This window comes from Crateriforma spongiae, from assembly GCF_012290005.1.
Taxonomy (GTDB): Bacteria; Planctomycetota; Planctomycetia; order Pirellulales; family Pirellulaceae; genus Crateriforma; species Crateriforma spongiae.
On sequence record NZ_JAAXMS010000006.1, the window covers coordinates 115,344 to 173,014 of the forward strand.

General features: G+C 57.6%; 42 protein-coding genes (1 of these 42 only partly in view). 21 read left to right on the forward strand and 21 right to left on the reverse strand.

The genetic code is table 11. The annotated features are described in order from the left end of the window. Both HFP54_RS16935 and HFP54_RS16940 read right to left on the reverse strand, forming a co-directional pair. Positions 1-8 carry the 5' portion of a hypothetical protein gene (locus HFP54_RS16935; protein ID WP_168566065.1) on the reverse strand. 820 nt of this gene lie to the left of the window's left edge, so 8 of the gene's 828 nt are visible here — the first part of the coding sequence; its start codon is at positions 6-8; its stop codon lies beyond the left edge, outside the window. 371 nt (positions 9-379) lie between these two features. Continuing rightward, positions 380-1,387 (reverse strand): DUF1593 domain-containing protein, encoded by a 1,008-nt coding sequence (locus HFP54_RS16940; RefSeq protein WP_315853922.1) that lies wholly within the window; start codon positions 1,385-1,387, stop codon positions 380-382. A 255-nt stretch (positions 1,388-1,642) separates the two neighbouring features. Between HFP54_RS16940 and HFP54_RS16945 the strand changes: the two genes are divergently transcribed. Then, positions 1,643-2,548, forward strand: coding sequence for a DUF6528 family protein (locus HFP54_RS16945; protein WP_168566067.1), 906 nt, complete (start codon positions 1,643-1,645; stop codon positions 2,546-2,548). Positions 2,549-2,612: 64 nt separating this feature from the next. Here HFP54_RS16945 and HFP54_RS16950 read toward each other — a convergent pair whose 3' ends face one another. Then, the gene (locus HFP54_RS16950) at positions 2,613-3,989 is read right to left on the reverse strand and encodes a glycoside hydrolase family 140 protein (RefSeq protein ID WP_168566068.1); all 1,377 of its coding nucleotides are present in this window, start codon (positions 3,987-3,989) and stop codon (positions 2,613-2,615) included. Positions 3,990-4,271: 282 nt separating this feature from the next. On the opposite strand from HFP54_RS16950, the gene HFP54_RS16955 reads away from it, so the two are divergent. The 4 genes from HFP54_RS16955 (at position 4,272) to HFP54_RS16970 (ending at position 12,831) form a co-directional block, all read left to right on the forward strand. Continuing rightward, positions 4,272-6,611 (forward strand): S9 family peptidase, encoded by a 2,340-nt coding sequence (locus HFP54_RS16955; protein ID WP_206036270.1) that lies wholly within the window; start codon positions 4,272-4,274, stop codon positions 6,609-6,611. Between the two features lie 83 nt (positions 6,612-6,694). Next, a complete protein-coding gene (locus HFP54_RS16960) occupies positions 6,695-7,879 on the forward strand; it encodes an FG-GAP repeat domain-containing protein (RefSeq protein ID WP_206036271.1) in 1,185 nt (394 codons plus the stop codon). 17 nt (positions 7,880-7,896) lie between these two features. After that, positions 7,897-10,986, forward strand: coding sequence for a sulfatase-like hydrolase/transferase (locus HFP54_RS25745; RefSeq protein ID WP_235951978.1), 3,090 nt, complete (start codon positions 7,897-7,899; stop codon positions 10,984-10,986). Positions 10,987-11,097: 111 nt separating this feature from the next. Next, positions 11,098-12,831 carry a sulfatase-like hydrolase/transferase gene (locus HFP54_RS16970; RefSeq protein WP_168566069.1) on the forward strand — a complete coding sequence of 578 codons (1,734 nt, stop codon included), beginning with the start codon at positions 11,098-11,100 and terminating at the stop codon, positions 12,829-12,831. A 48-nt stretch (positions 12,832-12,879) separates the two neighbouring features. Here HFP54_RS16970 and ilvB read toward each other — a convergent pair whose 3' ends face one another. Next, entirely contained in the window at positions 12,880-14,679 is a 1,800-nt protein-coding gene (ilvB, locus tag HFP54_RS16975; RefSeq protein ID WP_145296096.1) for a biosynthetic-type acetolactate synthase large subunit, read from the reverse strand. Positions 14,680-15,070: 391 nt separating this feature from the next. Here ilvB and HFP54_RS16980 point away from each other — a divergent pair, with 391 nt between their 5' ends. The 3 genes from HFP54_RS16980 (at position 15,071) to HFP54_RS16990 (ending at position 19,429) form a co-directional block, all read left to right on the forward strand. Next, positions 15,071-15,460, forward strand: a complete 390-nt coding sequence (locus HFP54_RS16980; RefSeq protein WP_168566070.1) for a fluoride efflux transporter FluC — start codon at positions 15,071-15,073, stop codon at positions 15,458-15,460. Further along, entirely contained in the window at positions 15,457-18,456 is a 3,000-nt protein-coding gene (locus tag HFP54_RS16985) for a hypothetical protein (RefSeq protein WP_168566071.1), read from the forward strand. Before HFP54_RS16980 ends, HFP54_RS16985 begins: the two co-directional genes overlap by 4 nt. 100 nt (positions 18,457-18,556) lie before the next feature. Next, on the forward strand, positions 18,557-19,429 hold the full coding sequence (locus HFP54_RS16990; protein ID WP_168566072.1) for a universal stress protein: 873 nt from the start codon (positions 18,557-18,559) through the stop codon (positions 19,427-19,429). Between the two features lie 50 nt (positions 19,430-19,479). Here the strand turns inward: HFP54_RS16990 and HFP54_RS16995 are convergent, their stop codons facing one another. Continuing rightward, positions 19,480-20,238: an AraC family transcriptional regulator gene (locus tag HFP54_RS16995; protein WP_168566073.1), complete on the reverse strand. Its 759-nt coding sequence runs from the start codon at positions 20,236-20,238 to the stop codon at positions 19,480-19,482. A 230-nt stretch (positions 20,239-20,468) separates the two neighbouring features. Between HFP54_RS16995 and HFP54_RS17000 the strand changes: the two genes are divergently transcribed. Beyond that, positions 20,469-23,672 (forward strand): DUF1553 domain-containing protein, encoded by a 3,204-nt coding sequence (locus tag HFP54_RS17000; protein ID WP_235951979.1) that lies wholly within the window; start codon positions 20,469-20,471, stop codon positions 23,670-23,672. 2 nt (positions 23,673-23,674) lie between these two features. Beyond that, entirely contained in the window at positions 23,675-25,114 is a 1,440-nt protein-coding gene (locus HFP54_RS17005) for a DUF1501 domain-containing protein (RefSeq protein ID WP_168566074.1), read from the forward strand. A gap of 105 nt (positions 25,115-25,219) precedes the next feature. Here HFP54_RS17005 and HFP54_RS17010 read toward each other — a convergent pair whose 3' ends face one another. Continuing rightward, entirely contained in the window at positions 25,220-25,666 is a 447-nt protein-coding gene (locus HFP54_RS17010; protein ID WP_146414666.1) for a response regulator, read from the reverse strand. Positions 25,667-26,132: 466 nt separating this feature from the next. Between HFP54_RS17010 and HFP54_RS17015 the strand changes: the two genes are divergently transcribed. The 3 genes from HFP54_RS17015 to HFP54_RS17025 are packed head-to-tail and all read left to right on the forward strand — an operon-like array spanning position 26,133 to position 31,020. Continuing rightward, on the forward strand, positions 26,133-27,527 hold the full coding sequence (locus tag HFP54_RS17015) for an ABC transporter substrate-binding protein (RefSeq protein WP_168566075.1): 1,395 nt from the start codon (positions 26,133-26,135) through the stop codon (positions 27,525-27,527). A gap of 15 nt (positions 27,528-27,542) precedes the next feature. Beyond that, entirely contained in the window at positions 27,543-30,446 is a 2,904-nt protein-coding gene (locus HFP54_RS17020) for a PAS domain S-box protein (RefSeq protein ID WP_146414664.1), read from the forward strand. A gap of 58 nt (positions 30,447-30,504) precedes the next feature. Further along, positions 30,505-31,020 carry a nucleoside deaminase gene (locus tag HFP54_RS17025; protein WP_168566076.1) on the forward strand — a complete coding sequence of 172 codons (516 nt, stop codon included), beginning with the start codon at positions 30,505-30,507 and terminating at the stop codon, positions 31,018-31,020. On the opposite strand, the gene HFP54_RS17030 is transcribed toward HFP54_RS17025, so the two are convergent. Next, a complete protein-coding gene (locus HFP54_RS17030) occupies positions 31,017-32,513 on the reverse strand; it encodes a sulfatase family protein (RefSeq protein WP_168566077.1) in 1,497 nt (498 codons plus the stop codon). The genes HFP54_RS17025 and HFP54_RS17030 overlap by 4 nt on opposite strands. Before the next feature lie 128 nt (positions 32,514-32,641). Between HFP54_RS17030 and HFP54_RS17035 the strand changes: the two genes are divergently transcribed. The 3 genes from HFP54_RS17035 (at position 32,642) to HFP54_RS17045 (ending at position 35,754) form a co-directional block, all read left to right on the forward strand. Beyond that, on the forward strand, positions 32,642-33,415 hold the full coding sequence (locus HFP54_RS17035) for a hypothetical protein (RefSeq protein WP_168566078.1): 774 nt from the start codon (positions 32,642-32,644) through the stop codon (positions 33,413-33,415). A 359-nt stretch (positions 33,416-33,774) separates the two neighbouring features. Beyond that, a complete protein-coding gene (locus HFP54_RS17040; RefSeq protein WP_168566079.1) occupies positions 33,775-34,863 on the forward strand; it encodes a DUF1559 domain-containing protein in 1,089 nt (362 codons plus the stop codon). Between the two features lie 69 nt (positions 34,864-34,932). Next, the gene (locus HFP54_RS17045) at positions 34,933-35,754 is read left to right on the forward strand and encodes a DUF4198 domain-containing protein (protein WP_168566080.1); all 822 of its coding nucleotides are present in this window, start codon (positions 34,933-34,935) and stop codon (positions 35,752-35,754) included. Positions 35,755-35,800: 46 nt separating this feature from the next. Here HFP54_RS17045 and HFP54_RS17050 read toward each other — a convergent pair whose 3' ends face one another. The 3 genes from HFP54_RS17050 to HFP54_RS17060 are packed head-to-tail and all read right to left on the reverse strand — an operon-like array spanning position 35,801 to position 38,819. Next, entirely contained in the window at positions 35,801-36,658 is an 858-nt protein-coding gene (locus HFP54_RS17050; RefSeq protein ID WP_168566081.1) for a glycosyltransferase family 2 protein, read from the reverse strand. Continuing rightward, entirely contained in the window at positions 36,643-37,752 is a 1,110-nt protein-coding gene (locus HFP54_RS17055) for a glycosyltransferase (RefSeq protein WP_168566082.1), read from the reverse strand. Before HFP54_RS17055 ends, HFP54_RS17050 begins: the two co-directional genes overlap by 16 nt. Next, entirely contained in the window at positions 37,749-38,819 is a 1,071-nt protein-coding gene (locus tag HFP54_RS17060; RefSeq protein WP_168566083.1) for a glycosyltransferase family 4 protein, read from the reverse strand. The genes HFP54_RS17055 and HFP54_RS17060 overlap by 4 nt, the downstream gene beginning before the upstream one ends. A 250-nt stretch (positions 38,820-39,069) precedes the next feature. Between HFP54_RS17060 and HFP54_RS17065 the strand changes: the two genes are divergently transcribed. Together HFP54_RS17065 and HFP54_RS17070 are read left to right on the forward strand one after the other, a co-directional pair. Further along, positions 39,070-39,285 (forward strand): hypothetical protein, encoded by a 216-nt coding sequence (locus HFP54_RS17065; RefSeq protein ID WP_168566084.1) that lies wholly within the window; start codon positions 39,070-39,072, stop codon positions 39,283-39,285. Beyond that, a complete protein-coding gene (locus tag HFP54_RS17070) occupies positions 39,285-40,679 on the forward strand; it encodes an MATE family efflux transporter (protein WP_168566085.1) in 1,395 nt (464 codons plus the stop codon). Before HFP54_RS17065 ends, HFP54_RS17070 begins: the two co-directional genes overlap by 1 nt. 57 nt (positions 40,680-40,736) lie before the next feature. On the opposite strand, the gene mscL is transcribed toward HFP54_RS17070, so the two are convergent. The 7 genes from mscL to HFP54_RS17105 all read right to left on the reverse strand — a co-directional run bounded on the left by mscL (position 40,737) and on the right by HFP54_RS17105 (position 48,564). Further along, positions 40,737-41,273, reverse strand: a complete 537-nt coding sequence (mscL, locus tag HFP54_RS17075) for a large conductance mechanosensitive channel protein MscL (protein WP_168566086.1) — start codon at positions 41,271-41,273, stop codon at positions 40,737-40,739. Beyond that, complete coding sequence (locus HFP54_RS17080) at positions 41,270-42,754, reverse strand: catalase (RefSeq protein ID WP_168566087.1); 1,485 nt, start codon at positions 42,752-42,754, stop codon at positions 41,270-41,272. Before HFP54_RS17080 ends, mscL begins: the two co-directional genes overlap by 4 nt. 117 nt (positions 42,755-42,871) lie before the next feature. Further along, complete coding sequence (locus HFP54_RS17085; protein WP_145296155.1) at positions 42,872-43,039, reverse strand: DUF1328 domain-containing protein; 168 nt, start codon at positions 43,037-43,039, stop codon at positions 42,872-42,874. Between the two features lie 156 nt (positions 43,040-43,195). Beyond that, the gene (locus HFP54_RS17090) at positions 43,196-44,665 is read right to left on the reverse strand and encodes a Y4yA family PLP-dependent enzyme (protein ID WP_235951980.1); all 1,470 of its coding nucleotides are present in this window, start codon (positions 44,663-44,665) and stop codon (positions 43,196-43,198) included. Further along, entirely contained in the window at positions 44,649-46,310 is a 1,662-nt protein-coding gene (locus HFP54_RS17095; protein ID WP_168566088.1) for an FAD/NAD(P)-binding protein, read from the reverse strand. The genes HFP54_RS17090 and HFP54_RS17095 overlap by 17 nt, the downstream gene beginning before the upstream one ends. Next, positions 46,307-47,389, reverse strand: coding sequence for a 2,3-diaminopropionate biosynthesis protein SbnA (gene sbnA, locus HFP54_RS17100; RefSeq protein ID WP_168566089.1), 1,083 nt, complete (start codon positions 47,387-47,389; stop codon positions 46,307-46,309). Before sbnA ends, HFP54_RS17095 begins: the two co-directional genes overlap by 4 nt. A gap of 347 nt (positions 47,390-47,736) precedes the next feature. Beyond that, positions 47,737-48,564 (reverse strand): EcsC family protein, encoded by an 828-nt coding sequence (locus tag HFP54_RS17105; RefSeq protein WP_168566090.1) that lies wholly within the window; start codon positions 48,562-48,564, stop codon positions 47,737-47,739. A gap of 260 nt (positions 48,565-48,824) precedes the next feature. Here HFP54_RS17105 and HFP54_RS17110 point away from each other — a divergent pair, with 260 nt between their 5' ends. Further along, entirely contained in the window at positions 48,825-49,709 is an 885-nt protein-coding gene (locus HFP54_RS17110; RefSeq protein WP_168566091.1) for an alpha/beta hydrolase, read from the forward strand. A gap of 33 nt (positions 49,710-49,742) precedes the next feature. Here HFP54_RS17110 and HFP54_RS17115 read toward each other — a convergent pair whose 3' ends face one another. From HFP54_RS17115 to xylA, 3 genes are all read right to left on the reverse strand, one after another. After that, on the reverse strand, positions 49,743-50,375 hold the full coding sequence (locus HFP54_RS17115; protein ID WP_168566092.1) for a peroxiredoxin-like family protein: 633 nt from the start codon (positions 50,373-50,375) through the stop codon (positions 49,743-49,745). Positions 50,376-50,585: 210 nt separating this feature from the next. Then, the gene (locus tag HFP54_RS17120; protein WP_168566093.1) at positions 50,586-51,626 is read right to left on the reverse strand and encodes a nucleoside hydrolase-like domain-containing protein; all 1,041 of its coding nucleotides are present in this window, start codon (positions 51,624-51,626) and stop codon (positions 50,586-50,588) included. A 160-nt stretch (positions 51,627-51,786) separates the two neighbouring features. Beyond that, positions 51,787-53,103, reverse strand: a complete 1,317-nt coding sequence (gene xylA, locus HFP54_RS17125) for a xylose isomerase (protein ID WP_168566094.1) — start codon at positions 53,101-53,103, stop codon at positions 51,787-51,789. A 272-nt stretch (positions 53,104-53,375) separates the two neighbouring features. Between xylA and HFP54_RS17130 the strand changes: the two genes are divergently transcribed. Together HFP54_RS17130 and HFP54_RS17135 are read left to right on the forward strand one after the other, a co-directional pair. Beyond that, a complete protein-coding gene (locus tag HFP54_RS17130; RefSeq protein WP_168566095.1) occupies positions 53,376-54,542 on the forward strand; it encodes a XylR family transcriptional regulator in 1,167 nt (388 codons plus the stop codon). Positions 54,543-54,720: 178 nt separating this feature from the next. Then, positions 54,721-55,989: a glycoside hydrolase family 117 protein gene (locus HFP54_RS17135; protein ID WP_168566293.1), complete on the forward strand. Its 1,269-nt coding sequence runs from the start codon at positions 54,721-54,723 to the stop codon at positions 55,987-55,989. A gap of 13 nt (positions 55,990-56,002) precedes the next feature. Here the strand turns inward: HFP54_RS17135 and HFP54_RS17140 are convergent, their stop codons facing one another. Next, positions 56,003-57,598: an alpha/beta hydrolase gene (locus HFP54_RS17140; RefSeq protein WP_206036273.1), complete on the reverse strand. Its 1,596-nt coding sequence runs from the start codon at positions 57,596-57,598 to the stop codon at positions 56,003-56,005. Positions 57,599-57,671 lie beyond the last annotated feature (73 nt).

A 57,671-nucleotide genomic window follows, 5' to 3' on the forward strand; every position in this document is an offset into this window, starting at 1 on the left:
CGTTTCATTTGAAATCCTTCTCTTGGTTGAAACGAGGTCTCCCGGCGCAATGCCAGGGCTTGGGGAACGGCGGGCGACGGCATCGGATCCGCACATCCGCCTAGGCGAATATGTTGATATATTCGCCTGGGCGGATATGCGGAGTCCAGCCCAATTTCAGGTTTGTCGCGGCCTTGGACCTTGCCTTCGCCCCAAACGAAAACGCCAGGCATTGCGAAACTCCGGAAATCACTGAGTCAAACCGACCTCGCGGGGCGAACCCTGCGACCAGCAATCTTTTGGGGGACCGTATTTCCACGCGCAAGGACGAGGCGTCCTGTCGCCGATGACTCATCCCCGATTTCCACGTAGTGGTAAAAAGACCCCCGTCCCCTTTTGGCTACGGTTGGCACCAACGCATGCGTTTGGCGAAGTCGTTTTGGATCGCGACGCGGTGTCGGCTGACCGTGGTTCGGGGATCCACCGAATCGGTGGCGGTCAGGTCGCGGTACCATCCGTCGGGTTCACGCTGGAATTGACCGCCCCATCCGGGTTGCGTCGGATCGGACGGATCATTGCCACCGAGCGGCAAGAAGAACAGCCACGACGGTGTGTCGCCTTCTTTCAGGCAACCGTGTGGATTCGGGGCCGTCCAAGTCTTGGTCGGGTACTTTTCCCCCAGGGCCCCGCGTGACCGAACATGTTCGTCGATCCAACGACGACTGGTCAGCGATTCGTCCCCCGTCAGATACATCCCGCGAAACGTGGCGGTGCGTTTGTCTTGTCCCGGGGAAGCCTTTGACAAAACGTAGTGCATCCCCGGATACGTCTTCCGCATCCAATCGGCGATCCGGTCTTGATCGGCGATGTCATAGACGCGGAACTTCTTGACGAAATCGGCCAGACCATCCATCCCACGATCATGCTTGACCCGCCAAAGTGCCTGCGCGAAATCGGTTTGTCCGCCCCAGATTGCGATGTTCAGCGGTCGGTCCACCGAACCTGCATCGACACACTGGATCAGCCACTTTGATCCGTCCGTGTCATGCGTGTCACCGATGTGCTTAAGCCCTCGAAAACGATTGCCCGAACGAACGACACCACGCAACGTGTCTGCCGTCGGCCACCCGGAATCGTGCCGCTTCAAATTCGGAAGCACACGGTCGTACGCATCGATGATCTCATGAATGAGATCCGTGCGTGTGATCGACTTCTTTAGCTCGCCGGGTGTGCCCGATGCACTGGCAACAATCGCTTCGATCTGAAACTCGTTGGAATACACCATCAATCGAATCAGCGACTGGGTGTCATCGGGGTCGCCACCAATGTCCGTTAAAACGGCCAGCCGGGGGCGATCTTCGCCATCCGCGAATCCGCTCCAGGCGACCAGAACGACTACCAAAATCACTCGACATATCGAAGGGTTCGTCATGGGATTTGATACCGGTCGGGGGAGTTTTCGGGCGTCAGCGGTTCGCGACAATCGCCAAGTGTATCCCATCGATCAGGGCAACGTTGGGGCTGACGAAGGATGCTTCCATGCCACGCGATCTTGCTTCGAAGCCGGGTCGAACGGTTGTCGACGTGGCAGGCGATCGAGACACTGTCACCATCAGAATCGAAACCGTTGGGGCGAATCCGGTCGAGTTGGGAATGCCGTGTCATGAAGAGTTTTGTTGCGATCCTTCTTTGCCTTCTGGTCGGTCTGGCCGCGGCGCAAACACCGGTCGAGACCATCGATGGCCAGACAATTTCCGCCGATGTTCCGGCGATACTGTGTGCCGACCAAGCAGACAACCGTGTGCGATTGGTCGACCCGTTTGCGAAGGTTGATGACGCCAAGCTGTTGTGGACCTATCCGGCGGTTGACGATCCGCCAATACAGTACGTCCCGACGGATGCAAAGCGTGTGGTGATGAATGATCAAGTCATGATCCTGATCGCCTATCACGGTCGCGTGCGCCTGATTCGATATCCTGATGCCAAGGTGATCAAGGATTATCCTTCTTACAGCAGTTGTCATTCCGCGGAACTGTTGCCCGATGGATTGATCGTCAGTGTGAACAGCAATCACGGGATGTTGCGACTGCATCGTTCCGCCGACGATTTCGTTGACCACGAATTGCCGTACGCTCACGGGGTCACCTGGGACAAGCACCGTGATTGCCTTTGGGTTTTGGGCGATCGGCTTTATCGGTACCACTACCGCAGCGGAAACCTATCACTTGACCGGGCCTTTGATTTGCCGCTGTCGCCCACGGGACACGATTTGTTCCCCTACCGCAGCGAAGCCAAACTATTGGTCAGCAACAATGACGCATTGTTCGCTTTTGATCTGGATAGCGAACGGTTCGACCTGTTGTCCGACTTGGATTCGATCAAAAGCGCAAGTCAGCACTCCGATGGAACCATCTGGATCAGTGATCCGGAAAGAACGGAAATCGGGGCCAGTTTCCAAAGTGATTCCATTCGCATGGTGAATCCGAAAGGGACGCCGACCAGCTTCCAGGTGGATGGTGCACGCTTTTACAAAGCACGCTGGTGGCAGGACGTGGACTTTAGCTACTGACACCCTTGCGGTATTGCGCCGCCACACTGCCACCGTCCACAACCGTAGCTGGATGCGCCAGCATTCAGTCCTCCACATCCAGAACACTGTGAAGAATCAACACCCAATCCGTCGAACCTTCCGAATTCTCACCAGGCGGAGTGATCGGGACCTGGACCCGGTCAAACGGGGAACCGGAAACGTTGTGGTACCGGCCGCTGACCGGATCAAACCATTGAGCTTCGATCTGGTCGCCGGCGAGTTTGCTCAGATCCATCGTCGACGTTTTTTTGGTTGGGAAATAGGCAACCGCAAAACTTCCATCACGGGCGATTGCGCTGCTGGTGAACTCGGTCGTGCCTTCGTCGGCGCCCATGGTGACCAAATTGTTGACGTGATAGGGATCCAACCGATGCCAATCCAGACGCTTGAACATGCGCGCGAACTGCGTCATATGACATCGCCCGGGGGAAAGTTCACAGTCCAGCAGGTCCTGCCACGGCCGATGTACTTTGTACGGCGCTTTTGAATTGAAGTGCCATAGGCCTCGTCGGCCGTACGTGTAACCGCACGCACCACTGGTCAGCGCCCAATACGCCGATCGCCGAATCTGTAGCGGTGTGGTCTTCGGCCACCGCTGACCCTCGAAGCGGTACTCATAAGCGAATTCGCCCAGGTAAGTCGGCTTGGTGGGGTGAAATTCGTAGTCTCGTTTGATCAACCGATACTGTTGGGCATGGTTGGCGTCCTTGAACTGGACGAAATGAAAGTCGCACCACGATTCCTTGCCAAAGAACTGGGAACTGGGATAACCGCCTTGTGAAAAGTACATACAAAGGGCTTGTGGGTGTGCGCGTTTCAACGCGTGCCCCATCCAGTTTCCGATCTCATAGCCTTTCAGGTAATTCGCGTCACGCTGTTTCGTTCGCGGATCAAAGTCCGGGTTGTAGTCGCCGCCGACCGAATAGATGACGTTGTCAAATTCTCGGAACTGATTCGCGACAAAGGTGGCGTAGTTCTCAATCTCCGTCTGGCTGAGATCAGTGAACAGGGTTCCCCATGATTCGCCGCGCCACCCCATCCAGGCTGGAATCAAATTCACGGCGATTCCCTTCTGTCGCGCATAGGCGACCGTGTCTTTGATTTTCTGAAAGTGATCAATGTCGGGATCGGTGATCTTGGTGCGATCAAACGGACCGTCAAAATAGATTGCCGCGTGAACAACGGAGAATTCCTTCTCCGCGCAGTCGTCCAGGTAAACCTTGGACTGTTCCAACGTGGTCGCTTCGTTCAGGATCCATGCGGTATCACACAAGACAAAGAACGGCGCGTCCTGGTGATCGACCAAATGCCGGCCGTTGGAACTGACCCGCAACGGGAACTGAACTGCCTGTGCGTGTGTGTAAAAGAAGCTGAAGACGATCAGCCACAGGATCGTCGCACGCATCGGGATATTGCTCATGGATGGCTCTCGGTCGGACAATTCGCTGGATGCGAACGATGAAGTGAAAAGGCGGGGGACGCCGTGCCGCCCACTGAAAGCTTTTCTGTTCACAGCATAGTGCCCGTGAGGATGCCGTTGGGATGCGTTCTGAGAACGATTGTCAGTGGCGTGGTAAACTGTCCCTCGACACGCGGGATTGATGGGGGGGCGATGAAAGCGGGAACGCGAGACAGCCGACAGATTCGTCACATTGAATCGTATGATAACGGTAAAAAGTACAGAGATTGTTGGGATAGCTTGATGGACTGGAAACGACGTTCGCCGATGATTCATCATTCTCGGATGCTGTGCATCGCATTGATTGTGTTCGGTGGAATACCGGTCGGACGAGCCGATGAAGAAAAATCGACCACCGGCGACGTTCGTGAGGATTTGGATCCGTCCCGGTTGACTGTGCAGAGGATTTATTCGGGCAGCGATTTCAAGAACAAATCGTTTGGGCCGGCTCGTTGGCTTAGCCATGGAGGTGGTTACACAACGCTGGAGGAGTCACCCGACCACAAAGGCCGAAAAGATATCGTCGCCTACGATCCCGGGGGCGGTGAGCGGTCGGTTCTGGTTTCCGCCACCGATCTGATTCCCAAGGACCAAGAAAAGCCGCTAGAAATCAAGAACTACGCTTGGTCCGACGACCGGACCAAACTGTTGATCTATACCAACTCGGTGAAAGTCTGGCGGCAAGAGACTCGGGGCGACTATTGGTTGTTCGACATCGCGGCGAAACGGCTGCGAAAGTTGGGCGGCGACGCGGATGAATCGCGGATGATGTTCGCGAAAATTTCGCCTGACGGCAAGCACGTGGGCTACGTCTATCGAAAAAACTTGTATCTGCAAGATCTGGAATCGATGGAGATTTCAAGGCTGACGGACACGGGTTCCGAATCCATCATCAACGGGACGGCGGATTGGGTTTATGAAGAAGAATTTGGTGTTCGGGATGGTTGGCGTTTCAGCCCCGACGGGAGATTTATCGCTTTCTGGAATTTTGATACCGACGGCGTCAAAGAATTTCAGTTGATAAACTATACGAAGTCGCGTTATCCGGAAATCACCAGCTACAAGTATCCCAAGGTGGGTGAAACCAATTCGGCATGTCGGATTGGCGTGATCAGTGTCGATGGAGGCGAAACGCAATGGGTGAAGCTTCCCGGTGACTTGAGAGACAATTATGTCCCGCGAATGGACTGGATTCCTGGAACCAACCGTATCGTCTTACAGCGATTGAACCGTTTACAGAACACGAACCAGTTGATGGTCTCCGATGTGACGTGTGATGCGGGCGGCACGGTTGCCGTCAGTCCGCTGAAAACCATCTTGGTGGAAAAAGACGACGCATGGGTCGACGTCCACGACGACATGAAATGGATCGACGACGGGGAACGATTCACCTGGACCAGCCAACGCGACGGTTGGCGTCACCTTTATCTGGTGTCAGCCGACGGAAAGCAGATGACCTTGCTGACACCGGGGGAATTCGATGTGATTCGTGTGGTCAAGATTGATGACCATGGTGGTTGGGTCTATTTCATCGCGTCTCCCGATAACGCGGGGCAGCGATATCTTTTTCGTGCATCGCTGGATGGAACCGGGGAAATCCAATCGTTGACTCCCGATGCTCAAAGGGGCACCCACAGCTACCAGATCTCGGATGATGCGCGGTGGGCCATTCACACGTTTTCTAGCTTTGACCAACCACCGGTGATTGATTTAGTTCGTTTGCCGGGCCATCAGTCCGTTCGCGTCTTGGAAGACAACGCGGAATTGAAAGCCGCCTTTGCTGAAGTCGACCGAGGAACCACGGAGTTCTTTCAGATCGAAATCGGCGATGGGGTTACCTTGGACGGTTGGTGTCTCAAGCCGGCTGACTTTGATCCGCAGAAAAAGTACCCGCTGTTCATCTTTGTGTACGGCGAACCTGCCGGTCAAACGGTATTGGATCGATGGAACGGAAAACGAAACTTGTGGCATCGCATGATCGCCGAACAAGGGTATGTGGTTGTCAGCGTTGACAATCGTGGCACCCCGGCACCACGTGGACGAGCATGGCGAAAATCGGTCTACCGACAGATCGGCATCCTGGCGTCGTCCGATCAGGCCGCCGCGGTCCGTGCCATGACCCGACAATGGAGTTTTATTGACACCGATCGCGTCGGCATCTGGGGCTGGAGTGGGGGAGGATCGATGAGTCTGAATGCGATTTTCCGCTATCCCGATCTCTATCACACCGCCATGGCGATCGCATTTGTCAGCGACCAACAGAACTATGACACACTGTATCAAGAGCGGTTCATGGGGCTGCCGGAGGACAATCCGCAGGGATACAAGAACGGGTCACCCATCACGTTCGCAAACCAGTTGAAAGGCAATTTGTTGCTTGTCTATGGAACGGGGGACGACAATTGCCACTATCAGAATTGCCAGATGTTGATCAATGAATTGGTCAAACATCACAAGCCCTTCAGCATGATGGCGTATCCGAATCGCAGTCACAGCATCAGCGAAGGCAAAGGGACGACGCGGCATCTGTTCGAGTTGCTGACTCGGTATTTGAACCAAAACCTGCCGCCAGGGCCGAAGTGACGTGGATGTGCCGCCCCGAATCGAAGTTGATGGTTAAGCTGGTGGATCACCCCGCGTTACGTTAAGGATCGGTGGAGTATCGCATGCGAGTGTTGGTTGGGCGGATCACAGAACGTCCGTTTGGGCGAACGGCCGGTCTTGCGGCGTTGTTTTTGTGGACCGCTTGGGGGCACGCCGATCTTGCCGTTGCGCAAGATCGCGTGTTCGTGTCGAGTTCTCGACTTCTGATCGGCGTGCAGGCCAATCGATCGGCATCGGTGCGTTCCGGGGATGTGGACGGCGACGATGATGTCGACCTCGTTGTGGCCAACGGTCGGCACTGGCCGGGACAAAATCTGGTTTTTCTGAATCAGACGCGGGCAAGGTTCAACGTGGCGCGTCCATTGGGGCGTGACCTGTGTACCAGTTATGCATGTGAATTAGCTGATCTGGATGGCGATGGCGACTTGGACGTGGCGGTCGGAAATGACCAGGCGCCGTCGCGGGTGTTCTTGAATGATGGCACCGGTCAGTTTCGATTTCACACGAACCTGGGCCAGCCCCGAAGCGTTCGCAGTCTGAGCATCGCGGACATCGACGGCGATCAAGATATGGATTTAATTTTGACCTGTCGCGGAAGCGCCAATCCGATCTATCTGAACAACGGTTCGGCCGATTTTCAGCACGCTTTGGATTTTGGGACACGCGAGGATTCCACCATCGACGTGGCCGTCGTCGATCTAAACGAAGATGGACGCTTGGACCTGATCCTTGCCAATCGCGACGATCAACCCAACACGATTCTGCTTGCCGAAGACCCCGGCAATTCAGCGAAGGACACCGTACGGTTTGGTGCGCCCGTTGCATTTGGCACAGCGGAATCAAGCCGTGCGGTCGCGACGGCCGATTTCGACGGCGATGGTCATATGGATTGGGTCGTCGGAAACATCGGTGCCGCCAATGTGGTTTTCCTGGGCGACGGCACCGGGGGAGTGTCGCGTGAAATCAAGATTGGCCGACAAGACGGGCAAACGTTTTGTATCGCCGTTGCGGATCTTGATCGGGATGGCCGCCCCGACATCGTGGCGGGCAATCAGGGGCAACCCAATGTGGTTTGCTACAATCGCGACCACGCAGGACGTTTTATCACACAGTTATTCGGGCCGAATCAATCGGCAACGTACGGATTGTGTGTCGGTGATTTTTCTGGTGACGGTTACCCCGACATCGCCATCGCCAATTCGGACCAGCAGAACCAAATCTTCGTCAATCAACCGGCAAGGCAATGACGCATCTGATCCCAAGCATGGTTCGTTCAAAATCTTTGGTCTTGTTGACATTGTTGTTCAGCGTACCTGTCGGTGCAGAATCTGGAACAACCGATTGGCCCAGTTTCCGCGGTGTCGGGGCCCAAGGTGTGGCCAACGGATATGAGACGCCGGTGCAGTGGGATGCGACGGATCCCGATGACCCATCGGTGTTGTGGAAGTCCGCGGTCCCGGGACTGGGGCATTCATGTCCGGTGATCGTGGGTGACCGCCTTTTCATCGCGACCGCGGTGGCGACCGACGGGGATGTTCCTCTTCAGATTGGTCGTGCTGGCAATACAAACGCGGCAGATGACAACAGCGAACAGAAGTGGATGTTGCTGTGCTTCGATAAGAACACCGGCAAAGAACTTTGGCAGAAAAAGGTCTATCAGGGAGTTCCCAAGGCAACGCGACATGCCAAGGCAACGCACGCGAATACCACCGTTGCGGTCAGCGGAGACAACGTGGTGGCGTTCTTCGGTTCCGAAGGCCTGTACTGCTATGACCTGAACGGCGAATTGAAATGGAAGAAGGATCTGGGCGTTGTGGATGTCAGTAAGTATGGCATCGGTTGGGGCTACGCCAGTTCGCCGGCGATCCATGATGGACACATCGTATTGGTCTGCGATGATCCCGATCATCCGCACATTATCGCCGTCGACTTGAAGGATGGTGAACCCATCTGGCGTCGCGATCGTGACGAGGTCTGCGAACGCAGTTGGGGCACACCCCTGATTCATGAAGTCGACGGGCGTGCCCAGGTGGTTGTCAACGGGTTCCCTTGGATCGTCGCCTACGATTTACAAACCGGTGATGAGGTTTGGCGTATCGAAGGGGGAGGCGACAACCCAATCCCTACCCCCTTTGTCGCGAATGATCGAATCTACATTACCAGTGCACACGGCGGCCCTTCGCCTGTGATCGCCGTCCGCACCGACGCCAAGGGGAATCTGACCGATACGGTGTCGCCCCAAGACGCGGGGTTGGTTTGGCGTGTGGAAAAGGGTGGCTCCTATATGTCGACGCCAGTCGTCGTCGGGGACTACCTGTATTTGGGGCATTCCAACGGCGTGCTGCGCTGTTTTCATGCGAACACGGGAGAGAAGCTTTACGAAAAGCGACTGGACAGTGGCGCTTATGTGGTTTCGTCTCTGGTGGCTGCGAACGACAAGGTCTACTGCACTTCGGAAGACGGCACCGTGTATGTGATTGCCGCGGGTCCGGAATACAAACTTTTAGCAAAGAATCCGCTGGGCGATTCTTGTCTGGCCACCCCCGCAATCTCCGCCGGGACGATCTATTTTCGCACCGCCAGTTCATTGATGGCCATCGGACCGGAAAACGATGTTGCGGTGTCGGATGTGGGCTTGGAAGCGAGGCGAAAACCAAATGTCTTGTTCATTGCGGTTGATGACCTGCGTCCAACGCTTGGTTGTTATGGAGATGCCCACGCGATCAGTCCGAATATCGATGGTTTGGCGGAAAGTGGAATGCGTTTCAATCGCGCCTATTGCCAGGTTGCCGTGTGCAATCCTTCGCGAGCCAGTTTGATGACCGGATTGCGTCCCGACACGTTGGGCGTTTGGACGCTGCCGATCCATTTTCGCGAGGCAAAACCGGACGCGGTCACGTTGCCACAGTGGTTGCGGCGGTTCGGCTACACCGCGGTCGGTCATGGCAAGATCTTTCATAATCCGACGCCGGACCCACAGTCTTGGAGCGAACCGATTCGCAGTTTGCCTTCGCTGCCCTATGTCTATCCCGATGGCACCCGCGATGTTGTGCGCCAGGCCATGGAAAAGCTGCCCGCGAACGACTGGCGTAAGAACAATTTGCGTGCGTTGGCGACGTCGGCGCCCGATTTGCCAGACAGTGAATTGCTGGACGGGGCCAGAACAGATAGGTGCATCGAAGACTTGCGACGGTTAGCCAAGTCGAAACAGCCGTTCTTCTTGGCCATGGGCTACATTCGGCCTCACCTTGCGTTTGTCGCGCCGAAAAAATATTGGGACATGTATGATCCGGATAAGTTGCCCGTGTTGGCAGGTCAGGCAACGCCGGAGGGGGCGCCGCCGTATGCGATGCACAACAACAGTGAATTGTCACACTATGTCGATTTGATCGACATGCCCAAGCCTTGGGACACCGACGAATTGGCCGCCGACAAAGCTCGTCGATTGGTTCATGGTTATCACGCCTGTGTCAGCTACATCGATGCCCAAATTGGGCGACTGCTAAAGGCTTTGGACGATGAAGGTTTGCGAGAGAATACCATTGTCGTCTTGTGGAGCGATCATGGCTGGAAGCTTGGGGAGTATCGTGGTTGGGGAAAGATGACCAACTATGAGATTGATGCTCGTGTGCCACTGATTATTTCTGCACCTGGGTTAAACAACGACGGGCAGTGCACCGAATCGCTGGTTGAATTGCTGGATTTGTTTCCGACCCTTTGTGACTTGGCCGGGGTGGAGATCCCCGGCTTTGTCGAAGGCAAAAGTGTGGTCCCGATTCTGCGTGATCCAGATGCGACGGTTCATTCATCCGTATTGAGTCAGTACTACCGCCGTTATGAGGACACCGAGTACATGGGGTATTCGATGCGAACCGACCGGTATCGCTACATCGAATGGCGTGACTTTGCGACCGGGGAATTGAAAGATCAAGAGCTGTATGATCATCAAGCCGCTGGCGATCAGGGCGGATTTCAGCCGAATTTGGGGACGCCGGAAACGAAGAACATCGCGGAAGAGGTTGATCCGTCGTTATTGGCGAAGCTGAGCCAGCAATTGCAGTCGCAACACCCGCCGAGAAAATTGAGTCTGACGCCTGCCGTGCACACCAGCCCGTCCGGGCCCGGACGTCTGCAGGTCGAATTCACCTTTGAGAATCGGACGGATGGGGACATCTTTCTGCAGGCGATCAAACCCACCGGTCGACGAGCTGTCAAGCGAACCCTAGCACCGGGCGATTCGGTCACATTGAATGCCCGCATCGGTGGCGTTTATGTGGTGGAAAGTCGCGACGGATCCATTCATGAAATTCATTCACCGTGTTGGCCGCCACGAACAGTGGTCATTCGAAAGTGATGTCTTGATTCGCAAGCGGGTTTCCCGGGCTCATCCGATAAGTCAGCGTTGGCTGCGATCGGACGAATTTTGGCGGCTCGCTGATTCGAAAACAGATGAGAAACAGCGCCGATGAAACTTCCTTGGTTTTTGAATCTGTGGCTTTTGGGTTGGGGCATCACGACCTGTTGTTTGGGAGACCCGCCGGTCGAAGCCGCGCGGCCGAACGTTCTGTTTATCGCCGTCGATGATTTGAATGATTGGATCGGCTGTCTGGGCGGACATCCGCAATCGTTGACGCCGAATATCGATCGGCTGGCGGCCAGCGGCCAATTGTTCAGCAATGCTCATTGCCCCGCGCCGGCGTGCAATCCGTCGCGTGGTGCGATCATGTCCGGTATCTCGCCGCACGTGTCGGGGCTGTATGACAATCGACAAAAGATGCGCCGGTTGATGCCCGACGCCGAACTGTTGCCCAAGTACTTTTCACGTCACGGGTATTGGTCGGCGGGGTCTGGAAAGATCTTGCATTATTTCACCGATGCCGATTCGTGGGACGATTATTTTCCACCCAAGGAAACGGAGAATCCGTTCCCACGCACGTTCTATCCAAAGAATCGTCCGGTCAGTTTGCCCGTGGGTGGACCTTGGCAGTACATCGAAACCGACTGGGCCGCGCTGGATGTGACCGACGAAGAATTTGGTGGTGACTGGTCAGTCTCCCAGTGGATCGGGCAGCAGCTTTCCAGGCAACACGATCAGCCGTTCTTTTTGGCTTGTGGGATTTACCGGCCACATGAACCCTGGTTCGTGCCGGAAAAGTATTTTCGGCCGTTCCCGTTGGACGACATTCAGTTGCCGCCGGGGTATCGCGAAGACGATCTGGATGATCTGCCGCCGGCAGGCCAATCGCGTGGACCGAATCGCTACTTCGCACACATTCGCGAACATGGGCAATGGAAGCAGGCAATTCAAGGCTATCTGGCTTCGATCCATTTTGCCGATGCGATGGTCGGTCGAGTGTTGGACGCTTTGGCGAACGGTCCGAATCGAGACAACACGATCGTCGTTTTGTGGAGCGATCATGGTTGGCACTTGGGCGAAAAGCAGCACTGGCAAAAGTACACCGGTTGGCGCGTTTGCACTCGCGTTCCGTTGATCGTTCGTGTTCCGGCGGGCGTGTCGGCTTTACCCGATGGAACGCGGGACGGTGCGGTGTGCAGTCGTCCGGTGAACTTGCTTAGCCTCTATCCCACACTGACGGACTTGGCCGGGCTGCCGGCGAAAGAAGGCAACGATGGACCGAGTCTGGTGCCGCTGTTGAAGGATCCACAGTCCGATTGGCCTCATGCGTCGCTGACGTTCCTGAACCGACCCGGCAACCTGGCAATCAGTGGTGAACGCTGGCGGTACATTCGGTATGGCAACGGTGACCATGAGTTGTACGACACCGCGACGGACCCGCATGAATGGGACAACCTGGCGGAGCAACCGAATCGCGACACAGAAATTCGGCGGCTACAACGGTTCGTCCCTAAATCCTTCGCGGATTACCGAAGTGACAATACCGCGTCATTGCCTCGGCTTTCCTGGCACCCGATCGGAGACGGAGCGTTGCCCGAATCAAAGCCGGATGCGGCCGCTGTCGACGTGACGATCGGCAATCGAACAGGCCAACCGGTCGACATTCAGTGGATCGACGCCGATGGCCGGGCGCGGTCGTTCGGGACGTTGGAGGCTGGATGGCAGAAGGCCTTTGACACGCATCCGGGAACCGTGTTGCGTGTCCAAACCGCCGACGGGGAAACGATCGGATACTTCATCGTCGATGACCAGCCATGCCTTGCCTTGATTCCGGCATCGTGAATGAGTGGTCGGTCACCGACGAGTGATCGGTTTCTGACGCGAGTCGACTTATTCCAGGATGATGTCGTCGACGGTGTGACCGCCGGGGATCATCGGCAAGACGTGTTCCTGGTAGGGGACTTCGACGTCCAGCAAGAACGGTCCCTTGTATTCGATCATCTCGCGGATGGCCGATTCCAGGTCTGCTTTCTTGCGAACCGTTGCGGCGCCACAGCCATAGCCTTTGGCGATTTGGACGAAGTTCGGATAGCGCTCTTTGGCGTATTCGAAGCGGTCCGCGTCACTCTTGCCCTTGGCTTCATCGTGGTGAATCGGTCCCAGGTAAGTGTGGGCACGGTTTCGGTCCATGAATCGGTCTTCCCACTGGACGACCATGCCCAGGTGTTGGTTGTTCAGCAAGAACACTTTGACGGGCAGTTCTTCGCAGAAGCAAGTCGCCAATTCTTGGATGTTCATCTGGAAACTGCCGTCACCGTCGATGTCGATGACCAGGGCGTCGGGATGTGCCGCTTGGACGCCCATCGCCGCGGGCAGACCAAAGCCCATGGTGCCCAGACCACTGCTGGACATGAACGTCCGCGGGCGACGGAACTTATAGAATTGTGCCGCCCACATTTGGTGTTGGCCGACGCCCACGCTGATGTAGGTGTTCATGTCGGCGGTGACATCGCTGAGCGTTTTGATCGCGTGCTGTTGCAGGATGCCGTCGAACGAATCGTCGTACGTCAGCGGGTACTTGGCTTTCAGTTCGCTGCAGTGGTCACGCCACGGATCGATTTCACAATGTTGAACGATCTCGTTCATCTGGACCAAGAAGCGTTTGACATCGCCGCGGACCGGGATGTGAGCTTCCTTGTTCTTGTTCAACTCGGATCCGTCGATGTCGACGTGGATGATCTTGGCATCTTTGGCGAACGCTTCGACCTTACCCGTCACTCGGTCGTCGAACCGCACGCCCAAGGCGATCAACAGGTCACAGTCGCGAACGGCATAGTTGGCGTAGGCCGAACCGTGCATGCCCAGCCAGTCCATCGACAGCGGGTCGGCCGGATCGACCGCACCGATGCCCATGATGGTGGTCACCACGGGGATGCCACTTTGGCGGATGAATTGGCGCAGTTCTTCGCTGGCGTTGCCCAGGATGATGCCGCCACCGGCGTAGATGACCGGGCGTCGTGAAAGCTTGATCGCCGCGTTGATTTGGCGGATCGTCTCGGAGGGGATTTCCGGCGGAGTGGGTTCATAGCCGGGAAGATCCATTTCCGGATCCAGGTCCAATTCCGCGGTCGTCAGTTGGACGTCTTTGGGCATGTCCACCAAGACCGGTCCGGGACGTCCGGTGGTCGCGATGTGGAAGGCTTCCTTCATGATCCGCGGCAGATCGGCCAGGTCGGTCACCAGGTAATGATGCTTGGTGATTCCGCGGCAGATTTCGGCCATGGGGGTTTCTTGGAACGCGTCACTGCCGATCATCCCGGTGGGGACTTGGCCGGTGATGCAGACCATCGGAATGCTGTCCAGTTTGGCATCGGCGATCGCGGTGACCAAGTTGGTCGCGCCGGGGCCGCTGGTGGCCATGGCAACGCCGACTTTGCCGGTGCTGCGGGCGTAACCCTGGGCGGCGAAGGCGCCGCCCTGTTCGTGACGGGGCAGGATCGTCCGCAAATCGACGCCGAAACGGGTCAGCGACTGGTGCATCGGCATGCTGCATCCGCCCGGGTAGGCGAACAGAGTATCGACGCCCTGATCGACCAGCGATTTGACCAAAATATCGGCGCCGTTCATCACGGGGGCGTCGGCTGGCTTGGATCCGCTGGTGGCGGACGAATCTGAATCAACGGTGCTCATGGACAATCCGGTCAGTCCGTGGTGGTGCGTTTAGCGAATTGGCGCGTCAAAACACGACATCCGCGGCAAAAACTCGGTCGCCTGGCCCGCAAACTGACATTGTCCTGGGCGGCGGAAATATCGAATCTTTGGGGCCGTCGCGATGAATACGAGACGATCCGGACGCGGGTCCGGGGGCGTCGCGTGCCGGGGCGTGTTGTGATTGCACACGTCCGGCTGGTGTTCTAGTGTCCGCTGGGCCCGGCCGGGTTCGCGGCTGTCGGTCGGACAAAACACGCAGATGCCCCGATTGGCGGGCCGACAACGGGATCGGCCGCGGCGATAACGCCGCTCTCGTTGCTAACGTAAATTCGTGACATCACTTAGGCAATGCGTAAAACGGCCCCAGACCATGACAACTTGGATGAATCTCGGTGCAATTGCCGCAGGCGGCGCCGTCGGTGCGACCTGTCGCTATTTGGTGACCGTCGCCGCGATGGCGGTTCCGGGCGGATCATCCCTGTGGGGGACCACGATCGTCAACGTTCTGGGGTGCGGATTGCTGGGCGGATTGGCCGAATTCAGCCTGATTCACGGGAATTTGCCGCCCGCGACCGCACTGGCCCTGCGAGTCGGATTTTTAGGCAGTTTGACCACCTTTTCCACTTTCGCAGCCGAATCGGCGGCCACCGCGGGCGAAGGTCGTTTGGGCGTCGCGTCGGTCTATGTGTTAACGAATCTGTTGGTCGGCTGGGCGGTGTTGCTTGGAAGCGCGTCGATGGTACGAGGCTGGATGTCGTGAAGGTTTCAAGAAGATGGTGTCCGCAGGCCGCGTGGGCGTCGGCCGGTTCGATCTCGCGGAGTGGCCTGGTCCATCGAATTTTTTGGGCTGTCTGCTTTGCCCTGGTCCTGGGCGTTGCCGGATCGGTCCAGGCCCAGCGTGTTTGTCGATTTCCCGATTACAGCGCCGTCGACGTCCTGCGTGAAGAATCACGTCTGAACGCGGTGGCCGTGTCGCCCGATGGGCAAACGTGCGTGACCGTCGGTGATCGCGGGGTGATTCTTCGCTCGGCCGATCGTGGACAGACATGGGCTCTGGTGGAATCGTCCACGCGGGCTCGGTTGGATGACGTCACGGTGGTTTCGCCCGACCTGTGGGTGGCCGTCGGTGGGTTTGACGACCCGGTGACCGGGATCAGCCGCGGTGTCGTGCTCAGATCGACCGATGGCGGCCGGTCTTGGGCACGCGGCATCGATGGCGATCTGCCACGTCTGGGCCAAGTCAAATTCGATGCGGCACGTCGTTGTCTGGTCGCCGATGGCCGGTTCAGTTTTGCCGATCTGACCGATCGCTTTGAAAGCTACGACGGCGGGCGGCAATGGCAGGGTGCGGCGGCAAAGGCACCGGAGGTTCAGCGTGCGTTGCCACCAGCAGCGAAAGCACCGATCGTTGACGGGCCTGCCGACGGCGTCGCACGCGCCTCGGTCACGATCACAGGCCGCCATGGCGATCATGGATCCGTTGAACAGATTGCCGTCGGCGATCACGGCCGCATCTGGCGACGCCGCGTACCGTCGACCGCGGGCGAAACGGCAGATGGCACAATTCCCGATGACGATGCGACGGCGGCCGGTGCTTGGCAAGCGGTCCGTGGCGACGCCCGCCGCACCGCGATTCTGGTCGTCACCACCGACCGAATCCAAACGCCGTGGCGGCTGATCGCCAGCGAAGTGTTGCAGTCGGGCCAGCGGACGGCCGTTCTGTGGTGGGACCAAGATTCGTCAGGCCGGGCGTCGAACGCAACCGAACGCACGGCGGATTTGGATCGATTTCATGACGCGGTCGTGCAGATGGGCGGTGTCGGCGTCGATTATCAACCTGCCGCTCAACCGTCAGATTCAGCCGACGATGTCTCGCATCCCGAGTGGATCAACACTTGGCTGCGCCGTCATCGTCCGGCGGTGTTGGTGATCGACCGTCGCATGTCGCGATCGGTGCGTCAGGCGTGGTTGCACGCCGCCGTGAAGGCTCAGGTGCAACGCGTTGTCGACTATCAATACGGCACGTCGGGCGACACTCTGATGCATGCCGGCGCGTTGTACCCGCGGCTGGGTGTGGTCGCCGGTGATTTGCAGAACGATGCGTGGATGACACTGGGACCCGATGCGGCGATCAGCGCGGGGACATCGGGCGAGCTGAATCACTTGGCTTTGCGTTGGTTGTATGACGCCCGAGGTTCCGTGGTGCCCGGCGAAAGCATTGCGTCTGGTCTGCCACTGTCGTCGGGTTACCGGATCGCGGCCGGGTTGCCGACCGCTTCGCGACGTGACGTCCAGATCGCACAAGCACGGATCGGACTGACCCGCAAAGTCGAAGCCCTGTTGGGGCTATCCGAAACGGGGGATGGCGACGGGGCGTCTGTGCCGTCCGGCCGGCAATCGATGCAGGGAACCTTGAAACAACAATTGGATGCTCTGGTATCGCAATTCGATTCCGATGATCGGTTAGCGGTGCTGTGGCGTTTGTATCGCCGGGCGACCGATGCATTGGAAAGGTCCGGGCCCATCCGGCCGGTCGATCCGAGCGAATCACAGCGAATCCTTTTGGAACAAATCGCCAGCCGTTTTCAGTCGCAAAGCGTCGGACAGTGGGCAGCCCTGCGGTCGAAAGTGCTGGCAGCCAGCCAGGAACGAAGCATGTTGGCCGCGACTTCCCTGCCGGCTTTCTTGACCGAAACGTCCGACGATCGGCCCCGACATTCGGTCGAGGTGGTTCGGTCGTCGCCCTTTCAAACCGACAGCGTCCATCCAAGCGAAGCCCAGCCAGTGGATCCGTCGATCGGTGGAATCGATTCGCCTTTTCAAGTGGAACGAACGCGATTGAAGGGCAAGGCGACGTTGGGAACCTTAGGCCAATTCGGCGAAGCGGTGTTTCCGGGGGCACGCGCCGGCGATGTTTCCGCACCGTCATCCAAGGAACCGGGCGCCGTCGATCTGCAGTGGGAATTTCATCCCTGGCGACTTTGGCTGAAACGGCCGGGCGGATGTTTGGACACCGATGCCCATTCCGACACGTCGACCGAAAGTGAAAACATGGACGCAGCGATCGCCGGTGCACCTGAACCCGTCCTCGGCGGCGATTCGCTATCACCGGGGCTGCAGCGTTTGGCGATGGCCGATCGTACGAACGGCTGGGGCGAATTGCTGACCCGTGCGACGATGGTCGCCCCCGTGGCGGTCACACCGACGCGTCCTTGGCTGGACGGTCGCTTGGATGACGCCTGTTGGCGGGAAGCGACGGAAACCCGACGCGAAGGCGTTCGATATCGCTTCGCCAGTGACGACGAATTCCTTTTTGTCGCGGTGGTTTGCGGCGAAGCAACAAAAATCGACGCGGGCGGATCGGCTCCGGTGCAAGCGTCGGTGTCAACGGGATCCGCCGATTCTGCTAAACGTCGCGACCACGATTTGTCGCAACGGTCGCATTTGGAATTGCGTCTGGATGTCGACGGAGACCTGACGACGGCTTACCAGATCGCGATGACGGCCGATCGACACACGTTCGACGGCGTCGACGGTATGTCGGGTTGGCAGCCGACTTGGTTTTATGCCAGCGAAGCGGACGACAGCGGTGTCACGTTCGAAATCGCCATCCGGCGCAACGACTTGCAACGCGACGGTGAAACCACGGATGTCTGGTTCGCACAAGTCCGCTGGTCACAGCCCGGTGCATCACACCGTGATCGTCTGTTGCCACAGCCGACCGATTGGGTGCGTTTACGCTGGCCGGTGCAATAGCGTTGTGCCGCGTCTGTTAGAATAGGGTTCCGCGGAATCGTGCGGACGATTGCGGCTTGATGTGCATGATTGTTGATGGACGCCAAAGGCGGGTGACGCGATGAAGATTCTGATTGCGGTGGACGGTTCCCCCGATTCGATGGAAGCGGTAAAGGCGATCGGTCGCCTGACGGAAAAGACGCCTTCGCAGATTTTGCTGGCCACGGTGGTCAATCCTCCGGAGGTCCCGATCGACGCCTCGGCCGACTTGTGGGTGCCTCAGTTGTTGCAACAACAGGAGGAATTGGCGGCGTCGACGTTGGACAATGCGGCGGCCTTGTTGGCCGGTCACGACCATGTGACGACCAAGACCTGCACCGGGCACGTGACCCATTCCATTTTGGACACCGCCGATGAATACGGTGCGGACTTGATCGTCATCGGTGCGGTCGGGCATTCGGCCGTTGCCCGCATCGTTTTGGGCAGCGTCAGCGACGACGTTGCCACTCATGCCAAGCAAAGCGTTTTGGTGTACCGACGCAGCGAAGGGTTCGCCGCCGGTGGGAACGACTTGCGTGTCACCGTCGCCTATGACGGATCCGATTCATCGGAAAAGGCGTTGGTTGATTTTGCCAACGTCGATTGGTCCGGAGACGCCATCGTCAATGTGGTCTCGGTGGCTTCGCGGTTGGAAATGTTCGGTCAAGAAATCACACCCGCGGCGATCGAAGAATCCGCCAAACGTCGTACCGATGCCAAGCGTTTGGCCGTCGTGGGGGCCGAGCGTTTGAAGAAGCACGTCGCCACCGTTGCCGCAACCATGATGGAATCAGACCACCTGGGCGAAGGCATCATGAAAGCGGCCGCCGAACACAACAGCGGTTTGATCGTGGTGGGCGACAAAGGGCACGGCTTTGTTGCCCGTCTGTTGATGGGCAGCACGTCACGCTATGTGTTGCGGCACGCCACACAGTCCGTCTTGATCGCTCGCTAAAGCCCGATGCCACAAAATCGCGAATCACCGCGGGCGACAGACACGCGGCATCATACGCCTTTGGGAACGACCGCGTTTTCACCGTACTGTCGTCGATATTTCGTCGGTGACACATTCATGATTCGTTGAAAGCTGCGGCTGAAATGGGCGTGGTCGTAAAAGCCGCAGCGTTGGGCGATGCTGGAAACGCTGTGGTCGGTCTGCCGCAACATCTTGGTCGCCTGTTCGATCCGAATGCGGATCAAATATTGTCGCGGTGATGTTCCAAAAGCCAGTCGGAACCGTCGTTCGAAATGGCTGACCGACAACCCCGACATCTCCGCTAGTTGGTCGCTGGTTACATGGCGATCAAAGTGCTGGTGAAGGTATTCCATCACGTCACCCAGCGAATCGGCGGTTCCCGATTGCATGCGTTCGATTTGGCGTGAACACCCCGCCACGCCAATGACTTTGCCGCTTTGATCGCGCAGCGGGATCTTGGTCGTCGCGACCAAACGTGGCGAACCCACGTCCTCCGGGGCGCTCTCGATCCGGTTGATGATGGGCTTGCCCGACTTCATCACGCGGCGGTCGTCGTCGCGATACTCGTCGGCGCGGACTTTGGGAAAAAAGTCATGGTCGGTTTTGCCGATCACGTCGTCCGCCGACGTCACGCCACAGTATTCGCATCCGCGGCGGTTCAGCGACACGAAACGCCCCCGGCGGTCTTTGACGAAAAACGAGACGTCGGGCAACCGGTCGAACAGGGCCAAAATTTGATCGGCCGGAAGACGCTGCAAAAAGGCGTCGCGAAAGTCAGTGTTTTTCATGCCGTAAAATTACACGGCAAAGGTTTTCCGGTGCAAGACGTTTGGTCGCACCCCGGATAGGTTTGTCGTCACAGCCGATGGTCGGGGCCGCCGCTATTGAGGGCGATCGCCCTGCGGATCGGCCAATGCCGCCCCAGACCCGACCGGTGCATTGCGGCTTCAGCGGTATCGTTCGTTCGACCGGCGAAACCGATTTTCAGATTGTTTCCCCACTTCGGCCCTTTGATCTGATGCCAATGTTTTTGACTTCATCCGGCACCGCGGCGCCCGGCGCAGCGATGGTGTTGGTGATTGCCTCATTCGGATCCGTTTCGATGGCGGAAACGCCGTCCTCGGAGATTGATTTTGCGCGTGACGTGCGGCCGATTCTTTCGGACAAATGCAACTATTGTCACGGGCCCGACGACGCCAACCGCCAAGCCGGCTTGCGGTTGGATCGGCGTGAAGATGCGGAGTACGTGTTGGAATCGGGCGATCTGATCGACCGCATCACCAGCGACGATCCTGACATGCGGATGCCGCCGCCGGAGTCCAAGTTGACTCTGTCCAATGGCGACGTCGAAACGCTGCGACGCTGGATCGACCAAGGCGCGGCTTATGCCAAGCACTGGTCGTTTCAACCGTTGCCCGACACCGTCGATGTCCCCGCCGTGCAAGACGATGACTGGTGCCGCAACCCGATCGATCGATTTGTCGCCGCCCGTTTGGAAAAAGCCGGGTTGTCGCCCGCTGATCCTGCGTCTCACACGCGTTGGCTGCGCCGCGTCACGTTCGACCTGACCGGGTTACCGCCGACGTCCGGTCAGATCGCACGTTTTGTCGACGCATGCAAACACGACGCGGACGCCGCCTATCGCGATGCGGTCGATCGATTGCTGCAGTCGCGGTCCTTCGGCGAACACATGGCGGTCGGATGGTTGGACTTGGCCCGGTACGCCGATTCGTACGGTTACCAGTCTGACAAACTGAACACGCAGTGGCCGTACCGCGATTGGGTCGTCCGCGCCTTCAATGAAAACCTGCCCTATGACGATTTTCTGACATGGCAGTTGGCGGGGGACTTGCTGGAAAACCCGACGACCGATCAACGGTTGGCCACCGCTTTCAATCGCATCCACCGATTGAACAACGAAGGCGGCGCGGTGTTCGAAGAATGGCGGGTGGAAAACGTCGCCGACCGCGTGCACACCTTCGGAACCGCGGTGTTGGGGCTGACGATGGAATGTTGCCGCTGTCACGATCACAAATACGACCCGCTGCCGATGCGTGACTATTACGCGTTGTCAGCCTTTTTCAACAGCATTGACGAATCCGGCGTGTACGACCGGACGGCCAAGGTGCCCTGTCCGTCGATGCTGTTGCCCACCGACGAACAGGCGGTTGCACTGGAGCAGGCCAAGCGGGACGCCAAGCAGCGTCTGGAAGAATATCGCCGACTGGTCGAACAGGCTCGTGACCGGTGGACGCAAGAAAAGCAAGACATCACGCCACCGGCCGAGTTACCCGATCTGAAGGTTGCGTTGTCGTTCGATCGTGACTTTGACAATTCGATCAAAGAGATCTACCACCCGTCGGAAAACGATCGGGGTTGGACATCGATGCCGGACTTGGTGGCCGTTGAAGGATCCCAGATCCCTGTCCTGCCCGAATCCCAGGCGGCGGACTTGGCCGATTTCAAAGGCGAAACGACGCGACGTGCGTTGTCGTTGGATGGCCAGCGAGGCGTGACGGTACACGGCGTCGATCCGCTGGATCGATGGACGCCGTTTTCGGTGGTGGTGACGCTGCGGGAAACCGAACGTTCGCCGCTTCGCAGCCTGATCGTTCACCACACCCGCGGCACCGACTGTGGGTACAACGGATGGGATCTGACGATCGTCGACGGTCATGTCGAATCGAGGATGTATCGCGTTTGGCCGGGCAACGCGATCGGTGTCCGCACCGTGGACCCGATCCCGGCCGACGTATGGCACCAATTGTCGGCGACGTATGACGGGTCGTCGGATGCTAGGGGGCTGAAGCTGTATCTGAACGGAGTGCCGTTGCCCACGACGGTGCTGCGAAATGACATCAAGAAAAGCAGCAATGTCAAAGTCGATCATGGCGGCGAATTTGTGGTCGGCCAGCGTTTCCGGGCGCGGGGGCTGACCGGTGGGTTGATCGACGATGTTCGATTGTACCAACGACAGTTGACTGCACCGGAGCTGGGTTTTCTGGCCACCGGGCAATGGGAAGGCGATTTGGCCGACACCTATGTTTCGGCGTTGGATTCGGACTGTCGTGATGCGATGGGGCGACTGACAAAGGCTCGCCAAGCGGTGGTGATGGCCGAAGAAGCGATGAACGAAATTCCGATCATGCAAGAATGGGACACACCACGCGAAACCCACTTGCTGGCTCGTGGGCAATACGACGCCCCGACCGACGATTCCACGCGGGTGCAACGCAACGTTCCCACAGCGATCGAATTGCCGTGGTCTGACCAGTGGCCCCAGGACCGTCTAGGGCTGGCACGCTGGGTGACGCATCCTAATCATCCGTTGACGGCGCGGGTGGCGGTGAATCATTTGTGGTCGCGTTTCTTTTCGGCACCCTTGGTGCGGACGCCGGAGAATTTTGGCCTGCAGGGTGAACTGCCCACGCATCCCGAATTGCTGGACTGGTTGGCCCGCGACTTTGTCGACAACGGCTGGGATGTCCAGCGGTTGTGCCGGCTAATCGTTTTGTCAGCCACCTATTGCCAGGATTCCGTGCCGGACAAGAAGACGATGGAAGTGGATCCGGAAAATCGGTTGCTATCGCGAGGCCCGGCCCACCGGTACAGCGGCGAACAGATCCGCGACTTGGCTTTGGCCGCATCGGGGCTGATGGACCGACAGATGGGCGGACCCCCGGTTTCGCCCTACCAACCGGGCAAGGACTTGTGGAAAGAGTCCAACGGGATGTCGCCGCCGTACCAGCAATCGGTGGGCGAATCGCTGTATCGACGATCGTTGTACTCGGTTTGGAAGCGGACGGTGCCATTGCCCAACATGATGGCTTTTGACGCGACGACACGTGAAGTCTGCACGGTGGTGCGGTCGCGAACGAACACTCCGCTGCAAGCATTGGTGTTGTTGAACGACGTTCAGTTTGTCGAAGCGTCACGCGTTTTGGCCCAAGACGTTTTGGGGGCCAAAGATTCTGGTGATGCCGTCGCTGCCGCGTTCCTGCGTCTGGCCGGTCGTGACGCGGACCAGGAAGAGATGCGATTGCTGTTGTCACTTTTGGATGATGAACGTCGTTACTTTGCCGACCATCCCGAAGCAGCCGAACAATTGATTTCGATCGGTGATTCGGCGGTGGACGCCACGGCGGATCCGATCGAATTAGCCGCCATGACCACGGTTTGTCAGGCGATTTTGAATTTAGATGCCACGATTTGGAAACGATAAAGATGCCTTTTGAATCATCCCAGGCGACCGGTGTGAACCGGCGCGTGTTTTTCCGGCGTGGCGCGACGGGTATCGGTATCGCCGCGTTGGCTCAACTGCTGAACCAGTCCAATTCCGGTGCCGCTCCCACGTCCGGCGTCGGTGGCGGCTTGCATCATCCGGCGAAAGCCAAACGCGTGATCTACCTGTTCCAATCCGGCGGTCCGGCCCAGCAGGATTTGTTCGATTACAAACCGATGTTGAATGAAATGAACGGCAAGGAATTGCCGTCGTCGGTGCGTGGCGAACAACGGTTGACGGGAATGTCGGCCAATCAGTCGTCTTTGCCGATGGCCGGGTCGCAGTTTAAGTTCCAGCAATACGGCAAGTCCGGGGCTTGGCTAAGCGAACTGTTGCCCCACCACCGTGACATTGTGGATGACGTTTGCTTCGTCCGTTCGATGTACACCGAAGCGATCAATCACGATCCGGCGATCACGTTTTTCCAAACCGGATCGCAGATCGCGGGACGTCCGTCGTTGGGCGCTTGGCTTTCTTACGGACTGGGAAGCGAAAACGCGGACCTGCCGGCGTTCATCGTGCTGGTTTCGGCCAACCAAGGCGGGCAACCTTTGTATGCACGACTGTGGGGCAACGGATTTTTGGATTCGCGTCACCAGGGTGTGCAGTTTCGCGGCGGCACCGATCCGGTGCTGTACTTGTCCAATCCGGCCGGCATTTCGCCGATGCGACGTCGTGCCCAACTGGACGCGATCGCCCAATTGAACCGGCACCAGTTTGCCAAAGAGCTGGACCCAGAAATCGAATCGCGGATCGCACAATACGAAATGGCGTATCGCATGCAGACCAGCGTGCCTGATGCGACCGATTTTTCGGACGAACCGGAATCAACCTTCGACATGTATGGCGAAGACGCACGCAAGCCGGGGACGTTCGCGTCGAACTGTTTGTTGGCCCGGCGTCTGGCCGAACGGGATGTGCGTTTTATCCAGCTGTATCACCAAGGCTGGGACCAGCATTCGAATTTGCCCAAACAGATTCGCGGACAAGCGTCCGAAACCGATCAAGCGTCTGCGGCGTTGGTCAAGGATTTGAAGCAACGCGGTTTGCTGGACGACACGCTGGTGATTTGGGGCGGCGAATTCGGACGAACTTCGTATTCCCAGGGCACACTGACGGCCACCAACTATGGGCGCGATCACCATCCGCGTTGCTTCACGATGTGGATGGCGGGTGGCGGGATCAAACCCGGCATGACCTACGGTGCGACCGATGAATTCGGATACAACGTCACCGAAAATCCCGTCCACGTTCACGACTTCAATGCCACGTTGTTGCACCTGATGGGCATCGATCACGAACGTTTGACGTTCAAGTATCAAGGACGCCGTTTCCGATTGACCGACGTTCATGGCCACGTGGTCGAAGACATCTTGGCTTAGACATCTTGGCTTAACAGTGATCGGTTCGCGGCGTCGCGATGTCCGCACGCGGTGACCGCAACTTGGCAAGGCGCGGCCATGCCCGGTGGGCGACCGAGACGACCGTTACTGTTCGTCGGGCAATCGCACGACGCGCACCCAAAAGTCTTTCAGCGATTGGACGATACTGAAGAATTGGGCCGCGTCGACGGGTTTGACGATGTAGGCTTCGTTGCTGAGACCGAAAGCCTCCAGCACATCCGTTTCAAAATCGGACGTGGTCAAGATCACCACCGCGATTTGCTTCAGATCGTCGTCTTGTTGGATTTCCCGCAAGACTTCGCGGCCATCCATCCGCGGCATGTTCAGGTCCAGCAGAATCAGATCGGGACGCAACCGGTCGGCGTACTTGCCTTGGCCCCGCAGATACTCCATCGCTTCCACCCCATCGACGACCCGGTTCAGGGTGTTGGCGATCTTGCCACGCTTCAATGCACGCGTCGTCAATTCCGCATCGGCGTCGCTGTCTTCGACCAGCAGGATGTTAATCGGTTTGGCGAGCGGTTCGGTCATCAGTGAAATTGGACAAGGTCGTCTTGCAAATCGCTCACCGACATATCGCGGACCCGGGGGCGGACCGCATGGGGGCGATTGGGGCGGAAAAGGGATCGAGGGGGGAATAGGTATATCGAACGTTGTTTGGCCGGGCAACGCAATGCACGTGTCGTCGCGGAAAGCAAAACGCAGAACAACGGCTAAAAATGCAGCCAGAATCGCGGTTCAAGTGACACCGGCCCCCCAGCTATACTCGCCGCGGAAATCCCAATTGTATGAAGTATTCGTCATGGTCGATCGTTGTGGTGGTCTGCGACCGAATTGCACGGTTGATTGCCCGGTCCGGCCAGGTTTTGGCCGGCGACCGAAGCGTTGGCGGCACGTCGGCTTTGCCATGGCAATTCAGCTTTGCAGTGAAATGACGGCTTCGTCCCAGGGCGCGTGGCCCGTCGTGCATCGTCTTTGTTTGGATCGGAAACTTCCGATGAATCAATTTCTTTCAGCCATCGGGTGTGCTGCCGCGATCGTGTGTCTTGCCCTGGCCGGGTGCGATTCATCCAGCGATTCAGTCGCCAATTCCCATGATGCAACGGCGATCGGTTCTCCGGGGCCGGGGCTGACATTGCCGATCGAACGGACGTCAAACCGTTCACGTGGGCGTTCGGCCCGTTCAACGACGACGCCCTGGTCGGGCAGCGATCGGCAAAGCGAAGCCGGTTTTCAAGACGCCGACGCCGTGGCGGCTTCCTCGCCGGTACGCGATCGCGTCCCCAGGATTTTGATCGGATTGGATGCCGACATGTCCTCGGCATCGGCCAAGTCGGGGGAAGCGATCCGACGTGGCATCGTTCTGGCGATCGACCGCATCAATCAAGACGGCGGATTGCTGGGGCGCCAGGTCGAGTTGCTGGTTTGCGATCATCGTGGCAATCCCGCACGCGGCATCGACAACATTCGCGATCTGGCGGCCAATCCGGATGTCGTGGCGGTCGTCGGCGGAATCCATACCCCTGTGGCGTTGGAAGAATTGTCCGTCATTCACGACGTTGAATTGCCTTACCTTGGACCCTGGGCGGCGGGGACACCGCTGGTGGCCAACGGTTACGAGCCGAATTTTGTGTTTCGCGTTTCGGTACGTGATGAATTCGCAGGCGAATTTTTGGTTCGAAATGCGATCCAGGACGACAAAACGCAAATCGCCCTGGTTCTGGAAAGCACCGGATGGGGCCGGTCCAACGAAGTGGCCATGCGTCAGGCGTTGGATGAACGAGAGCTACAGCCGACGACCGTCCAGTGGTTTCACTGGGGCGAGCCCAGTTTCCGAATGCAGATCGATGCGATCCGCAGCAGCGGCGCGGAAGTCGTGTTGCTGGTCGCCAATCCGCTGGAAGGCATTCGATTCGTCCAGCAGATGGCTCAAGTACCCGCCGAAGATCGGATCCCAATCCTGTCCCACTGGGGGATCACCGGCGGCAACTTTGCCGACCAGGTCGGCGACGACCTGAACCGCGTGGATTTGCGGTTTTTACAGTCGTATTCGTTCTTGTCCGCCGATTTGACGGACACCGCGCGAAGCGTTGTTGCGGCGTATTGTCGGACGTTTGACGATGCGGATTCGGCCCGCGATATCTTTGCACCGACAGGAACCGCACACGCTTATGAGGTCGTCATGATGCTGGCCCAGGCGATTCGCCAAGCCGGCACGGTGGACCGTTTGGAAGTTCGTGCCGCACTGGAGCGTCTGAAAAACTACAATGGGCTCATTCGAAACTTCCAGCGACCGTTCACCGTCACCGATCACGATGCTTTGACGATCGACGATCTGCATCTGGCCCGATTCGACGAGGCCGGAGTGATTGTGCCGCTTGGACCGAATTAGCATCGGACCCACCGGATGGCCAGAACCAGGACACTGCAACAGACACTGCTCCTACGAGTCGTGCCGCTGACGTTGGTCGCGTTGATCGCGATCGTCTGGGTCACCCGATACAGCATCCGTCGCACGGTCGCCCAAGAAGTCAGCAATCGGATGCAGCAGAATGCGACGATCACGGCGATCGCGTTGGCTGATCGCTTGAACCTGTTGCGTGGGACCGCCAAAACGCTGGCCGCCAACGACTTGCTGATCAATTCGATCGTCGACAAAAGCCAACGGGAAGGCCAACTGGTCGTCTTCTTGCGGTCGTTGCAATTGCCCAGCCCGGCGTTCCGGCATGTCACGATGTTGGATTATCGCGGACGCGCGGTGATGACCAACGGCAACGCCAATCCGCTGCCCGTCGAACGATTCATCGAAACGGTGATGTCGGGACAGGACTATTTTGAAATCGACGAAGATTCGATTCTGATCGTGGCTCCGGTGCAATACGGTGGTTCGCCGGAAGCGGCTTTGGCGATTGAGTACGACACGACGGTTTTCTTGGATGATTTTCTGACCACTGACTTTGATCACGAAGCGCAACTGTTTGACGAAGGCCAGCGTTTGTACCGTTCGTCGGAGTTCAACTTGGGCGATGATCGATGGATTTGGGCATCGCGTTCGTTACCGGGATATCCGGGGTTGCAGATTCGCCAATCGGAACGCCAATCGGTGGCGTTTGGGTCGATCAAAAACCTGGATCTGTTTTTCCTGGGCGTGTTGGCCGCCTGCGCCGCGTCGTTGATCTTGGCGGTGTCGCTGGTGACGCGTGGATCGACACGCCAACTGTCTCTGTTGGCCGAACAGATCCAGGAAATTCAGGAAGGCAATGATCTGTCGCGATTGGTCGACGTCAACGAAACGTCGGAGTTCCAAAGTCTGAGCGACTCGTTCAACCGGCTGATCGATTCCCTGTCACAGACGACCGTATCGCGTGACTTGTTGCAGTCGTCGGAAAACCGTTTGCGGGCCGTGGTCGATCACGCGCCCGGTGGAATCATCGGCACGGATCATTCCGGCACAATCACCCTGGTCAACGATGCGACCGAAAACATTTTCGGATACGACCGATCGGAATTGATCGGACGCCCCATCACGATGTTGATCCCCGACGCGCTCAGCAATCCCGACGACACCAATGACACGGTGGATTTGCATCCACAGTTTTCGTTTCGCAGCTGGGACGGTGTGCGACCCGCGGCCGGTCGTCGGCGTGGCGGGGAAGCGGTGTTTTTGGAATTTGGTTTGTCGCCGGTCGAATGGTCCGACGGCAGCGGTTTGCTGGCGACCGTGGTCGACGTGACCAAGCGTCGTCAGCAACAACAAGAAAACGAACGCTTGCGGCGCGAAACCCAGCTGATTTTGGATTCCATCCCCGCCACCGTGTTGTTCAAGGACCGACACAATCGCATCCTGCGCGTCAACCGCGCCGGTGCGGAAATGGTTGGTTTGCCGCCGGAACAAATCGAAGGCCACAGCACTGGCGATTTCTTCGCCGACTATCACGCCTATTACAAAGACGACTTGGAAGTCATGCGTTCGGGGAAACCTCGGCTGGGGATCATCGAACGTGTGTCGATCGAAAACAAAGGCACCCGCTGGGCCAGCACCGACAAGATTCCGATTTTCGATGCCGAAGGCGAACTGGCCGGCATCATTGCGGTGATCAATGACATCACCGAATTAAAAAACGCTCAGGCCGAATTGGAAGAAGCCACGCGTGTTGCAAAGGAAAGCGAGGAACGATTGCGTTTGACCGTCCGCAGTGCCAGCATCGGCATGTGGGACTGGGACGTCGGCACGTCCAACGTTCGTATCAACCGCGAATTGTCGATGCAGTTGGGCGAAGAACTAGCCTATGAGAACTTCGAAGGCTGGCAACGTCGCGTTCACCCCGCCGATTTACCGGAAGTCGAAAAGGCGATCGGCGATTGTTTGGAAGGCCGTGCCACTGATTACGAATCAACCTTTCGAATGCGGCACCGGGACGGCAGTTATCGATGGATTCTGTCGCGTGGCAAGTTGGCCGAACGAAACGACGACCGTCCGTTGCGGATGATCGGTGTGCACATCGATATCACGGACCGAAAAATCAACGAGGTGGCGTTACAGCGTGCCAACCTGGAATTGAAACGCAGCAATGACGAACTGGCGCAGTTCGCCTACGTCGCGTCCCATGATTTGCAAGAACCGCTCCGCAAAATCACATCGTTCTGCGAACTGTTGGATGAAGAATGCGAAGGGCAATTGAACGAAGATGCCCAGCGGTTCATGAAGTACATCGTCGACGGCGCCCACCGCATGCGGACGTTGATCCAAGACCTTCTGTCGTTTTCGCGAATCGAATCCCAGGGCAAGCCATTGGTCGATGTCGATGCCAACGATGCCGCGCAGCGGGCGATCGAAAATCTGTCACACTCGATCCATGAATCGAATGCCCGAGTCGAAATCGACGATTTGCCGGTCGTGCGGGCCGATCCGACTCAGTTGGCGCAACTGTTTCAAAACCTGATCGGAAACGCAATCAAATACCGAAGCGAAGCCGAACCTCGCGTCCAGGTCTGCGGCGAAACCCGGCACGACAAATGGGTCTTGTCAGTGTCCGACAATGGGATCGGAATTGACCCGAAGTATCACAAACAGATCTTCGGTGTTTTCAAACGCCTGCACAGCATGGACACGTACAAGGGAACGGGGATCGGTTTGGCGATCTGCCGGCGGATCGTCGATCGGTTGGATGGGGAAATTCGCATCGAATCTGAACCATCAAAGGGCAGCACGTTCTATGTCGAGATTCCACGACCGGTCGAAACGCAAGACAAAGCGGACGCGATGATCCAAATGCGTCTGAATGAGATTGAAACAACGGCCGACGCGTGAACCCGCCACTCGCGACGGCGTGCCAATGTCCGCCCACTGTTTCCACCAGGAACATTCAATGTTGACCGACAATGCCGAAGACCAACGAACCGACGATTGGTTCGGCGATTTGCAACGGTTGAACGACTGGATGGACCAGGTGATCGACACGCTGCAGCAAGGCATCGCGGCGGGGCAGAGTCCGTTTGCCGCCGGAATCTTTCATTCCGACGGTCGTTGCGTCGTGACGGCTCATAATACGGTCCGGCGCCGAAACCAAATTTCACGTCACGGCGAAGTCAACGCGTTGGACGAAGCTTGCCGGCTGACCGGTCGACTGGATTTGTCGGGGTTGATTCTGGTCACCACCGGTGAACCATGCCCGATGTGCGCGGCAACCGCGGCGATGGCCAAGGTGGACGGGATCGTTTACGGAGCGTCGTGCAGCGACATCTTGGAAGCCGGCTACAAGACGTTGGAATTGCCGTGCGAAGAATTCTTTCGGCATGCCAATCGTTCGCCAAAGATTCGCGGGCTGGTACGCCGCGAACGTTGTCGCGAACTCTTGCTGCAAAACCGAAAAGACGCTTCCTAGTCTTGGACCAATCGGTGACCACGTTTTTGGATCACCTTCATCCGATCGCGGAGCTGGGAAACCAAATCGGGATATCTGCCGAACAGGTTTTTCGATTCAGCCAGGTCGCTTTTCAAGTTGTAAAGTTGCCCGTTAACACCGTCGGTTGCCGGGGCGATCGTTCGCGGCTTTGAAAACCCGCCTGAACCCAATCCGTCGATCAGCTTCCAGTCGTCTTTTCGAATCACCATCATCCGTCCACTGCCCGGACGCATGACGATTTCGGTTCGTCGCCGAGCATCCCCCGCTCGATCGCCGTCGGTATCGTCGGTCAATGCGGAAAGGAAACTGAAACTGTCGGGGCCTTCGTCATCACCCAATGGCACGTCCCACAGATCGGCCAGCGTCGCCATGATGTCGGTGAAGCAAACCAGTTGGTCGCTTTGGCTGGCGGGTTGGACGTGACCCGGCCAGCGTACGATGAACGGCATGCGGTGTCCGGCTTCCCAGGCGTCGGCTTTCATCCCACGTAGTGGCCCGGCCGAATCGTGACCAAAACGTTCGACATCTTCGTCGTACCAAACCGGGCCGTTGTCGGAGGTCATGATGACCAGCGATTCATCCAGCATCCCGGTTCGTGCCAAAGCACCGATGACCTTGCCGATTTCTGCGTCGACCATCATCGCAAAATCACCATACAGACCAGCGTCGCTTTTTCCTTGAAAAGCTTCCGACGGTAACCATGGCGTGTGCGGCGCGGGGTAAGCCAAATACAACATCAACCGCTGGTCGGTTGCCTGATCATTAACGCCGTTTGTATCGCGCTGATGACCTTCGATCACATCGATGGCTTCCTGGGTGAAACGCGGAAGCACTTCATCCAACGACAAGTCGGGAGCGATGCCGCCGGCACGCCAGAACTCACCTTGGATCGGTGACCAGCCTTCAGTCTGGTTGGCTTCGATCGTATTGCTCGGTGGTTGTACGGCACGGTCGTCACGGATGTAAAAATACGGTGGGATATCGGTCGATGCGCGAATGCCAAAGAATTGGTCAAAACCGTGGTCGACCGGACCGCCGGGCAGCGGATTTTCATAACCATTTTCGGCGAACCCCAGATGCCATTTGCCCACCATGGCGGTGTGATAATCTTGTCGCTTGGCCAGGCTGGCGATGGTGGTTTGGCCTTCGTCGATCAAAGGTTGCGTCGGCCAGACACCGACGTTCGTGCGGAACGGATACCGACCGGTCATCAGCCCGTATCGCGACATGTGGCACAGGGGGCCGGGGGCGTGGGCATCGGTAAATCGCATGCCTTCGGCAGCCAAGCGATCGATATTGGGCGTTGCGATTTTTGATTCTGCGTTGAAGCATCCCGGGTCACCGTAACCCATGTCGTCGACCAAGATGACGATCACGTGAGGTCGCGGCGGGGCGTCGGATGCGGCGTTTCCGATCGCCGGAATCACGCAAGTGAACGCAAAAAATAGATGCCGAATGATGGATGTTTTCATTGGTGCTGGTCGGAGCGCGGGGGGCAGTGGGCAGCGTAGATGGGAGGCATGAAAGGCAGCGTGACGACCGCGCGTGCTGGATCGTCGTCGCGACATTGTAAAAGGTCTGAACGGACCGACGTGGCGGCATGTTCGTTCATTCACCACCCGACGGGCCGGACGCATTCAGCGGGAATCCGTTCTTCGGGGCGGACGTCTCCAATGGCGTTGTCGATCCGCCGGCGACTGACCATACTGCCTCAAGTGAGGAACGAGCGTTTCCGACGCTCCTTGTACGAATTCTTTTGATACCGCTGTTTGCCCATTCCATTCGCCCCGGTTTGATTCGCCGCAGCATCGCTTTGGTGTTGTTGTTGGTGTTGGGCGGTGCGCTGTCGGGTTGCCTTTTTGTTCCGGTTTCTCCGAAATCCTCACCCCGGTCTTCGGACCAACGTTTTCCCTGTGAAGCCTGTCCCTGTGGTTGTTCGACCGCCGAGTTTTGTTGGGACAAGTGTTGTTGTTTCAATGACGAAGAAAAGCTGCGGTGGGCCGACGAAAACGGGGTAACACCACCGCCGTTTTTGGTCCGTCGGGTTGCCCAGCGACGGGCCGAATTGGCTGACTCGACGGTGGTTCCCAAGTCTGGCGAGTCCTGTTGTTGCTGTGGATCGAAATCCAGCGGCGACGATTCCCGGTGCACGGCCGCGATCGATGATGACAACGATGCAACCCGCATCGTGTTGTGGTGGAAGGCCGCTGAATGTCGCGGGTTGTCGTGGCTTTGGACGTTCATGGCCGATTTAGGCAGTGATCCTCCCACGATGACTAGGTCGGACGTCGCATTAGTCTATTGGATGACTTTGTCCGATCAGTCCGCCGAATCGATCATTCATCTACCTGATCCGCCGGTTCCCTGGTGTTGATTTGCCGCGTCCGGCGTTGATCGCCGGGCTTTCTGTTTCGCAAATCCCGATCCCATGCAAACGCGTTTTTCGACGTGTGGGCTTGATACAGGTGCGCGCCGTTGTCCGCGGTGCCAGACGCCTGACACACCAATACCGCTTCCATGTCGCGGTCACGGCGATCGCTCGTTCCTCACAACAACGCGTGAGTTGCCGCCGTCGGCATGGAGGCGTCCTTTGGGACGGCCAGTCAACGGGAATCATCGATCCGTCTGCCGCGTTTTCGCACGCGGTTGTTGACGCGATTGCTGCGCGCCCCTGCCGGTCAGATCCGATCCTTCACAAAACAATTCAACTGATAAGCACAGAGAGATTCATCCTTGTACTCCTATCACCCGCCCGTTTTCCGGCGTGGCCGCCCGGCGTTTACGTTGGTCGAACTACTGGTCGTCATTGCGATCATTGGAATCCTGGTTTCCTTGTTGTTGCCAGCCGTCCAGTCGGCCCGCGAAGCGGCGCGGCGGATGAGCTGCAGCAACAACATGAAGCAGATCGTCTTGGCGATGCACAATTACGAAAGTGCCTACAAACGCTTGCCTGCCAACTACACGACCGGAACCGGAATATCCGGGAACTTTTCGGTCTTCGCCCAGATGGCATCGTTCTATGAACAAGGGAACGTTCTGGACTTGATCGACTTCGGACGCCCGCTTCACGTGGGATGTTGTCCCGGAACCTTGGTCGCGCCACACGACCAGGCGGCTCAAACCCCGATCAGCCTGCTGACTTGTCCCAGTGAAAGTGTGGATCGTGTTTACGACGTCACCACGCTTTCCGGGTCCGGGCCGGTCCAACAGTATTCCGGAACCAACTATGCCATGAACTTTGGCACCGGCGTCGGGACCAAGTACGACACCCGCGTGCCCACCGACGGGATTCTGTGGATCGATGCCAACGTGGGTTTCGAATCCATCACCGATGGGCTCAGTAACACTGCCGCGTTTTCCGAGTCGCTGTTGGGGGTCAGCCAGCAGAGTCCTGCGGCGCCGACCAACGACTATCAGCGGCGCCGAACGATGATGAATGTCCGCTGTGACTTCATCGACCGTTCGCGATCGCCATCGAGTCCGGGGATGAAAGGTTACCAGTTGCCCGACGACCCCGACGAATTGGAAGACTTCACGCAGGGCAGTTCGCTGTTTCGCGGCTGGTCCGGACAACGCGGTGCAGGCTGGATCAATGGACGCGAATATTGGACCGGTTATTCGCATTACCACCCGCCGCAAAGTGGGATCCCCGACATGCAGTCATGTGGTTGGGGCGTCTTCGCGGCACGCAGCAACCATCCCGGCGGCGTTCACGTCGCTTTGTGTGATGGCAGCGTGCGTTTCGCCAGCGAAAGTATCGACCTGGAAACATGGCGTTCGGTTGGATCCAGGAACGACCATCGCAGCATCGAAGCGTGGTGACCCGCTGGGGGTACCAAATCGCATTCACTTCATTCAATCAAATCATCCATCGAAAGACAAAATCATTCCATGTTGAAATCACTTACCCGCACCATTTTCATCATCACGGTATTCTTCGGCTTGTTCGGAAAATCGGAGACGTCGGCTCACGACACATGGCTGCAAACCAACACGCCGATCGTTCGAAACGGCCAGCCCCTGAACGTCGAACTGTGTTTGGGAAATCACGGAAACGGGCATCGCGATTTTCTGTTGGCCAGCCAAGTCACCTTGGACTGGACCACCACACGATGGCATCAGCCCGACGGGGCGAACGTTGACCTGAATGACACCATGCATTCGACATCGTCGGCGGAAAAGCAAGGCGTTTGGCGAACCACGGTGTCACCCAAATCTTCGGGCGTTCATGCTTTCACCCAAACGCTGGACAAGGTGCTGAACCACGGTCGCCCGATCCGCAGCCAACGTACCGCCAAGACGTATGTGGCCGTGGGACCGATGCTGGATTCGATCACGCTGGACGACCGACCACATCAGAAACCTTTCGGCTGGGCGTTCGAAGTGGTACTGGATAGCTGTCCGTTTCGTGAAGTGGTTGCCGGGGAACCACTGACGGCAAAGGTGCTGTTGCATCATCAGCCGTTGGCCGATTGTCGGGTCAGCCTGATTCCCGAAGGCGGCCAGCTTGCCGAAAACTTTGATCCCCGGTACGAAGCCGACACCGATGATCAGGGAAACGTGACACTGGTGCCGCCAAAACCAGGTCGATACTTATTGGTCGCCCACCATACGGCGTCCGATGAAAAATCAGATGAGTATGATTTCACCAGCTATGCCACGACGGTCACGCTACACGTGCCGGCGGGGCGTCCGTGGGTGGCTGTCGAATAAGAACGTCTTGATGACACAGTGTGTTAGATTCGTCGGTCGGTAGGCTTCAAAAGCCGGCCGGCGAATCGATGACGGTCGCGGCCACTTCGTCCTTGTTGGGACACCGCAGCACATCGATTTGGTCGGAACCAGGATCGAACCGAATCAGGTCACGTTCGGCGAACGCATGAAGCCAAGACTCCATGGGCCAAACATCCCACTTGCGGCGGAATCGTTCGGCGTTGGAAACGATCTGGCTGAAGTGATTCAGCGGTGGCTTGCAGACCGGATGGTGCTGGTGAAATGCGACAGCCGCAACAAAACCGAATGGCACACCGGCGCGTCTTGCCGTGAAGGCAAAATCGGTGTCTTCGCCACCATAGCCTTCGTACCCGGTATCAAATCCGCCGATCGTTTCGAAGGCTTCGCGACTGATCCCAAAGCACAAAGACCAAAACCGGTGATAGTCCTGCGACGGCTGTCTGTCCGTTATCAGTTTCGGTTGCAAGGGATGACGCACCGACAGCGGCATCAAGTCGTTCATCGTCCAATGATCGGTTGTCGCGCCCTTGGGTAGGTAGCGAACATCGCCCATCCATAGACCACCGGCCTGTTGAACGGTGTCGACCATCGCTGGAAACAATGTGGGCGATGCGATGCAATCGACGTCCAAAAACACCATCGTTTCGGTGCTGCAACGGTCCGCCGCCCGGTTGCGGGCTTCGGCCAGCGGCAAACGTTCGCCGTCGCCATTGACGCGATCGATCACGACATCGACGCCGGGGATGCTCGGCGGATCCACGTCCTCATCCATGCCGACGATGATCCACTGGTCCGGCTTGCGATGAGATTCGGTGATGCTGCGGCCTTGATTCCATAAATGGTTTCGACGACCACGGACGATCGTCATCACGCTGAAGGACATGGTGACGTTTCCGTTTGTGAACGTTTTTGTTTAGCGGCCCATTGTGCTGTTGATGTCAGATAGCTGGCCGCCTGTTGCGCCCCGTCCTCTTGAAAAACGCGATCCCATTGGCTGGTGTCCAGCCGGCGGGCCCGATCCAGGAGTTTTGGCCAGCTGCCAGCTTCGGGCCAGCGCGACAATCCGACCGCCAAGCCCTCACGGTCGAGTATCCTGGCTTTGCGGATCTGTTCGTCGAAGGGGCGATCCTGGGCAATGGCGATCATCGGTCGCCGATAAGATCCGATTTCCATCACACTGTTGTGCCCCGCCGCGGTGACCACGACATCGGCGTGACGATAGATATCTTGGGGGGATTCTTGCCAGCCAAGAAAGCTTAGGTTTGCCGGACCGGCCGGGTGGTGTTCGTCGTCATCCAGTCCGATCACCAGCCACTGAAAATCGGGGCACTCGTTCGCTGCGGAACGCAGTGGGGCGTGCGCATCAGCATGTCCTCCCCGTCCAAACATGACGACCACGGTGGGACGTTCATGCTGTGGTATCGTCTGTGGCGCCTTTTCCGGTTCTCGGCGAAAACCGTTCAGATAGATCGTCTTTTGGCGGACCCAGGACGGTGTGATGTCGTCCTCCCAAGATTCCGGAAAAGGTGCCAGCAGTGAAATCGCTGCGGCGTATGCATTGTGATGCGCATCGTCATCACGGCGACCATGTTGGCGGACGACGACTTGTGGGATGGAGGCCAAACGCGTCAGCATCGAAGTTTCTGCCGAAACATCCACGACCATCAAGTCCGGCTTGGCATCTTGCAACCACCCCGTGTATGCGGCGACGCGTGCAGTGATGTTGCTTGTCCACAAAGGAGCGTAATGCAGGGCGGGAACTTCTTGACGATGCCGATAGCCATGATCGGGAACATCATCGATGTCACTGGGAAGGTCCATCACATCGATCAAGTGTTTGCCCGACCACGCGGCATCGCCACATCGACTGGTGATGACCGTGCAATCGCAATCCAGATGACGCATGATTGCTTCGGCCCGATGTTTGTGGCCCAATCCGTGATAGTGGACATAAAAGCCGACATGAGGACGGTTCATGCTGCCGCCTCCAAACGATGACGTGCGTACAACGATTCGTACTGGTCGACCATGCGTTGGAACCCGAAACGTTTCTGGGCGATACGCCGGCAAGCCAACCCGTTGATGTCGATGCACTGTAAAGCGGCACGTGCAAGGTCCGATGAATCACCGGGGCATGCCAATCGACCGACCGCGGGAGTGATCAGTTCGGGCAATGCACCGCGTGCAAACCCTGCGACGGGGGTTCCGCAAGCCAAGGCTTCGGCCACCACTAAACCGAAGGGTTCGTCCCAGCATGGTGTGACCAATGCCACCGCGGATCGGCTGAGTAAGCCGCACAATTCTTCATGGGTCAAGTGGCCGTGATAGCAATCGGTGTCCTGCAGTCGCGGTTGAATCTCGTGGTCGAAGTATTCGGAATCCGCAACCGGTCCGGCGATGTCGATGGGTAACCCTGCCGCGTGTGCCGCATCAATTGCGTGGTGGGGCCCCTTGTCCGCCAGGATGCGACCAAACCATATGGCACGACGCTGTTTCGGCTGATGACACTTCTTCCAAAACGATGTGTCGACGCCGTTGTAGATAATGGTTTGTTGGCTGATGCAAGATCTCCATCGTTCGGCGTTGGCATTGGAGATGTTGACGAATGCGCCACTGTTGTCACTGCCGCGATCCGCAAGTTCGTCGACCATTCGGGGCAACGGTGGCGTGTGCAGCGTGGTGATCATCGGCATCGGTAACGTCGACGCGAAAGCTAACGGCAACGGGCTGAGGGTGTGGTTATGAATCACGTCAAAATTGCTTGCCGCCAGACCGGCCATCAGAGAAGCATAGGCTTCGTTCTCCACCGACTCGATCCATTCATGATGAACACGCTGTAGGCGACGCTTTGAATCGGCAACCGTCGCACGCTTAATGATGGAGACCAAAGGTAGGGTTGGGTCCGAATCGCCACTGGCAAACAAAGTGACGTCATGACCACGCTTGGTCAGTGAATGTACGAATGAATCCGTGAACGTTTCCAAACCGCCGGCGAATGGCTTCGCAATGGGATGCTTCAGGTGCCCGATGATTCCGATTTTCACTGTGATGTCATCCGATAGTTCAAAATTTATGTCAAACGTCCGTGTGCTTGTTGGCTCTTCCTGGCAAGGACGTCGATTGGCAATTGCTGTGCCAGACGCAAATTTTTAACCGGGGCAATGGGAAGCCCCGCGGTTCCTTCGCATCGTGCGATCACCAAACCGTTGGTCCTTGCCGAACGTTCCACGCGATCAATGTTTCCGGTCCAATGCCGGATTCGATACGCAATGCGATACAGTGAATTCCGGAAGGATGAGTTTCGTTCAGACCGTTGCATGGGAATTGATTGATGGTGGACCAGGGCGGTATGAGATTCGCAAAGAGATTTGCAAACCTACGCACAGCATTGCGGTGGTGACTTGGACGTCGGAAAACCGGCGGGCGGTGCGGACAGGAGACTGGCTGCAATTTCGACACCGTTTTGATGACCGATTTTCGACCCATGCGGATTTGATGAGCCCGAATTGATGCTGCGTGATGAACGTCGAACCGCGAATCAACGCAAGCCAAAGCGACGGGAATCAAGCGAGTTCGGTTATGCGGCTTTGTTGAAGGTGGCCGTACCCTTGGCGGCAACCGTTGGCTGTTTTTCGATCACGCTTTTTACCGATCGGACGTTGTTGATGTGGTATGAACCCACGTCGTCCGCAGCGTCGGTGGCGGCGGGAAATCTTTATTGGGCAGTGGCCTGCATTCCCGTAAGCGCAATGGGGTATGTCACGCCTTTGGTGGCGATGCAGATGGGGCGGCGAGATCGACGTCTGGCAAACATCCAGATCTGGTCGCTGATCTGGCAATGCATTTGGATGGCTGCCGCCAGTGTGCCGGTCTTTATGATGATCGGATGGGCCAGTCCGATTTTGTTTCAAGCGTTTGACCACGAACCGGCGCTCGCAAAAGCGGAAGCCGGATACTTTCGCATTCTATTGTGGATTGCCCCTGCATCGATGTTAGAAGCCGGGCTGACGGCATTCTTCGTGGGGCGGCGTATCACGCGACCGATTCTGCGGATGAATCTATTTTCCGCAGCGGTGAATGTGGGTTTGGATGTTTGGCTGATCTTCGGAGGCCTCGGTGTTCCGGCGATGGGAGTCCGCGGCGCGGCGCTCGCGACTGTCTTGGCGATGTGGCTAAAGGTTGCCGGTTTCGCAACGCTAATGACACGTTTGCGATCCTTCGCACGGTATCGAACCGTTGCATGGAAGCCGGATTTGTCGGTGGCCACCAAAATCGTGGGACCTGGATCTGCTTTAGGCGTTCAGCAGTTGATCCGGTCGGCGTTGTTCAGTTTCATCTTGCTGGTCATTGGTGCCGCGTCGGTCAATGGGTTGGCGGCAACGTCCGCAACGCTTTCTTTGTATCAATTGTTATCAATTCCGGTCATTGGGCTGGCAACTGCCGTGACAGTGGTCACTGGTCAAGCCTTCGCCGGACATGGACGTGAAGTCGCCTCGCAGGTGATCCGGCGTGGCCTGGTCTTGGGTCTGACAACGGCGGGGATCATCAGCGTGTTGTTGATGTTCGCAACGGACCCTTTGCTTCAAATCCCGCTGCGCGGCGTCGACGAAGGCAGAAAGGACCAGATTTATCAGATCGCCAGCGTGCTGATGATCTATGCAGCGGTATATGGGATCGCCGATATCGTTGGGTTGCTGTTGGGAGCGGCGGCCAAAGGACTCGGACGGACGACTATCATCCTGGCAGCCACCGCTGGTTCCGGGATCGCAGTCGTCGCCATAGCGTGGTGGATTCGCCCGCATGACGAAACCGCGGTGTCGTTCTGGTGGTCCGCTTTGGTGATTTGGGCCGTGTTGCAGGCCGGATGGATTGGACTGCATTTACGCCGCTTGGCGAATCGATAAGTTTTCGACCAACGGCCGGTCTGGGAATTTAAGACCGGCCGGTTGGTTTGGACATGCTTAAGAAGTAGGACGGCCGGCCAAGCTCTGGTCGCGTGCTACCGCGTCAGGTACCGACAGTTGTGATGTGCAATGCGGACACCGAGTCGCACGATAGGCGATCTTGGTTCGACAGAAGTCACATTTCTTTTCAGCCGGTTCGCCCGGTGGCGGCGTGTCGCCGAACGCTTCATCCAGTTCTTCGTCGACGCGGTTGGCGATGCGGATGATCAGGAACATCGCCAAGGCAATGATGAACAATGCCAGGCAATTGTTCAAAAAGACGCCGTAGTTGATCGTCACTGCGCCGACGTTTTGCGCGGCAGCCAATGTCTGGAACCCGCCCTCGGGACGCTCCACGCCGTCGGGCAGGTTCAGAACAAAGAACAGATCGGAAAAGTCAGCATTGCCGGACACCAATCCGATCGGCGGCATCAAAATATCATTGACTAGCGATTTGACCACCGTGGTGAACGCCGCACCAACGGTGAAACCAATCGCGAGGTCAACGACGTTGCCGCGCAATGCGAACTTCTTGAAGTCTTCGATAAATTTCATGCGATCGGAATCGGTTCCTCGGCGGGAGCATCCAATCGTGACTTCACGCCTTCGGCAAAATCGGGATGAACCTTTTCAAACTGTTCCAGCATGGCGTTCCGGATACGTTCGGGGCTATCAAGCATCGAGTTTGAAATTGCCGTGCACAAACGTTCGCGTGCACCTTCGTCCAAAACCTTTTCCCAAAAGATCTTGGGCTGGCCATAGTAGTCCTTGTCGTCACAGGGAAATTCGTCGTAACGATCGCCGTCTCCATGGACGGGCATCGGCGGTTCATTTCGTCGGCCAGTTTCCTTGGGGCCGTCCATCGTGTTCGGTTCATAGTCGACCGAACCGCCGCCATTGCCATCGACTCGCATGGTGCCATCACGATGGTAGGTCGCATACGGACAACGCGGTTGGTTGACGGGAATTTGGTGATAATTCACGCCCATTCGATAGCGGTGTGCATCGGGATAGCTGAGCACGCGGTTCTGTAACATTCGGTCTGGGCTAAGGCCGATGCCATCGACCAGATTGCCCGGTTCAAATGCCGCCTGTTCGACGTCTTGAAAATAGTTCGACGGGTTGCGGTTCAATTCAAAAGTGCCGACTTCGATCAAAGGATAATCGTCATGAGGCCAGACTTTGGTCAGGTCAAAGGGGTGCCAGTGATAGTCGGCCGCGTCGGATTCCGGCATCACTTGGATGCACATTTTCCACTGTGGGAAGTCGCCGTTTTCAATCGCGTCATGCAGGTCGCGTGTGGAATAGTCCGGAGCCTTACCCGCCATGGCGATCGCTTCATCGTCGCTGAAGTTTTCGATGCCCTGTTGAGTTTTGAAGTGGAATTTGACCCAATGACGTACGCCATCGGCGTTGTACATGCTGAAGGTGTGGCTTCCATAACCGTTCATGAAACGTGCGCTTTTCGGCGTGCCACGATCGCTGTACAGAAACATCACCTGATGAAGAGCTTCGGGAACCTGCCCCCAAAAATCCCAGCGTCGCCAGTGGGGTTGCAAATGGGTTTGCGGATGTCGTTTTTGTGTGCGAATGAAATCACTGAACTTCAACGGATCGCGAATGAAGAAGATCGGTGTGTTGTTACCGACCAAGTCCCACACGCCCTGGTCTGTATAGAACTTCAACGCAAAGCCGCGTGGATCACGCGCGGTATCGGCGGAACCGCTTTCACCGCCCACGGTGGAAAATCGCGCGAACGTCTCGGTCTTCTTGCCGACCTTGCTGAACAAATCCGCCATGCAGTATTCGGTGATGTCGTTGGTCACGGTGAAGGTACCGAAAGCGCCGTAGCCCTTCGCGTGAACCACCCGCTCGGGAATGCGTTCGCGGTTAAAGTGAGCCATCTTTTCAACCAGATGGACATCTTGCATCAGCATGGCACCGCGTGGACCCGCGGTTTGTGAGTGCTGGTTGTCGTCGACGGGACGACCGAACTGTTGGGTTTGGTAGGGGCACTGCGGTTTAGGATCGGACATGTTCTGTACTTGAAAATCGGTGTGTGAATTGGCCGGAGATATTCACAAAGGCCATGAAAAAAGTGCGATCACCGGCGCGTGACCGCACTAAGAAAATATCGGGGTGTGGGACGTTTCTTATCCCACGCGTCCGCGTCGACCGAACAGCAAGCTGATCACAAACAGGACCAGAAAGACGACGAACAGGACTTGAGCGATGGTGGAGGCTCCGCCTGCAATTCCGCCGAAACCTAACAAGCCCGCGACTAGAGCGATGATGAAAAAGACGGCTGCCCAGTAAAGCATCGGATTCTCCCAGTGTGGAATGGTTGGACGTTCGGGCCGCGAAACGATGCGAGGCCCAAGCGATTTCACTGGGATTGGGAAAGCACGCTGCGTGCCATTTCGAAAATTGACCGCAATCAGCGATGATTTGCAGGCATGGGGCCGGCGATTGGTCGATCAGCGATCAATGTCGTCCAATCGTAGGTCGGCGCCCCCGTCAGCACCGATTACCAAGTTTTTAGCCAGCGGAAATTGATGCGACCGGCTCTCTAAGAAGTGCATCAGATAGCCGGCCGTGTTGGGAAACACGATATGGTCTCCGATACCGACGCCGCTGGGAAAACGGAACTTTCGCCAAGATAAGAGCTCCGATTCCATACAGTATGCGCCCACCAGATAGCCTTCCACGGCCGTTCGTGCTTCGCGATTGGATGGGATCAGCAGTGGATCGACCAAGAAGTCGTCGCTGGTCGTGCGGCACTGGGTGCGATTCATCGACAAGCCCAGCAGCCGGCGTCCACGTGTGTCTTGCTTTTGAAATTCAATTCGTGCAATCGTGATCCCGCATCCGTCCAACAGGCTGCGTCCGGGTTCACATCGCAACTGCAGTCCGTTTTCTTTCAAAGCCTGAGCCACGGTTTGGCGGCCCACATTGGAATCCAGGACGGTCGCCAACCAAGTCGCTCGGGTCTGACTTTGGTAATACGGATACATCGACTGTGGTGGACCGACATCGGCCTGGTGGACAGAGCGAGAAAGCGGATTCCGGTTGTAAGTCACTTCATCGGTTCGCCCGCGGAGTGATTCGGCATGCTGGTCCCAGAAATGATCCCACTGATCCTGGTGTTTCAGATAACACACCGGCAGTCCACCACCCATATCGATGAAGCGGGGATGATGGCCGGCGGTCCGCAAGCGTTTGGCCCAACGGATGGATTCGCCGATGGCGGTGACGCGTTGATGCGGATCGTAACCGTCCAGATGAAAATGCAGGCCAATGATTCGAATACGATCATCCACTGGAATCTCGGACAGGTTGCGGTCACGTTCACAATCGAATCCGAATCGCGATTCCAGTCGCCGGGTTCCGTGCAGAAACCCGCTCAGCCGCAACGCTACGATGGCTTGCTTTTGGTGAGTGGTCGCCAGGCAGCGAACACGTTCAAATTCGTCATGGTTGTCGATTGCGATGCAGATCTTGTTGTCCATGCATCGCCGGATCAGAGATTCCGATTTCACCGCGGCGGTGCAGATCACATCGGCGGGCGGCAGATTTCGATCGAGCGTCTGTTCCAACTCGATTTCGCTGGCCGTATCGACGCCGATCCCCAGTTGATGTGCTTGATCGACGAACGACAAACACTTGTTGGCTTTGCGTGCAAAGAAGATGCGAAAGTCAACCTGACGCTCCGCCGCGATCTGATTCAATTCGGCGACGTTTTCGGCCATCCGGTGCGGATTCAACACGTTGACGGGTGACCCGTGCGGCTCAATCCGCTGACGAAATTCCGCCGCACTTAAGAACTGAACCATCCACGGTTCGATGCGTCCGGACAACGGCGGGACGCCTTGGCAGTATCGATCAAACGTTGGATCGTTGTCAGGCGATGTCGTTTGTTCCGTGATGGTTTCAGTGGGTGTGGGCATGCAACCGGCTGGCGATGGTTTGGGACCAAGATTCGATCTGGTCGTGTAGTGTACGCGACAGAGTATCGTTGCCCAGGATCCAGCCTTCGGTGGCGCGACCAAAGATCGCCAGGCCGTCGGGCGAATTCACCGCCGCACCGTCGCGATGGATACGGATGCCGCCGGTTTCTTCGTCTTGGTGAAGGTGGCCTTGTTGCAGCAACGATCGAACGGGACCCGATTGATTGGCTTGGCTGGGGCCGGCGATGACTGCATCGATCACCGAGTCAACGCCCACCGGTGGTTCAGTTTCTTCGGCGATGCGGACATGACGCGATTTGATCAAACGCACCATCTTGGCCACGCTTCGAGCCGGTGGTCCGAACGCGATCTTTTCCATTTCCATCGCCACTTTATGGAACGTCTGATATTGTCCTGGTTCCAGTCCGCCAAAGCTGACCAGTTGCACCAATTGCGGATACAGACGACGCCAAGTTTCACCAATCGCATAGGCTTCGTTGATCGGACGCTTGGCATACGACACACAAACCGATTGAAACATGTGATGTTGTGCCGACGCCGCGTCCATTCGGTATCGTGACCAGCCGCGATACCAGTGGTCGATGTCGCAGGCGGAGCAATCTTGACCACTGGCCGACATCAATCCGGCAGCGGCGTCGGTCAGGATGGGCCAAAGGTGTTGATTGAATCGAATCTCTCCACGCTGTTTTTGCAATGCCGACAGTGCCGCTTGGAATGGCTGATAGAAAGTTCGATCGACCGGTTCCACCTTGCGAGTCGGTTTCGCCAACATGGGACGTCCTGATCGACTGTGCAGCGAAATCTGTTCGGGCTCCAACATGCTGGGGATATAGCTGGGCAGAAATCCGTTGTCCAAGAATTTTCCGCCGCGGCCTTCGGTCAGGCTAAGGACTGCATCAATCGCCGTCAGACCAAATCCGCGGACGGCAACACGGCTGCCGGCCGGGATGCAGCTTCGGCAAAGCGAGTCTTGCACCGGATAGACAAAGCGAACAGGCGTGTGGTCATCTGTCGGTGGCAAGTCCACGTTGGCACGCAGGCCTTCGTGACCGGTTGCCAGAACAACCTCGTCAAAATTCCACCAACGCCCCTGCGACTTGATTTCCCAACGTTCACCATCGTGCCTCACGTCCGCGACTTTCGACTGGCGGTGTCGGAACACCGCAACGGCCTGAAGCCTTCGGCGAATGCGGACAAAAGCGTCGTGCAAGTATTCGCCGACCAGAGCGCGTGGAATGTAGGAATCCGCTTGGGCGTATTGCGGTGCGTTTTCAGCCAACCACTGCAGCAGCGATGGGCCTCGCAGCGATTTGCCATCGGTGTCCGCGTCGCTGGCAGTGCCGCCAGAGCGGTTCCAAACATCGATGTGTTCGGTGGCAAAGTTCATCTTCAACGAAGCGGGCTGGTCGGGCGAATAGATTACACCGGCGCCGGGGCATTCAGCGGGTTCGAACACGGTGACTTCGGTTCGTGCCAGATCTTCATTCGTCAAATGACGTGACAACGCATCCAAACAATGCAATCCACGAGGACCGCATCCGACGATTGCAATTCGGTACGGCTGACGCTGCGGGATCGTGGGGACGCCCCAACCGATGGTGCCAACGCTGGGTGCAATGCTCATGCTAAAACCTCATCTGAAACGGCGAAATCCGCCTGGGTTACCATTTGATGTAGTCGCTCCGGTGCAATTCCAAGTGCGGACTGGACCCACTGGTCGTTGAACACCGTGTCCAGGTAACGCGTGCCCGAATCGTGCAGGATTCCGACACAGCGTTTTCCGGCTAATTCGTTTTTCATCGTGGCGACCGTCGCAAGTACACCGCCAGATGATCCGCCCACCAGCATGGCTTCGCGTCTCGCAGCGACTCGGCAGCCGATCACACATTGCAAATCGGTCACGCGACGCACTTGGTCAAAGGATTGGCCTGCCGCCAATGCCGGGATCTTGCCCGCCCCCATGCCTGGAATTTTTCGTGGACCGGGTGATCCACCGAACAACACGCTGTTGATCGAATCGACGGCGATGACGTCCACTTTGCGACCGCGTTGACGTAGAAAATCGCGACATCCGCGAGCGGTTCCGGTGCTGCTGGTCGCTACCAACAACACGTCAAATTCGCCGGATAACGCACGGTCAATCTCCGCGATCGTGCCGTGGAAGTGAGCCAGTGGGTTGGCTGGATTGGCGTATTGGTTTGGCCAATACGCATTGGCGTGTCGCTGAAGCAAATCCTGAACGCGCGACAAGCGTGCTGTCAGAAAGTCGCCGTCGATCGGCCGCGTCACGGTTTCAATCTCGCCACCCAAGGCACGGATGATCGACAGATTGTTGACCTGTGCACGAGGGTCGACCACGCAAATGAAACGCAATCCGTGATAGGCACAAGCTTGGGCTAAACCAATGCCCATGTTGCCGGAGGATGATTCGATGATCACCGTTTGTTGATCAATCCTGCCGTCATCCAAGGCTTGTTGCAGCATCCGCTTGGCGGGACGGTCTTTCGCGCTGCCGCCCGGATTCAACGCTTCGACTTTGACCAACAGATCGATATCGGCGTCCGGCAGAAAACGATCAAGGCGAATCAGCGGCGTCGATCCGATCGCGTCTAACACGCCATCGCATACCGAAGTGACCGCTGATCGACCGGTCGGAATGGCCCAGGGGCCAAACCGCGGGAGCGTGGTGGGGTTGATCAGCATAGGTGTATCAAGATCGGTCAACGCCGTCGGGCAAACGCCCGTTCAATGGTTCGTCGCTAGGGCATCGAAAGTGATGCAACGCGATCGAAATGTGGGCCATGACCGTTGTGGGGCAAGATCGTGTCGCAAACCCGTTTTGCGATCACGACAACGGCAGAAAGCAACCGGCGTGCCGAAAGGTGTCGAAAGAAACAGCCGAATCAACGACCTGAGGCGAAAATCAATGAAAATCAACGCTTTCTTGGAATCGAATCGCCAAAGAACACGTTGAAGAATGCGGGTTGACCAGCGGTGATTGAACGCTGATCCGCCATCGCTGGATCGTGTCGAATCCGCCGGTCAGGCGATCACTTGTTCTCGGACGGCAGCGATTCATAGGCACGCCGAATCAGGTCGGCACCGTGCTGGCGTTCCAGACGTCGGATCGCGAAATGGGCACGGGCCAAGTCTTGGTAGTGATCGATGAAGTAACTGTTGATCAACGCACCACCAATGGCACCGATTACCGGCACCGCTTGTGCCGCGATCTTTTCACTGACCACCAAACCGAATCGTTTACCGATCTGGGAAATCAGCTTCACCAACGGCGGTGCGACCGATCCGCCCAAACCGTTCTTGGTGATGTACTGTGTGGCATCTTTGATCTGCTTGGCCATCGCGGCGCGAACGGCGAAGTAGCCGATTTCTGTTTGGTCATCAATGTCCGAGCCTTTGCCGGGATCCAGCGCGAAGACTTCCAAGCACGCCAGACGTGTTTCCAAGTCGCTTAAATCCTCACCTTCGCTGCGGGCGATGTCGGCGACACTGCGTAGGATCAGCACCGTCGACACGGGCAACTCCGCCGCCACGGTCGCGCCGCCCAAAACGCCACCCGCCGCACCGCTGATACCCGCCAAAAGTTTGTGGGTCCGCAGGCTGGGGCTGGATCCATCGCCATCGGATTGTCCCAGCGTCCGAACGGCAACGTCCAAAGCGGCTTTCAAGGAACGATCGATGGCGCGATAGAGCAAATCTTCGGTGACATCGGGCAACAACCTGATCGATGCGGTGATCGGCGTTCCCACCAATTCGGTCAAGCGATCGGCAATCCCGCGATGCTGCAACACATCTCGAGCCCACCGCAGTTCTTGTAAGGCGGGCTGGGGTAAATCGGTGGTGATGATTTCGTTTGTCACTTGGTTACAGTCATGAGTGGATGGAAACGATGGCTGCACGTCATGGAGAAGCCGTGCGTTCCGTGTTCCGGCCGAAAATCGCTAGCCGAAAGGCCGATCTTCGTACGTTTAGGCATTCGCCGGTTGCGAAGGAATCTTGGCTCGGGCGTGAACCCTTGGACGCGAAATGGAAGCAATTGGCATGCCATCTGCGTCGACACCTGGCACTGAACACCCCCACAGGCAACCGAAGTAAACAAACGACGAAGGACTCACCCGCCATGAGCGTCTTGCCCGACGACACATTGATTTCATCCGACGATCGACCGCTGCACATGCGATTGTACGGGGACCGATCCGCGGCGATGGTGCTGGTGGTCGTCCACGGTTTGGGGGAACACAGCGGGTGGTACCAGGAATTCGCAAAGCGATTCTCGAAGGGCTCATCTAGCGAAGAGAACCAGGGCAAGTCCTCAGCAAAGTGCGGCGTGCTTTTGTACGACCAGCGTGGCCATGGGAAGAGTCCCGGACGACGCGGCGACGCGGAATCACTTCAAAACCTGGTTGATGATGTTGCGGTGGCAATCGAAGCCGCCCGGCAACACTTTCCCAATGCACAACCGATTCTGGTGGGCCACAGCTTGGGCGGGCACCTGGTGCTGCGTCATTTGATCGAAAACGCTGCAGATGCGGATCATTCTTCTCCGGTGCAACGTGCTGTGGTGACCAACCCAATGATCTTGCCGGAAAACCCGCCGACCAAACCGCAAGCGTTCGCCGCCTGGGTGACGGCGAAATTGATCCCGCGTCTTCGATTCAGTGCTTCGATCGACGCGACGGAACTGACCCACGATGCCGACGTCTTACGCGAATTGGCGGATGACCCGTTGGTGCACGAACAGTTGTCGATCGGCATCGGAGGTGCATTGATGGCCAGCGGGCATGAACTGGTCGAAAACGCCGATCAAATATCCGCTGACTTGCTGGTGTTGACCGGCGGCGATGACACGCTGTGTGATCGCGAGTCGACACAACAATTGGTGGACCGCTGCGACACAGCCCGCCGAAAAGAATTCGCCGGGCTGAAACACAACTTGCTGTTGGAATCGGATCGCCAGCAAGTTTACGACACAATTGACGACTGGCTAATCGAGAAGACAAATTGAGCCGAAGGGATCAGCGATCAATGCGACCAGAGCCTATTTGGGCAAGTTGTCCAGGATCTTTTTGGGATCCAAGCGTTCGCGATAGTTTGGATCGCTGTGGGCGTAGACGATCTTGCCGTTCGCGTCGGTGATGTAGACCGCCGGAATGGGCAACGCGTGATGGTCAAAGCCCGACGCTTTTTCCAAATCGATTCCGTAGCCCTTGTACTTTTCCAAGGTTCCATCGTCGACTTGAAATGCCAACCCGAATGCTTTGGCGGCCGACACATCGGCGTCGCTGAAGACGGGGAAGGGGATCGAGTTTTTGGCGATGTTGTCTTTGCTGCTGGATTCATTGTCGGGACTGATGGCGACGATCTGCGCACCCGCTTCCTGAATCTTTGGATGTACCTTGATCAGTTCCGCAGTGTGCCGCGAACAAATCGGGCACCATCCGCCGCGGAAAAAGACAAGCACCGTTGGCTTGCCGTCGGCGATGTCACGCAGCGAAACGTCTTCACCTTTGATCGATGTGACTTCGACCTCCGGCAAATCCGCACCGACACCGATCGGGTCGGTCTGCTGGGCCGTCGGTGCGATACCGGCGGCGGGGGCGACCGATGTTCCCAGGACGCTGCCCAAGGAAGCGGCAGCGGTCATCAACAGCGCAAAAGGTTGGAATTTCATAAGGCTCGATTGGCGTTTCAGGGTTTGGTGATGCACCGGTACGGTGACGGGCGTCGACAATGGCAACGCAACGGATCAATGCCCGGATCTGGCCCGACGCCGACAGAAAAAAACGCACAAATGTGTGGTGCGGTTCCTGGGGCGAACAACCGTTCACGTCAACGGCCGTTCGGCTATACGATGCGGCTGGCCGGCGGATGCGACGCTGGTCTAGTCGGCTTTGTCGCCCGCCGCCAATTGGCTGCGTCGCAGCAGTTCGTCGTGGATGCGGCGTGAGTGTTTTCGAAACACCTGTTCATTGGCACGTTCGATCGCCGGCGTGTTGGTTCCGTCGGCGGGGATGTCATCCAGGGTGACGCCGAAGCCCGGCATCAGCACCCAATAGGTTGCCGAATCCGAATGGTCGACGCTGCCGTAAGCGAATTTGCCCTCGACAAAAAGGGTGCCCAGCCGGCTGGTTCGAAACGCTTCGAAATAGTCTTTGCCCGACGGAGCACCGCTGACGATTCCGTGTTGGCCGATCGCGCCACATTCGTGATAGACGATCTTCGATTGGGCGGCGACCGATTTCAAATAGGCACACGCCTTGGCGTCTTCCCGACAATTGGCAACGTGTTCGGGATGCGCCGGGGTTCCCTGGTGAAGGGATGAATTGGTCCAGTGCGCGATGAATTTCATTCGTTGCAGCACGTTTGCCTTGCCGGTCGTCAAACAGTGCTTCACCAGAATCGCCGGCTCGGTCAAAGATCCCCAGCACAAAACGTGAATGGGATCGGATGGGCTGACGTCGTCTTGTTGGGCACGGTTCAGCAAAGCGGCGACGGTGTCGTAGGAATCCAGCGACACATAGTCGTTTCTTGGATCAAACCGTTCGGCCGATTCCTTGATGCACGATTGTTGAAACGTGATATCGTCAGGATAGCCGTCCAGCGATTCATTCAAAGCGGCGACCTCGCTGCGATAGGCTTCGCCGAAGTACTGGTCGGCCCAGGCGGCTTGGTCCGGTGTTGTGGCGTGCTCGCCGCGGTGCGTGCTGGTCACCACGATGCCCAAGGTTTCAAACTCATTGGCCAACAACAGATAGCCCGCCATGGCGGACACGTCGTCGGGATCATTGATCGTGCCTTCCTTGTTGTTGCCGGCCAACGTCGGGTCGCTGATGTCCGAATAGATCCAAACCTTCGGCGTTTGAGCCGCCAAGTGGGATGCCGACACACAAACGGCGATCAGCAATAACGACACTCGAATCATCGTGGGACCAATGCAAGTGAAAGGCAAAAAAAGGGCCGGCCGACCAAGCCGACCGACCATCGCGAACGGGTGATTAGGCTTCACCCGTGCAGTGCAGTTTCTGATTGCCCGACGGCGACGCCAGCACATCGGCTCGCCTCGCCGTGAGCGGACGTCCGTGTTAGGCCAAATCCAAGTAGCGGTTGAAGATGTTTTCCATCAACTCTTGGCGGCCGCTGGCGTTGGCTTCGACCTCGCCCTTCTCCAGCATGATCTTTTCTAAGTCGGTGAAGGAAACCTGGCCGGCTTCGATCTTCTTGCCCAAGTCGCCGTCCCAGCTGGAATATCGCTGGTCGACCAATTTGCTAAGGCCGCCTTCGTCGATCATCTTCGCGGCGATCTTCAAACCGCGGGCGAACGCATCCATGCTGCCGATGTGGGCATAGAACAGATCGATCGGTTCAAAGCTTTCGCGACGAACCTTGGCGTCGAAGTTCACGCCACCGGGTGACAAGCCGTACTTCAGCAAGACCAGCATGATTTGCGTGGTCAGGTAATAGTTGGTCGCGAACTGGTCGGTGTCCCAGCCCAACAGCAGGTCGCCGGTGTTCGCGTCGATCGAACCCAACATGCCTTGCATGCCCGCGTATTCCAGTTCGTGCATCATTTCGTGACCGGCCAGCGTCGCGTGGTTGGTCTCGATGTTCAGCTTGAAATGATCGGTCAAGTCATACGCACGCAGGAAGTTCAGACAAGCCGCTGCATCGGAGTCATACTGGTGCTTGGTGGGCTCTTTCGGTTTGGGTTCGATCAGGAACTGGCCCTTGAAACCGATTTCTTTGGCGTAGTCGACCGCCATGTGGAAGAATCGGCCCAGGTGATCCAGTTCGCGTTTCATGTCCGTGTTGTAAAGGCATTGGTAGCCTTCGCGACCGCCCCAGAACACATAGTTTTCGCCACCCAGTTCGTTGGTGATCTCCAACGCTTTTTTGACTTGTGCCGCGGCGTAGGTGAAGACGTCGACATTGCACGTGGTTGCCGCACCGTGCATGAACCGCGGATTGCTGAACATGTTGGCGGTGCCCCACAGCAGCTTCACGCCGGTCGCGTCTTGCTGTTCCTTCAGGACTTTGGCGACCGCGTCGAAGTTGGCGTTCGTTTCCGCAAGATTGGCACCTTCGGGAGCAACGTCACGGTCGTGGAACGCGTAGAACGGGGCGTCCAGTTTTTCAAAGAACTCGAAAGCCACGCGAGCACGGTTGCATGCGTTTTCAACGCTTTCGGTTCCGTCGTCCCAAGGCCGGCACATCGTCGCGCCGCCGAACGGGTCCGCACCGGTGCCGCGGAAGGTGTGCCAGTACACGACGGTGAACCGCAGGTGTTCCTTCATCGTCTTGCCGGCAACCACTTCATCGGGGTTGTACCAGCGAAACGCCAGAGGGTTGTCCGACTGGGGACCTTCGTACTTGATCTTGCTGACTTCGGGGAATGCGGACACGGCGGGGTTCCTGTCGGTTGAGGGCGAAGTTATTTCACGTCACAGCAGAGCCGGCGATGATACCGGGACGCAGTCGGTCGATGGGGCCGTTCGGCGATCCATCCACCACTGAAGCCAAGTTTCTGCGGACATGGGCCCCTATTTTTGGCCACCCGGCTCCCAGGCTCCAGTAGACTTCACGCAAAGTGTCGTAGATATTTCACATCTTTCTGGGCGGCGTTTTCTGTCCCCGCCGTCGCCGGAAACACCTGTTTTCCCGATCCGGATCATCGATGACCCGCCGCGCCGTCGCATTGCTGGTTGAAACGTCCAATGGTTATTGCCGCGGTTTGCTGGACGGGATCAACCAGTACGCCAAGCACCAAACGGACTGGTCGATCTATCTGAGCGAACAGGAACGCGGGGCGATGCCGCCGGCATGGCTGGACACTTGGCAGGGCGATGGGATCGTCGCTCGAGTCGAAACCGATGCGATCGGACGTCGGCTTCGGCAGTTGAATTTGCCCATGGTGGACCTGAGTGCCGCGCGACATTTGCCGGGGGTGCCCTGGGCCGACACCGAAGACCGTGGGATCGCTGAACTGGCGGTGGAGCATTTCTTGGATCGCGGTTTTCGCAACCTGGCATTCTGTGGCGACCCGGGCCTTCGCTGGTCCAACGCCCGGCGTGATTGGTTCTGTGAATTGGCGACACGCGCGGAATGTCGCTTCTTCGAACACCAGACGATGCATCGCTATGATCCGATGTACCGCTGGGATCGCGTTGCGTCGGGGCTGACCGATTGGCTAAAGAGTCTGCCGCGGCCGGTGGCGGTGATGGGATGCAACGATTTCTTGGCACATCAAGTCTTGGATGCGTGTCGAACGCTGGGGATCAGCGTTCCCGAACAAGCCGCCGTGTTGGGGGTCGATAACGATCGTCTGATTTGCGAACTGAGCGATCCGGCGCTGTCCAGTGTCATCCCTGATACTCGCCGTACCGGTTACGAGGCGGCTGAAATGTTGGACCGAATGATGAACGGCCAAGTGGTCGACGCGGATCATCCCTTGATCACGCAACCGTTGGGGATTCGCATGCGGCAATCAACTGACACGATGGCGATCGATGATCAGGACGTGGTCAAGGCGCTCAGCTTCATCCGTCGGCATGCCTGTGAAAACATTCGCGTGGCCGACGTGTTGAAGCAAACTGAATTGTCGCGTCGGGCGCTGGAGCATCGATTTGTCAAATTGGTCGGTCGCACGCCGCATGACGAAATGACGCGGGTGCGAATGGACCGCGTGAAGGTTTTGCTGGCCGAAACGGACATCTCAATCCACGAAATCTCCAAGCGAACGGGTTTTGAGTATCCCGAGTACATGGCGGCAGCCTTCAAACGGGCGACCGGACGATCGCCGACGGAGTTCCGCCAGTTGGTGCAAAGCGACGCGGCGTCCTAAGACAAAACACACCCCGACACGGCTTTGTAAATTGTTTACAATGGGTCGGTGTGCCGAGCCGGGCGTTTTCGTCTTGGGGGTTCGGCACGACCTGCCCCACCCCTGATTCGCCTTTTTTGATCTCCATTCCCCACCCAGGCGTCCCACCATGTTGTTTCGATTGTCTTTAGCGTGCTGGATGTTCGGCGCGTTGTTGTTGTGCTGGTCGGCTTCGCCCTGCATGGGGCAATCTCAAGCGTTTCCGCACAAGATGCCCAGCACGAAACCGGATATTCCGCTAAGCACCGCTTCGCAGCGGTTGTTCGAGTATCCGGCACCGTTGCTGCAGGACAATCCGCTGTACACGCAATTCAAATACACGCCGCTGCAGGGCTTGGATTACCACGACGGCGATGGCACGGTGACACGTCGCGATCCGTCGCGTCCGATCCTGGCCGATGGCAAGTACCACATCTGGTACACCAAGCGAGACACCGTCGTTCCGCCGATCGGTGCGGCCAACGCGGAACAGGCGACCGATGAGATCCCGTCGACCGATTGGGACTTGTGCGAAATTTGGCACGCGACCAGCGTGGATGGTTTCACTTGGGAAGAACAAGCGGTCGCCGTGCCACGACCTCCCAAACCACAACCGGGATGGCGTAGCGTGGCAACGCCGGACATCCTGGTTTGGAAAGGCCGGTATTACCTTTACTATCAAGCGTTCATTGAACCGAGCGGATTGAAAGGCGATTGGTGTGCGGTATCGGTGTCGCACGCGGATTCACCCGATGGGCCTTGGACGCATACCTATCAGAACGTTGTGCCGACCGGTCCCAAAGGAACGTGGGACCAAGACGCGGTGCACGATCCGATGCCGATTGTTTATCGCGGCAAGATTCACATCTATTACAAGGCGGCGTTCAATAAGTGGCCCGATGAACGAAAAAGGTATGCGGTGGGTCATGGCTTGGTCACGTCGGACGATCCGCTGGGACCGTTTCAGCGTTGTCCGCTGAATCCCGTGCTGCACTCCGGGCACGAAACGACTTACTTTCCGTTCAAAGACGGTGTGGCGGCGCTCAGCATCAAAGACGGCAACGAACGCAGCACGATGCAGTGGTCGCCGGACGGCATCAACTTCGAAATCGCATCGGTCGTCGACATGCCGCCGGTCGCCTGTGCGCCGTTCACTCCCGACGCGTTCACTGACACCGATGACGGACGCGGCATCACGTGGGGGCTGTGCCATTTCATTAACGCTGGCACGGCGGGCAAACGCCATTCGATCCTGGCCCGGTTCGATTGCGACCTCAGCCTGGACGTCGACGATCCATGGATGCGTGGCAACAAGATTTGGTTCAAGCCGGAAGTCTATTTCAGCCAAGGGCTAAACAAGGCACAGCGACAACGGATCGAACAAGCCAACGCCGCAGCCGCCGCCTCATCAGCCCCGTCAACCGAATGACGTGTGTGTGGTCCTACTTGCCGGTCATGAAGCGGGTGATCAGGCGTGCGACCGCGTCGTCGGGTTGGCCCATTTGGTTGGCGATCGTGGAATGGTTGCGTCCGGGCACTTCGACGAAGCGGATGTGAGCGTGGCCGGCGGCTTTCATCGCGGCCACGAAGTAGCGATTCTCCGCCGATCGAGCGGGCAAGTCGTCGTCGCCGACGATGCACAAAAACGGCGGTGCTGAATCGTCGACGTGATAGGCCGGCGCGGCGGCGTCGATCACCGGACGTGAACGGTCGATCCCGCGTTCGGCCCTGACGGTCGAATGCGTGATCATCTGGCCGGACACCGGAACCACGCCCGCCAACAAATCGGTGCTGCAGCCATGTTTGGCCAACGCATCGGGGTGGACGCCGACCATCGCGGCCAGGTACCCGCCGGCGGAATGACCGGACACGTACACCTTGGATGGCTCGCCAACATACTCGCGGACTCGGCCGATGACGTGGGTCACCGCGGCGGCGGCATCGTCCAGATAGACCGGATAATGGACCTTGGGTGACAGCCGATAGTTGACCGACACCACGGCGAAGCCGTCACGGCAAAATCGTCGCGCCAAGTTCACGGCAATATCGCCGGCTTTGTCGCCGCTGCGGATCGAACCACCGTGGAACCAGACCAGCGTTGCGGTCGCCGCAGTATCGGTCGGCAGGTACCAGTCCAACTTGCATCGACGGCGCGCGTATGGATCGGTCGCATCGGGACGATACGATTCGTCTTGGATCAAACGGATCGAATCAAGCTCCGGTGCAACCACTTGTGGTTCCGCGAGGTGCGTGTCAAGCATCATCACGATGTCGCGATGAAACTTGGTTGACATCTGTCCCAGGTTATGTCCGGTCTGGGGAAGGATCGTCAGTGAGTGATCCACGTCCAGTGTGGTGAGGGCTTCTGCAAAGGCTTCATTGCCCGGCCTTAAAAAGTCTGTTTCGCCGACGGCCATCCAGATACCAACGCGGTCGCGGATTTCGTCGATGTTGCGACGCAGATTCGCCGCCGCCGAATCGTTGGCGTCTTCGCCTGGCATCCCCAAAGCCGCGCTCATCGTCGCCGCCGCACAAAACAGGTTCGGATATTTCATGGCAAACCGCAGGGACCCGCCGCCGCCCATGGACCAGCCGCACAGCGCGCGACCGTCACGGTTGGCGATCGTGCGAAAGGTTGTATCGATGTGAGGGATCAATTCTTGGATGATCCACGATTCGGTCATGACGGTGCCGTCGTCCCAGTCGCGATAGCCGCTGCGCTGGCCACCGTTGGGGAAAACATAGATCACGGGCTGGATGGCTTTGTCGGCAATCGCCTGTTTGACTGCCCATGCGAATTCACGGGACGACGATTCGCTGCCGCCGGCTCCGTGCAGGTAATACACGACCGGATAACGTTGGTTCGACGTTTCATAACCCGGCGGCAGGTAGACGCTGAACCCGATGTCGCGCCCCGATGCTTCGCTGTAAAGCGTGTGGTGCTGGCAGTCGTCGGCGATGTTGGTATCGACCCATTTCCACTGGGACGGGGGCGTGCGCTGGGCAAGAGATACTTGGGTCGCCAATGCACACAACATGACAACGGGCAAGCACAATATTTGGAGGTGGCATCGCATAGGTGGACTGTTCCCAGCACGAGTGGAAAAACGT

Coding starts and splice junctions, on each gene's coding strand:
- HFP54_RS16945 (WP_168566067.1), top strand. CDS start 1,643: ATGAAGAGTTTTGTTGCGATCCTTCTTTGCCTTCTGGTCGGTCTGGCC.
- HFP54_RS16950 (WP_168566068.1), bottom strand. CDS start 3,989: ATGAGCAATATCCCGATGCGTGCGACGATCCTGTGGCTGATCGTCTTC.
- HFP54_RS16955 (WP_206036270.1), top strand. CDS start 4,272: ATGGACTGGAAACGACGTTCGCCGATGATTCATCATTCTCGGATGCTG.
- HFP54_RS16960 (WP_206036271.1), top strand. CDS start 6,695: ATGCGAGTGTTGGTTGGGCGGATCACAGAACGTCCGTTTGGGCGAACG.
- HFP54_RS25745 (WP_235951978.1), top strand. CDS start 7,897: ATGGTTCGTTCAAAATCTTTGGTCTTGTTGACATTGTTGTTCAGCGTA.
- HFP54_RS16970 (WP_168566069.1), top strand. CDS start 11,098: ATGAAACTTCCTTGGTTTTTGAATCTGTGGCTTTTGGGTTGGGGCATC.
- ilvB (WP_145296096.1), bottom strand. CDS start 14,679: ATGAGCACCGTTGATTCAGATTCGTCCGCCACCAGCGGATCCAAGCCA.
- HFP54_RS16980 (WP_168566070.1), top strand. CDS start 15,071: ATGACAACTTGGATGAATCTCGGTGCAATTGCCGCAGGCGGCGCCGTC.
- HFP54_RS16990 (WP_168566072.1), top strand. CDS start 18,557: ATGAAGATTCTGATTGCGGTGGACGGTTCCCCCGATTCGATGGAAGCG.
- HFP54_RS16995 (WP_168566073.1), bottom strand. CDS start 20,238: ATGAAAAACACTGACTTTCGCGACGCCTTTTTGCAGCGTCTTCCGGCC.
- HFP54_RS17000 (WP_235951979.1), top strand. CDS start 20,469: ATGCCAATGTTTTTGACTTCATCCGGCACCGCGGCGCCCGGCGCAGCG.
- HFP54_RS17005 (WP_168566074.1), top strand. CDS start 23,675: ATGCCTTTTGAATCATCCCAGGCGACCGGTGTGAACCGGCGCGTGTTT.
- HFP54_RS17010 (WP_146414666.1), bottom strand. CDS start 25,666: ATGACCGAACCGCTCGCCAAACCGATTAACATCCTGCTGGTCGAAGAC.
- HFP54_RS17015 (WP_168566075.1), top strand. CDS start 26,133: ATGAATCAATTTCTTTCAGCCATCGGGTGTGCTGCCGCGATCGTGTGT.
- HFP54_RS17020 (WP_146414664.1), top strand. CDS start 27,543: ATGGCCAGAACCAGGACACTGCAACAGACACTGCTCCTACGAGTCGTG.
- HFP54_RS17025 (WP_168566076.1), top strand. CDS start 30,505: ATGTTGACCGACAATGCCGAAGACCAACGAACCGACGATTGGTTCGGC.
- HFP54_RS17030 (WP_168566077.1), bottom strand. CDS start 32,513: ATGAAAACATCCATCATTCGGCATCTATTTTTTGCGTTCACTTGCGTG.
- HFP54_RS17035 (WP_168566078.1), top strand. CDS start 32,642: ATGTTCGTTCATTCACCACCCGACGGGCCGGACGCATTCAGCGGGAAT.
- HFP54_RS17045 (WP_168566080.1), top strand. CDS start 34,933: ATGTTGAAATCACTTACCCGCACCATTTTCATCATCACGGTATTCTTC.
- HFP54_RS17050 (WP_168566081.1), bottom strand. CDS start 36,658: ATGTCCTTCAGCGTGATGACGATCGTCCGTGGTCGTCGAAACCATTTA.
- HFP54_RS17055 (WP_168566082.1), bottom strand. CDS start 37,752: ATGAACCGTCCTCATGTCGGCTTTTATGTCCACTATCACGGATTGGGC.
- HFP54_RS17065 (WP_168566084.1), top strand. CDS start 39,070: ATGAGTTTCGTTCAGACCGTTGCATGGGAATTGATTGATGGTGGACCA.
- HFP54_RS17070 (WP_168566085.1), top strand. CDS start 39,285: ATGCTGCGTGATGAACGTCGAACCGCGAATCAACGCAAGCCAAAGCGA.
- mscL (WP_168566086.1), bottom strand. CDS start 41,273: ATGAAATTTATCGAAGACTTCAAGAAGTTCGCATTGCGCGGCAACGTC.
- HFP54_RS17080 (WP_168566087.1), bottom strand. CDS start 42,754: ATGTCCGATCCTAAACCGCAGTGCCCCTACCAAACCCAACAGTTCGGT.
- HFP54_RS17085 (WP_145296155.1), bottom strand. CDS start 43,039: ATGCTTTACTGGGCAGCCGTCTTTTTCATCATCGCTCTAGTCGCGGGC.
- HFP54_RS17090 (WP_235951980.1), bottom strand. CDS start 44,665: ATGCCCACACCCACTGAAACCATCACGGAACAAACGACATCGCCTGAC.
- HFP54_RS17095 (WP_168566088.1), bottom strand. CDS start 46,310: ATGAGCATTGCACCCAGCGTTGGCACCATCGGTTGGGGCGTCCCCACG.
- sbnA (WP_168566089.1), bottom strand. CDS start 47,389: ATGCTGATCAACCCCACCACGCTCCCGCGGTTTGGCCCCTGGGCCATT.
- HFP54_RS17110 (WP_168566091.1), top strand. CDS start 48,825: ATGAGCGTCTTGCCCGACGACACATTGATTTCATCCGACGATCGACCG.
- HFP54_RS17115 (WP_168566092.1), bottom strand. CDS start 50,375: ATGAAATTCCAACCTTTTGCGCTGTTGATGACCGCTGCCGCTTCCTTG.
- HFP54_RS17120 (WP_168566093.1), bottom strand. CDS start 51,626: ATGATTCGAGTGTCGTTATTGCTGATCGCCGTTTGTGTGTCGGCATCC.
- HFP54_RS17130 (WP_168566095.1), top strand. CDS start 53,376: ATGACCCGCCGCGCCGTCGCATTGCTGGTTGAAACGTCCAATGGTTAT.
- HFP54_RS17135 (WP_168566293.1), top strand. CDS start 54,721: ATGTTCGGCGCGTTGTTGTTGTGCTGGTCGGCTTCGCCCTGCATGGGG.
- HFP54_RS17140 (WP_206036273.1), bottom strand. CDS start 57,598: ATGTTGTGTGCATTGGCGACCCAAGTATCTCTTGCCCAGCGCACGCCC.